This is a genomic window from Glycomyces niveus, from assembly GCF_017592475.1.
In the GTDB taxonomy this organism is placed as follows: domain Bacteria; phylum Actinomycetota; class Actinomycetes; order Mycobacteriales; family Micromonosporaceae; genus Glycomyces; species Glycomyces niveus.
This window is the reverse complement of sequence record NZ_JAGFNP010000011.1, coordinates 10,346-66,936: the sequence shown is the minus strand read 5'-3', so window position 1 is coordinate 66,936 and position 56,591 is coordinate 10,346. Positions and strand designations below refer to the sequence as shown.

The following is a 56,591-nucleotide window of genomic DNA, read 5'->3' as shown; positions in this document are numbered from 1 at the left end:
TGCCCGCGACGGCCTCGGCGCACCGCGGATGGAACGAGCAGCCGCTGGGCCGGTGCAGCGGGTTCGGCACCGCGCCCGGGATCGTCGGCAGGTCCCGGCCCCGGTCCCGCCCGAGGACGGGCACGGAGGCGAGCAGCGCCTTCGTGTACGGGTGCTTCGGATCGGCGAAGAGCTCGTCCACAGCGGCGCGTTCGACGACGCGGCCGAGGTACATCACCGCGACCTCGTCGGCGAGTTCGGCGACCACGCCGAGGTCGTGGGTGATGAACATGACCGCCATCCGGTGCTCGGCCTGGAGCGAGCGGATGAGGTCGAGGATGCGCGCCTGCGTCGTCACGTCGAGCGCCGTCGTCGGCTCGTCGGCGATGAGCAGCGAAGGGTTGGCGCACAACGCGATCGCGATCATCGCCCGCTGGCACATGCCGCCGGAGAGCTGGAACGGGTAGGCGTCGATCCGCTCGTGCGGCTTCGGGATGCCCACCTGGCCGAGCAGCTCGATCGCCCGCTCGCGGGCGGCCCGCCTGCCCATGCCGGTGTGGATGCGGATGGTCTCGACGAGCTGCGCGCCGATGGTGCGCAACGGCAGCAGCGAGGCCATGGGCTCCTGGAAGATCATCCCGATGTCGCCGCCGCGGAGCTTGGCGAGCCGCCGGTCCTTCGCGTCGAGCGAGAGGATGTCGAACGGCTCGTCCCCTCCGTGCCAGGTGATGGTCCCGGCGTCGACCGAGCCGGAGTCCTCGACCAGCCGCAGGATCGAGCGGGCGGTCACGGACTTCCCGCAGCCGGACTCGCCCACCACGCAGAGGGTCTTGCCGGCGTGGACGGTCAAGTCCACGCCGTCCACGGCGCGGACCCTCCCGTCGAAGGTGTTGAAACTGGTGTGCAGGCCCTTGATCTCGAGCAGTGCTGAATCCATCGCCGTGCCTAATGCTTGTAGGGATCGGCGGCGTCGCGCAGGCCGTCGCCGACGAAGTTGAACGCCAGGACCACCAGGACCACGCACAGGCCCGGAATGAGCAGCCACGGCGCGCCCGACAGGACGCTCCACTTGCTCGCGTCCTGCAGCTGCACGCCCCACGACACCGCGGGCGGGCGCAGACCCATGCCCAGCCACGACAGGGCCGTCTCGGCCAGGATCATGCCCGGGATCGACAGCGACAGCGCCGCGATGATGTGCGAGGAGAAGCTGGGCAGCATGTGCCGGAACATGATCCGGGTGTGGCTCGAGCCGTCGAGCATCGCGGAGGTCACGAACTCCTCGCTCCTGAGTGCGAGGAACCGGCCCCGCACCTCCCTCGCCAGGCCCGTCCACGCCACGAGCGCGAGGATCGTGGTGATGATGAAGTACCGGCCGACCGGCCCCATCTGGGCCGGCAGCGCCGCCGCGAGGCCGAGCCACAGTGGAATCGACGGCACCGACATGATGAGTTCGATGACGCGCTGCACCGCGTTGTCGATCCAGCCGCCGAAGTAGCCCGAGACCGCGCCGAGCACGATGCCGAGCAGGAACGCCAGCAGCACGCCGATGATGCCCACCGAAGCCGAGACGCGCGTGGCGTACACGACCTGGCTGAGCAGGTCCTGGCCGTCGGTCGTGGTACCCCACAGGTACATCGGGTCGCCCGGGTCCTGCGGCCCGAGGAGGTGCCGGTCCATCGGGATGAACCCGAACAGCTCGTACTCCTCGCCCTTGACGAAGAACCCGACGTCGATGCGGTCCTCCGGGTTCGCCTCGTACGTGATGCGCAGCGAGCGCGGGTCCTGTTCGGACGTGTAGCCGTCCACGTGGAGCCCGAAGCCGCTGTCGCTCCAGAGCTTCAGCACCTGCGGCGGCGCGGTCGTGTACGCCGAGTCGCGGTGCCGGTCGTCGAACGGGGCCACGAACTCGCACAGCGCGATCACGACGAGCATCCCCGCGAGAAGCCAGGCCGAGACGAGCGCGAGCCGGTGCTTCTTGAAGGCCCACCACACGAGCTTCCGCTGGGACGCGCGGGTGCGCGCCACTTCGGCGGGCCGCTCGGCGATGCCCTCCGCTTCTTTCAGGGTCATCGGTGCCTCATCTCTGGTGTCCGAGTCGGATGCGGGGGTCGAGCCAGCCGAGCAGCAGGTCCGAGACGAGCGTGCCGATGACGGTGACGACGCTGAGGACCATGATCACCGACCCGGCCAGGTACATGTCCTGGGCCTTCAACGCGCCCAGGAGGATCGGTCCGAGCGTCGGCAGGCTCAGGATCTGGCCGACGACGATGTCGCCGACCAGGAGCATCGGCAGCACCCACCCGATCGTCGAGACGAACGGGTTGAGCGCCACCCGCAGCGGGTACCGGCGCAGCAGCGGCCCCTCGGGGACGCCGCGGGCGCGCGCCGCCGTCACGTACGGGCGGCGCAGCTCGTCGAGGAGGTTGTTGCGGATGATCCGCACCAGCCCCGCCACGCCGCCCGTGCCGATGACGATCATCGGAATCCACAAGTGCCCCAAGAGGTCGAGGACCTTGCCGAGGTTCCAGGACGCGTCGCACCACTCCGGCGAGCACAGCCCCGAAGGGACGGACCCGGCCCAGGTCACGCTGAAGTAGATGAACACCAGCGCGATCAGGAAGTTCGGGGTGGCGAGCCCGAGGAAGCCCATGGTGGTGACCGCGTAGTCCCCGACCGAGTGCTGCTTCACGGCCGAGTACACGCCGATCGGGAACGCCAGCGCCCACGTCACCAGCAGCGTGATGAGCGAGACCGCGATGGTCCAGCCCAGGCGCGGGGCGATGACGTCCTCGACCGGTTTCGAGTGCTCGAAGGACATCCCGAGGTCGCCGTGGAGGACGATCTGGGTGATCCAGTGCCAGTACTGGGCGAACAGGCTGCCGTCCAGGCCGTAGCGCTGGCGCAGGTTCGCGACGTCGGACTCGGTCAGGCCCTGGCCCATGACGCTGTACTTGGCCTGGAGCGCGGTCACGTAGTCGCCCGGCGGCAGGCTGATGATGACGAACACCACCAGCGAGATCGCGAGCAGGGTGGCCGCCATGTAGAGCGCGCGGCGGCCCAGGTATCGCACCACTGTGGACTCCCTTTTCTCGGGCGGGCCGGGCTACGCCGGCTCCAGCCACCACTGCTCGGGGGCGGCGGGGCCGGGGGTGCCGTACGAGGGGTTCTCCGGCATGGGGCCGCCGAAGTTGTGCAGGCGCTTGGAGGCGACGGCCCACGAGCCCTGGCCGCGCACGGTGCCGACGGCGTAGAACTGCTCCTTGGCGACGGCGAGGATCTGCTTGAAGATCTCGGCGCGCGCCGCCGGGTCGGGCTCGGCGAGGAACTGGTCGTACAGGTCCTGCTGCTCGACCACGGGCGCGGGCGGGGGCTCCAGCATCTCGTCGTCCTGGGCGCCGTTGAGGGTGTAGTGCGCGGACCACTGGCGGGCGAAGAGCGCGCCGCCGGAGGGGCCGCCGCACATGTACCACTGGACGGCGACGGTCTCGTCGATCGCGCCGCCGTCGCCGGTCCACACGGTCAGGTCGTACTGGTTCTCGTCGACGCCGGCCTGCCAGTTCTCGCGGGGCTGGCCGTTGACGTGGAGCGTGACGCCGACGGCGGCCCACATGTCCTTGATCATGTCGAGCGCGTCGAGCCAGACGGTGCCGAGGAGGGCGTCGTCGGCGACGGTGACGGTGAACTCGAGCGGCGTGCCGTCGGCTGAGGCGCGCGCCCCGCCGGCGCCGGCGGCGTACCCCGCCGCGTCGAGGGTCTGGGCCGCGAGGTCGGGGTCGTACTCGAGGTACTGGGTGGCGAAGTCCTCGTCGTAGAAGTCCGACTCGGGCCGCGGGGCGGCCTGGGTCGGTTCGCCGACGCGGCTCCAGAGCACGTCGATGAGCTCCCGGCGGTTGATGGCGTGCGACATGGCGATGCGGAACTGCTTGTCCTGGAAGACCTTCCGCAGCCCGGCGTCGGCGTGGTTCAGGTTGAACGCGATGTTCATGTCGCTCGAGTAGGTGCCCTCGAGCTCGATGATGGTGTAGCCCCCGGCCTCCTCGCCGTCGACGGCGTCGGCGCGGTGCGCGTTGTCGTTGAAGTGGCGCGAGTGGAACTCGTAGTCGCCGTTGACCGCGTGGGCGAACATGGTCTCCACGTCGGCGATGACGTTGAACCGGACCTCGTCGAGGTACGGCAGCTGGCTGCCCTCCTCGTCCACCTTCCAGTAGTAGGGGTTGCGTTCGAAGAGCGCGTAGTCGGCGTCGGTGACCGGCTTCTTGCAGATCCACGGGAGCAGGGTCGGCAGGTCCGGGTTCTCCCACTGGAAGTTCCACAGGTTGCCCAGGGCGGTGAAGCGGGAGACCCAGCCGTCGTAGCCCTCGGCGACGGCCTCGTCGTCGGCCGCGGGGTTGTACGTGGGGTGGAACTGCTCGAGGTAGTGCCTGGGGTACATGGTGAAGCGCTGTCCGGCGACGCCGACGGCCATGTCGTCGCGGAAGAGCGGCTTGGGGCCGGTGAAACGGACGATGAACGTGAAGTCGTCGACGACCTCGAGCTCGGCGGGGGTGCCGTCGAGGCTGGAGAGCTCGGGCGGGACGGCGGTGGTGAGCTCGGCGTTGAGGGCGACGTCGGCGTAGGCGAACTCGACATCCGAAGTGGTCAGCGGTGTGCCGTCGGACCACTTGATCCCCTCGCGGAGGGTGATGGTGAACTCCGAGGCGTCGGCGTTGGGCTCGAACGCGGAGGCGACGTTCATGCGGATCTCGGTCCAGTCGCGGGAGCGCTCGAGGAGGTGGCCGTCGTTGATGGTGCGCCACAGCCAGGGCCCGTCCGAGGCGCCGGTGACCGCGCTGTTCCAGGTGCCGCCGTACCGGCCGATCGCTTCGGTGGCCTTGACGACGAGGGGTTCCTTCGGAAGGCGCTCTTCGACGGGCGGGAGTTCGCCGGCTTCGACGCGCTCGGCGAGCATCGGGGCTTCCTTGCCCTTGTCGCCGCCGGCTTCACCGGAGTCGTTCTCGGTGGAGAAGAAGCTGCATCCGGCGGCGGAGGCGGCGAGGGCGGCGCCCCCGGAGAGGACGAGGCCGCGGCGGCTGAGACGGGGGTCGGGCCACTGCGTCGCAGCCCCTTCCCGCGTTTTCGTGAACAGGCTGGAACGGGGCTGCTGAGTGCTCATCGGTGAGCGCTCCTTCCGTGGGACGCGCGGCTGGGGAGCCGAAGGGGTCCATGGCGCGGCCCTGCACGACCGCACCAGGCACCGAAAGTTCCTAAACTGTTTCCGGAAATCTCCGTAACTTTCGGTAATATCGGTGAGACTAACGCAACACCAAAACCGGGTCAAGCCTGGTAAGTCGCCACCAAGGTCACGATAAGGCCACGATTGGCAATCGCATACAACTTAACGGCCACTGAACGAGCTGAAAAGTTTCCGAGAGTTTCCTACCGTAAGGCAGTGACGTCGGTCGATACCGTCAGGGGCGATGACGGTAGGGCGGGAGGCCCCGCTTGTACGCGTCCCAGAGGCTGCGCATGACGAAGATCTTCTCGTCGAGCTCGTCGTCGGTCGAGAGCACGCGGCCCGAGTACGGCGCCTGCAGCCGCCACGGCTTCTGCTCGGGGTCGAGCAGGTACACCACGGGCACCGTGCGGCTGGCGCGGCGCTCGGCCCGGATGTCGGCGATGTCGGTCCAGGCCGCGAACCGCTCCGTGTGCTTCTGGGAGGCAACGGCTTTGAGCGGATGGATGCCGCGCTCGTCGAGCACCACCCCGCGGTTGCGCGCCCCGGCATACGCGGCCCCCAGCGCGACCGCGATCGCGAAGAGGAACAGCGCCAGCAGCGTGTAGTGGTACCAGCGGCCGATCGCGAGCATGTACGCGGCGGCGGGGACGAGCGCGGCGACGAACGAGAAGCCGGAGAGGAAGAGCGCCCGGCCGAGCACCTGGCGCGTCGTAGGACGGAATGTGATCTTGACGGCCACGTCCACCCCCACCAGGCTCGCACCGCTGCTCTTGAGCTGATCGTGCCACGTTCGACGGGCCCGTCAAGCGACAATCCGACAGAAACCGGACCGGCCACTTTGCATACCCTGCGCCCGGGTGTGTCAGGCTGGTGCCATGACGAGTACCGACGCCTCCACCGGTCCCCTCCCCGCCGCCCGGCGCACCGCCCGCAGGCTGCGGGTACGCCGCCCGGCGGCGGTCACCGGCGCGGCCTTCGTCGCCTGGCTGACCGTGATCCCGATCTCCGTGGCGCTCATGGTCGAACGCCCGGTCTGGGGCGTCGCCTCCGCCGTCCTCGGCCTCGCCCTCCTCCTCGCGCCCGTCGCGGTCTCCATGTGGGCCTGGCGCTCCGGCATCGACGTCACCAGCGAGGGCATCGCGATCCGCGGCATCTTCACCAGCCGCACCATCGCCTGGAAGCACATCGACGGCTTCGCCACCGGCAACGAGGGCGTCGCGGCCATATTGGACGACCAGTCCCAGGTCCGCCTCGACCCCCTCAAGCCCGAGAACCTCCCCCAAGTCCTCGCCATCGGCGGCCAAGAACTCCGCGAAGGCGAGTCAGAGGACTAGTAGCCGTCGATCACGACGTTCTCGAGGGGTTCGCCTGCCGCGAAGCGGTGGATCTGGGGGCCGACGGGGGCGTAGGCGCGGTCGAGGGTGCCGTCCACTGAGGCGCCCGCGTGCGGGGTGATGAGGGCGCCTGCGAGGTCCCAGAGCGGGTGGTCGGCGGGCAGGGGCTCGGGGTCGACGACGTCGACCGCGCAGCGGAGGCGGCCGGAGGCGACCTCGGCGACGAGGGCGTCGGTGTCGACGATCGGGCCGCGCGCGGCGTTGACCAGGAGCGCGCCGTCCTTCATGTGCGACAGGAACTTCGCGTCCACCAGGCCGCGCGTGGCGTCGGTGAGCGGGAGGATCAGGATCACCACGTCGAAGCCCGGCAGGAGCTCGTCGATCCGGTCGATCGCGTGGACGCCGGGGCGGGCGCGGCGGGCGACCTTCTCGACCTCCACGCCGAGCACGGTCAGGACCTCGGCGATCTTCTCGCCGATGTCGCCGGCGCCGACGATGAGGGCGCGCTTGCCCACGACCGTGGTGGTCCACTCGACCTTCCACTCATGGCGGGTCTGCTTGCGGGCGAAGACGTCGAAGCCGCGCATCGAGGCGATCACCGCGCCGACGGTCCATTCGGCGGTGACGCCGGTGTGCACGCCGCGCGCGTCGCACAGGGTCACGCCCGGCGGGACGGCCGGGACCCAGACCTCGGCGCCCGCGCTGAGCAGCTGGATCGCCTTGAGCGAGGTCATGTCCTTGAGCGGGGTCGTGACCTTCGACTGGGCGAGGAACGGCGGCACCCAGAAGTCGAGGGCCGCCGGATCGGAGGGGTAGTCGCCGCGCCCGTCGTAGACCTCCACGTCGACGCCGTCGGGCAGCGGGCCGAGCAGGGCGCGGCCCTCCTCGTGCGCGATCCAGACCTTCACGCTCACGTCCTTCCCATCGAATTCGATATATCCTATAGGATCTTGGATTTCGGGCCGCAGGGGTTAGTCCCGCCCGAATCGGGGAACCGGCAGGGCGTGGAAAACAGCGCCGCCGCAGCGTCGGGCCGAAGCTATAGTCTTGGGGCCATGCGCAGGTTGCTCTCGGCCGCGGCCGCCACCGCCGCCGCACTCACGCTCGCGTCGTGCTCCTTCGGTGAGCCCCCCGAGGCCGAGACCGGCGAGCCGCCGAACCTCCCCACCCCGAGCAGCGACCCCGAGGAGCAGACCTCGTTCATGGACGTCGTCGCCGAGGGCCTCGAAGTCCCCTGGGGCCTCGACTTCCTGCCCGACGGCACCGCGATCGTCGGCGAGCGCGCCACCGGCCGCATCCTCACCATCGCCGTCGCCGAGGACGGCACCGCCGGCGAACCCGAGGAACTGCGCACCGTCGACATCGCCGACACCGGCGAAGGCGGCCTCCTCGGCCTCGCCGTCTCCCCCGACTTCGACACCGACCACCAGATCTACGCGTACTACACCTCCGACACCGACAACCGCATCGCCAGGATCGACACCGCCTCCGACGCCGCGCCCGAACCGATCCTCACCGGCATCCCCGCCGCCCCCTACCACAACGGCGGCGCCCTCGACTTCGGTCCCGACGGCTTCCTCTACGCCGCCACCGGCGACGCCGGCGACGGCAACGCCGCCCAGAACCCCGATTCACTGAGCGGCAAGATCCTCCGCATCACCACCGACGGCGAGCCCGCCGAAGGCAACCCCACCGCCGGCTCCCCCGTCTACAGCCTCGGCCACCGCAACGTCGAAGGCCTCGCCTGGAACCCCGCCGGCCAGCTCTACGCCACCGAGTTCGGCCAGGACATCGCCGACGAGATCAACCTCATCGAACCCGGGAGCAACTACGGCTGGCCCTTCTTCGAGGGCACCGACACCGACGACGCCTACGCGGACCCGGCCCTGACCTGGGAACCCTTCGAGGCCTCCTGCGCCGGCGCCGTCTTCCTCGAGGACACCCTCGTCACCGCCTGCCTGCGCGGCCAGCGCCTCTGGATGGTGCAGTTCGACGAGACCGGCGCCCCCGCGGCCGAGCCGCAAGCGACGGCCGTCAACGAGTTCGGTCGGCTACGATCGGTCGCCATGGGCCCCGACGGGATGCTCTGGGTGACGACCTCGAACCGCGACGGCCGCTGCGATCAGGACCGCGGCTGCACCCCCGATGAGGCCGACGATCGGATCCTCCGGTTCTCCACCAGCTACGCGGCCCAGGGAAGGGTCTGAGCCGCGACGTACACACCGCCCAAGCCGCGCGAGGAAGGCACTAGATGAACGACCGGCTCGCCGCCGCACTGCACCGCATCCAGGACGCCGCACGGACCGCCGGGAGGCACGCGACATCCTTCTGGCGCAGATCGAGGGCGGGATGGTCGCGACTGCGGCGCTCGGAGCGGGCGCGGCGGTTCGCGCTGGTCGCGGCCGTCTTCCTCGTCGGCGTCGGCGCGGCCGCGGGCGGCCTCGCGCTCGTGGGCGGCACCAAGGCCGACATCGGGCCGTTCGACACCACCGTGTCCCTGCACCCCGACATCAGCGGCGAGACCAAGGTGACGATCCCGCCGCTCGGCGACGTCATCTTCGACAGCCACGACGGCCCGGTCGGCCTCAACCTCAGCCTCGATTCGGTCGATCCGGAAGAGGCGCAGGACATCATCAACACCCCCGGCGGGGTCACCAGCGCCTCGAAGAGCCTCGCCTCCGACGTCACGGACGCGGTGGTGCGGGTCGTGGTCGAGGCGCTCGCGATCGTGACCCTGTGCGGGCTCCTGGTGGGCGCCTTGGCGTTCCGCACCATGCGGCGGGCGCTGCTCACCGGGCTCACCTCGCTCGCGGTGACGGCGGCCCTGATGGGGTACGCGGCCGCGACGCTGCGCGCCGAGTCGATCTCGCAGCCGCGCTATGAGGGCCTGCTCGCGTACGCGCCCAGCGTGGTCGGCAACGCGGAGGACATCGCGCAGAACTACGAGGAGTACGTCGCTAACCTGCAGAAGTTCGTCACGAACATCTCCGAGTTCTACGCGCTGGCGATGGACATGCCGCAGCTGGGCATCCAGGACGACTCGATCCGGGTCCTGCACGTCTCCGACATCCACTTGAACCCCTCGGCCTGGCATCTCATGGAGTCGGTGGTCGAGCAGTTCGACATCGACGCGGTGGCCGACACCGGGGATTTGAACGACTGGGGCTCGGAGCAGGAGGCCGAGATCTTCTCGCAGGGCGTGGAGCAGATCGACGCGCCGTACGTGTTCGTCAAGGGCAACCACGACTCGGTGACGACGGTGGCCGCGCTCTCGGCGTACGACAACGTGATCGTGCTCGACGGCGAGGTGCAGGAGATCGCGGGCCTGGAGTTCGCCGGGGTCGCCGATCCGCGGTTCACGCCGGACAAGGGCGCGCAGCCGTCGAGCGAGTACGCGCAGCAGATGCTCACCGAGTCGGGCGAGCGGCTGCAGCAGGCGATCGTCGACGCGGGCGGGGCCGACGTGGCGATGGTGCACGAGCCGCCGATGGCGGAGCCGCTCGCGGGCACGGTGCCGCTGGTCCTGGCGGGGCACACGCACGAGCGGGCGGTGAAGGACCTCGGCGAGGGCACCACGCTCATGGTCGAGGGCTCGACGGGCGCGGCGGGGCTGCGGAACTTCCAGTCCGAGGACCCGATGCGCATGGAGATGGACGTGCTGTACTTCGACCCGGTCACGAAGGCGCTCACGGCGTACGACTCGATCTCGGTCGGCTCGGGCATGGAGACGGACGTGACGCTCGACCGCACGGTGATCCCGACCGAGGAGCAGGTCGACGGAGGCGATATCCAGAGCGGTACGCAATCGACTGCGCCGCAACAGGATTGAGGCCAAGAGGTCTGGGTCGGCCCGCCCGGCGGGTACCGCATGGCGGCGAAGGCCCTGACCCGTGCCCGTCAGGGCCTTCGCCGCGCGCTTCAGCCGGTGAGGGCCGGGCCGAGGATCAAGGCCGCCACGGAGAAGTAGATGAGCAGGCCGGTCGCGTCGCACAGCGTCGAGACCATCGGCGCCGAGACGAGCGCGGGGTCGATGCCGACTTTCTTCGCGAGCAGCGGCAGCAGCGAGCCGACGAACGTCGACCAGGTGCAGATGACCAGGAGCGTCAACGCGATGATGAGCCCGATGTCCCAGCCGTAGACGAATCCGACCACCGGTCCGCCGACGATCGCGAGCATCGCCCCGAGCAGGAATCCCACCCGTGACTCGCGCCAGGTGATCCTGAACGCGTCGGAGAACCGCACTTCGCCGACGGCCATGGCGCGGATGATCGTCACCGACGCCTGCGAGCCGGAGTTGCCGCCCGTACCGGTCAGCAGCGAGATGAAGACCGCCAGCACCGTGACGTTCGCCAGGTAGGTCTCGTAGTAGTTGAGCACCGTCACCGTGAGCGAGGCCGAGACGGCGAGCACGAGCAGCCACACCGCGCGCTTGCGCGCCAGCATGAACACGCCGGCCGAAAGGTACGGCCGCTCCAGCGGCTCGGCCGCACCGGCCAGGGTCGCGTCCTCGGTGTCCTCGGCCTCGAGGATCTCCATGGCATCGTCCCAGGTGATGAGGCCGACAAGGCGCTCTTCGTGGTCGACGACGGAGAGCGCGTTGAGGTTGGCCTCCTGGATGAGGCGGGCCGCCTCCTCCTGGTCGGTGTCGGTGGAGACCTGGTAGTGCTCGTCCGCGATCAGCTCGTGGACGGGCGTGTCGGGGTCGGCGCTCACGAGGTCGGCGAGGGTGACGGTGCCGAGGAGCTTGCGGTGCCCGTCGGTCACGGGGAGCACGTCGAGGTGCCGGGGGCGTTCGCGCAGGTGGCGAATGCGTTCGATCGCGGCGGCCGCGGTCATCGAGGCACGCAGCGACACGTAGTCGGGGGTCATGATGCGCCCGGCCGACTCGGGCTCGTACCCGAGGAGCTGGGCGGTGGTGCGCCGGTCGGCGGCGCTCAGCTGGGACTGGAAGCGGGTCGCGACCTTGGCGGGCATCTCGTCGAAGAGCTTGGCCCGGTCGTCGGCTGCCATCGAGTCGAGCAGCTCGCGCACGAACTCGGTCTTGAGGCCGTCGATCAGCTCCTGCTGGTGGACGGTGTCGAGCTCTTCGAAGACGGCGAGCGCGCGGTCCTTGGGGAGGAGCCGGAACCGCAGAGCCTGCTCGGCGAGGTCCATGCGGGGCAGTTCTTCGGCGAGTTCGACGGTCGAGGTGTCGGCGAGTTCCAGACGGAGTGCCGCGAGCTCGTCCACCGCCGCGGGCGAAATGGGCTGGATGATCTGAGCCATGTCAGCCACCTCCTAAAACACGAGGAAAGGGCCGTGCCCGTCTCGCAACCCGCGTAAGGAAGTGCAGGTCAGCCCGTCCGCTCCAATGTAAGAGGACGCGAGGCACGGTAAAAGGAAAATGGGAAGAACGCGTCGGTATCTCGACTAGATCCGGGGTCATCGCCCATGGTCTCCACCTCCTCCGGCCGCACTTGAAGCTGACGCGGTCAAGGGTAGCAATCCTCTGTGAACAACATCGCTCTCTGGGGTGCCCGAAGACTCGCGGCTCACACTGGGATTGAACGGACAGTGAACGCAAAAGGGCCGGGCGGTGCGCACCGCCCGGCCCCTCGAAGCGCTCGCTAGCTCAGCTTGTCCAGGATGATCTGGCGCACCGTGCCCGCGTCGGCCTGGCCCTTGGTGGCCTTCATGACCGCGCCGATGAGCACGCCGGCGGCGGCGTGGGTGCCCCCGCGGATCTTGTCGGCGACGGCCGGGTTCGCGGCGATGGCCTCGTCCACGGCCGCTTCGAGTGCGCCCGTGTCGGAGACGACCTCGAGCCCGCGCTCGGCGGCGACGTCCGCCGGGGAGCCCTCGCCGGCGAGCACGCCGTCGATGACCTGGCGGGCCAGCTTGTCGTTGAGGCGCCCGTCGTCGACCATGCCCTGGAGCTCGGCGACCTGCGCGGGCGTGATGGCCAGCGCGCCGAGTTCCTCGCCGGACTCGTTGGCGCGGCGGGAGAGCTCGCCGAGCCACCATTTGACGGCGCCGGACGGCGTGGCGCCGGCGGCGACGGTGGCCTCGATGAGGTCGACCGCGTCGGCGTTGACGACCGACTGCATCTCCTTGTCGCCCAAGGACCACGCGGCCTGGAGGCGCTCGCGGCGCTGGCGCGGGGGCTCGGGCAGGGAGGCGCGGAGCTCCTCGACCCATTCGCGGGACGGCTCCATGACGGCCAGGTCGGGCTCGGGGAAGTACCGGTAGTCGGTGGCCTCTTCCTTGGAGCGGCCGGGGCTGGTGGTGCCGTCGCCTTCGTGGAAGTGGCGGGTCTCCTGGATGATCTTCTCCCCCGCGTCGAGGAGCGCGGACTGGCGGCGCACCTCGAAGCGGACGGCGCGTTCGACCGAGCGCAGGGAGTTGACGTTCTTGGTCTCGGTGCGGGTGCCCCACTCGTCGCCGGGCTTGTTCAGCGAGAGGTTGACGTCGCAGCGCAGGGACCCCTGCTCCATGCGGACGTCGGAGACGCCGAGGGAGCGGACGATGTCGCGCAGTTCGGCGACGTAGGCGCGGGCGACCTCGGGGGCGAGGGCGCCGGTGCCGGGGACGGGCTTGGTGACGATCTCCACGAGCGGGATGCCGGCGCGGTTGTAGTCCACGAGGGACTCGGTGGCGCCGTGGATGCGGCCGGTGGCGCCGCCGACGTGGAGGGTCTTGCCGGTGTCCTCTTCGAGGTGGACGCGCTCGATCTCGATGCGGTGGTCCTTGCCGTCCACGACCACGTCGACGTAGCCGTTCTCGCAGAGCGGCTCCTCGTACTGGCTGGTCTGGAAGTTCTTCGGCATGTCCGGGTAGAAGTAGTTCTTCCGGGCGAAGCGGGTCCACTCGGCGATGTGGCAGTTGAGGGCCAGGCCGATCTTGATGGTGGCCTCGACGGCGGCCTTGTTGGCGACCGGGAGGGCGCCGGGCAGGGCCAGGCACACCGGGCAGGTCTGCGTGTTGGGCTCGGCGCCGAAGGCGGTCGAGCAGCCGCAGAACATCTTGGTCTTCGTGTCGAGTTCGATGTGGGTCTCGAGGCCGAGGACGGGCTCGTAGGTCTCGACGGCCTTGTCGTAGTCGTTCAACTTGGTCATCGCGGCTACTTCCCATCCTCGTTGAGCGCAGCGAAACGTAGATCTGTTGAGATCTCGGGCGCGGTGTCGGCGAGCAGCGTGTCCTGGGTGGACTCCAGGGCGGCCGCGACGCGGTAGGTGATGTCGTCGCCCATGACCGGGCCCATGACCTGCAGGCCCACGGGCATGCCCTCGGAGAGGCCGACCGGCACGGAGACGCCGGGGCCGCCGTAGAGGTTGGTCGGGATCGTGTAGAGGTCGGCGAGGTACATCTGGTACGGGTCGCCGGTGCGCTCGCCGAACTTGAAGGCGATGAACGGCGTGGTCGGGCTGATGATGGCGTCGACCTGCTCGAAGGCCTTCTCGAAGTCCTGCTTGATGAGGGTGCGCACGAGCTGGGCCTTGCCGTAGAACGCGTCCACGTACCCGGCGCTGAGCGCGTAGGTGCCGAGGATGATGCGGCGCTTGACCTCCGGGCCGAACCCGGCCTCGCGGGTGAGGCTCATGACCTCTTCGAGCGAGTGCTGCCCGTCGTCGCCGGCGCGCAGACCGTACCGGACGCCGTCGTAGCGGGCCAGGTTGGAGGAGGCCTCGGACGGGGCGATGAGGTAGTAGGTGGGCAGCGCGTAGGAGAAGGACGGGCAGGAGACCTCGACGATCTCTGCCCCGAGCTTCACGAGCTGCTCGACGCCGGCCTCGTAGGCGGCGATGACGCCGGGCTCGGCGGCGTCGGCGCCCTCGGCGAACTCCTTGACGACGCCGAGCTTGAGGCCCGAGAGGTCGCCGTTCGCGCCGGCCTTGGCGGCGGCGACGACCGGCGGGACGGGCGCGTCGATCGCGGTGGAGTCGCGGGGGTCGTACCCGGAGATGACCTCGTGGAGCAGCGCCGCGTCGAGAGCGTTGCGCGCCACGGGACCCGGGGTGTCGAGCGAGGACGAGAAGGCGATGAGCCCGAAGCGGGAGTTGGACCCGTAGGTGGGCTTGGCGCCGAAGGTGCCGGTGACGGCGCCGGGCTGGCGGATCGAGCCGCCGGTGTCGGTGCCGATCGCGAGCGGGGCCATCTTCGCGGCGACGGCCGCGGCCGAGCCGCCGCCGGAGCCGCCGGGGATGCGCCCCGTGTCCCACGGGTTCAGCGTCTTGCCGAACGCCGAGTACTCGGTGGAGGAGCCCATGGCGAACTCGTCCATGTTCGTCTTGCCGAGGATCGGCATCTTCGCGGCCTTGATGCGCTCGGTGATCGTCGCGTCGTAGGGCGGGATCCAGCCTTCGAGGATCTTCGAGGCGGCGGTGGTCGGCAGGCCCTTGGTGACCACGACGTCCTTGACGGCTACGGGCACGCCGGCGAGCGGGCCGAGCTCCTGGCCGGCGGCGACGGCGGCGTCGACCTCGGCCGCGGTGGCGAGCGCGCCGTCGCGGTCGACGTGGAGGAACGCCTTGATGGTGACGTCGACGGCGGCGATGCGGTCGAGGAACGCGGTGGTGACCTCGACGGAGGTGAGGCGGCCCTCGCGGATGTCCGCGGCCAGCTCGGCGGCGGTCTTGTCGATGATGCGGCTCACGGGCTAGGCCTCCTCGTCCAGGATGCGCGGGACGCGGAAGCGGTCCTCGGCGGTGTCGGGGCCGCCGGCGAGCACGGCGTCGCGGGGCAGGGACGGCTGGGGCTGGTCTTCCCGGAAGACGTTCACGAGCGGCACCGCGTGCGAGGTCGGCTGGACGCCGTCCGTGTTCACCTCGGCGAGCGTCTTCATCGATTCGAGGATGACGTCGAGCTGGCCGGCGAAGGCGTCGAGCTCGTCATCGGTGACTTCGAGGCGGGCCAGCCGCGCCAGGTGCGCGACTTCCTCGCGTGAAATCGTACTCACGACAGGTGTTTCCTAACGGTTACTAGCTGCGGGAAGACCAGTCGAGTCTAGGCCGTGCGCGGTCGGCGCCAGAGGCGGGCACCGCCCAGTGTGGGACTCGCGGACCGGGGCGCGGCGGGGTGTGACGCACGGATCGCGAAAATCGATCGACACGGATCGAGTGACCTGGATACGACCCCCTAGCCACTGGACATGTGACGTGATACTCTTTCGTCACTGGTTCGGAACGGGTTTCCTGGTTTCCTTTCTGTTTCCTTGCTAAGAACGAGTCGGTGGGTGTTCCGACTTGTGGTGGTGTTCTCGAGCCAGTACAGGCCCCGGGCTTAGGCCCGGGGCCTGGTTCTTTGCATGGGCTACAACGCATTCCCACTAGACGCGAATGCGCTCGCTTGATCATTCTCGGCTTCCTCGACATCGCCGTGCCAGGCACGCCAAAGGGCAGCGTAATGCCCGTCGAGCGCGATCAACTCGTCATGACTCCCCAATTCGGCGACCCGTCCGTCTTCGACCACCGCGATGCGGTCGGCGTCGTGCGCGGTGTGCAGCCGGTGCGCGATCGCGATCACGGTGCGGCCCTCGAGGACCGCCGCCAGGGCGCGCTCGGTGTCGCGGGCCGCGCGCGGGTCGAGCATCGCGGTGGCCTCGTCGAGGATCACCACATCGGGGTCGGCGAGGATGATCCGCGCCAGCGCGATCTGCTGCGCGCTCGCCGCGTCCAGCTCCCGGTTCTTGCCGCCCAGCGGCGTGTCGAGCCCCTCGGGCAGGTCGAACGCCCAGTCCGCGCCGACCGCGGCGAGGGCGTCGTCGAGCTCCTGGTCGGTGGCCTCGGCCTTGGCGAGGATCAGGTTGTCGCGCAAGGAGGCCGTGAAGACGTGGTGCTCCTGGGTGACGAGGGTGACGCGCTTGCGGCGCTCGTCGAGCGGGAGCGCGGCGACGTCGACGCCGCCGATCGCGGCGCGGCCCTCGCGGGGCACGTCGGAGCCGGAGATGAGGCGCGCGAGCGTGGACTTGCCCGCGCCGGAGGGGCCGACGACGGCGAGGCGCTGGCCGGCCGGGACGCTGAGGGTGACGCCGTGGAGCACGTCGCGCGGACTGGTCGGGTAGGCGTAGCGGACCCCGGTGAGGTCGACCGTGCCGTCCGCGGGCCGCTCGGCGGTGGCGTTCGCTTCGGCGTCCTCGGCCTCGGCGACGCCCTCGATGCGGGACATGGCGGCGAAGCCGCGCTGCACCTTCTCGACCCACATGAGGATGTGGTCGATCGGGAACATGATCTGGCGGGTGAGGACCGCGCAGGAGGCGACGGTGCCGAGGGTGACCTCGCCGTTGAAGTAGAACGCGCCGCCCACGAGCAGCACGGCCGCGGTCGGCATGGCGTACGCGCCGTCGAGGAACGGGAAGTAGACGCTGCGCAGGAACAGCGTGTAGCGGGCGGCCTTCCAGTGCTTGGCGACCGTCGCGTCGCCGGCGGCGTCGCGCTGCGCGCCGAGCCGGTAGGCCTCGGTGGTGCGGGCGCCGTCGGCGGACGCGCCGATGGTGTCGCCGATCGTGGACTCGGCCTCGCGCTCGGCGAGGTAGCCGTTGCGGCCGCGCTTGAGGTACCAGCGGGTGCCGATGAACAGCGGCGGGACCACGACGAGCATGCACAGGCCGAGCAGCGGGCTGGCGATGAGCATGGCGCCGAAGAAGACCAGGACCTTGAGGATCGAGACGGTGACCTGCGGGAGGCCGTCGCGGAACAGGACCCCGGCCTCGGGCACGTCCGCAGAGGAGCGGGTCATGAGGTCGCCGGAGCCGGCCTGCTCGACGACGGGCATCGGCAGGCGCAGGGCGCGCTCGACGAACTGGACGCGCATGCGGGCCGAGAGACGCTCGCCGAGGCGGTAGGACACGTACGTGCCGGCCCAGGTGAAGCCCACGACCGCCACGATCGAGGCGACGATGCCGAGCGCGAGCCGGTCGACCTCGGCGGCCCCGGAGCCCGCGGCGAGCTCGTCGAGCATGTCCCCCAAGAGGATCGGGGCGACGGCGGCGGCCACCGCGGCCACCAGGTGCAGCCCCACGGCGGCGGTCGCGCGGCGCTTCTCGGAGGCGAGGAGCCGGAAGAACGCGCGGCGGACCGTCCGGGTGTCGGCGATCGGCAGCTGGTTCGTCCTCTTGTCGGCCGTCATGACTCTCCTCGGGTGACGAGTGCGCGGTAGTCGGCGTGCGCGGCGATGAGCTCGCGGTGCGTGCCGTGGGCGATGACCTTGCCGCCCTGGAGGAACGCGACCTTGTCGGCGCGGCCGAGCCACAGCGGCGAGGTGGTGGCGACGGCGGTGGCGCGGCCGCCGCGGGTCTCGGCGAGGCGCTCAACGATGCGGGCCTCGGTGTGCGAGTCGACCGCGGAGGTCGGCTCGTGCAGGAGCAGGGCCTCGGGGTCGGCGGCGATGGCGCGGGCGAGGCGCAGCCGCTGGCGCTGGCCGCCGGAGAGGGTGCGGGCCTGGTTGTCGAGCTCGGTGTCGAGGCCGTCGGGGAGGGCCTCGATGACGTCGTGCGCGGAGGCGGCCTCGATGGCTGCCTCCACCCGGTCGCGGCCGTCCAGCGCGGCGACGGCGGCGGCGACGGTGCCGGCGAAGAGGTACGCGTCGTGGTCCGCGACGAGCACGCGGCGGCGCAGCTCGTCGCGGTCGAGCTGCGCGACGGGCACGGTGCCGAAGCGGGCTTCGGACTCGGTGAACCCGCCGATGCGGTCGAAGATCGCGGCGACCTGCTCGGAGTCGGAGGACGCGACTGCGAGGAGCTCGCCGCCCGCGACCGTGAGGCCGGACTCGGGGTCGTGCAGCTCGGCGCCTTCGCGCGGGCCGGGCGTGACCTCAGCGGGCGCTTCGCGCTCGGGGGTGTTGAGCAGTTCGCAGACCTTGCCGGCGGCGACGCGGCCCTCGATGATGCGGTAGGTGCAGCCGATGAGCCAGTGCACGGGCAGCAGCAACGCGCCGGTGTACCCGAACGCGGCGACCATCTGGCCCGGCGTCAGTTCCCCGGAGGCGACCTGGCGTCCGGCGATCCAGATGACGACGCCGAGGAGGATCGCGGGCGTGCCCTCGCCGAGCGAGTTGAGCCAGGCGGTGGGCCCGGCGACCTTGTACCCGGCCGAGCGCAGGGCGTCCGAGTCGCGCCGGTAGGAGGCGTTGAAGCGGGCCTCGCCGCCGATGCCGCGCAGGACGCGCAGGCCGGAGACGATGTCGGAGGCGCGCTCGGTGATGTCGCCGACGCGTTCGCGGTACTGCTCCTGGCGGTCCTGGAGGCGGGTGAGCAGCGGGCCGGTGATGAGGCCGACGATGAACACGCCGATGAAGATGGTGGCGCCCAAGGCGACCGAGGTGTTGAACAGGAGCACGCCGACGGCGATGAGGCCGATGAGGCAGCCCGCGGTGGGGGCGAGGGAGTCGACGGCCCACGAGATCCGGTTGATGTCGGTGGCGCCGACGCTCACGACCTCGCCGGTGGTGAGCTTCTTGCGCAGGTCGTCGCCGAGGCGGTTGACCTTGCGGGTGGCGAGCTGCAGGACCCGGTAGGAGGCGTCCGCGCGCCAGTACACGGTGAGGCGGTGCGACCAGACGATCATCCCGGCCGTGACGAACCCGGCGAGGACCATGCCGAACGCCCAGAACGAGAGCGCGCCCCAGTCGCGTTCGCGCAGGCCGTGGTCGACGGCGCCGGTGAGGAAGAACGGCAGCACCGGGAGGGAGCCGAGCGCGATGCCGGAGGTGACGAGCGCGGCGGCCATGAGGCCCTTGCGCCGCACGGCCAGCCATACGAGGAGCCGCCAGGGCGTGCCCGGCGGCGGCGCGGCGTTCGCGGCGGACGCCGGATCGCCCCGTGTCCCTTCGGGGAGCAACGGGTCGTCCAAGGGCAGCTCGGGGGCGCGGAGGAACCTCACTAGCCGAGCGTAAAGGGAGGGTCCGACAGGCGGCAATCGATTAACCCCTCGAACGGGTGCCTAACAGCGGATTTCGACCGCGCGCGAGTCCGGAAGAGACGAAGGTCGCACTCCTGAAAATGGAACGAATCGGACCCTCGTTGAAATTGCCTCACATCGACTCGTACACTCAGCGCGTCACACCGGTACCTGACCACACCGAGGAGGCCGCCATCCGGACGCAGCAGCGTCGCAACGGAAACCGCCCTCCCGTGGCGGGACTCCTGACGACGGGCTCCGCACTGGCCTTCGGCCTGCTCGGATGGATTGCGGCCCATGGCATCTCCGCGTGGCTACTGCAGCACAGCCACGGCGGCGCTGCCCCGTGGCACCTCGACCGCCACGCGGGCGAGGCGGCGCTCTTCGCCGGGTGCCTCGCACTGGGCTCGCTCCTCGCACTGCTGGCAGCCCCGGCCGCCGGCCGACCGGGCGGGCCGGACCGCAAGCGCACCACCCGCCTCTCGGCCCTCGTCTCGGTCGGCGCGTTCCTCGCGACCGACATGACCGAGCGCATGGTCGCCGGCGACCACCCGGTGCCGCCGTTCACGGTGCTCCTCATCGGCCTCGCCGTGTACGCGGCGATCGGCACCGGCACCTCGCTGCTGTGGCGCTACTGTCTGACCAGGGTCCAAGGCGTGTCGCGCCTCGTCGACCGGTCCGACCCTCAAGCGCCGCAATGCCACTCGACGTTCGCCGAACGGACCGAGTCGTTCCGTCCGGCCGACTTCGCCGGCATCTGCGCCGGTCGCTCCCCGCCCGCACTGGCGTAATCCCCCCGCCGCGCACCGCGACCGCGGTGCCGCCTTGCCCTGCCCGGCCGACGTCCAGCGACCATCCGACAGGAGCCACGCAATGCCTGCCCTGCGATTCGAAGACCTCCTCCAAGACCCCGACCGCGAACGCGACGGCGACCGCTGGGGCGCCGACGGCCGCCCCGTCCTGCTGCTCAGCGAGACCGGCGCCGACCGCTCGGCCTGGTGGCCGGTGGCCGCCCGCCTCGCGAGCGAACACGCCGTCGCCGTCCTCGACCTCCCCGAACACCGGCCGATCGGCGACCAGGCCGAAACCCTCGCCGAATACGTCGCGGCCATGGGCACACGCGCTCCGATCGTGGTCGGCCACGGCACCGCGGCCCTCGTGGCGACGCTCTTCGCGGCCCGCTACGTGGCCCACGCCGTGGTCAACATCGAAGCGCGCCTTGACGAGCCACTGCCCGACCCCGACCGCGAACAAGCGCGGCAGGAGATCGTCGACGGCCCCCGCCGCCCGAAATGCCGCTACCTGGCGGTCTTCGCCTCCCTGCCCAGCGCCGGGTACGAGACCTGGCTGAAGGAGCGCATCCCCGAGGCGGCCTGCACGACGTACGAGACGGACGGCGCCTTCCCCCACCTCAACGCCCCCAACCGCTTCGACGCCGACATCCGCGACCTCGCCGCCTGATCAGGCGGGCCGGCGCCGCCGACAGCTCCGGTGGCGAGCGCGAGCAGCACCGCCAGCCGGGAGCGTGGGCGACCTGGTGCGAGCCCTCGACGCCGCCGCGGACGACGCCCGCTCGAGCGGTGCGTAGGATGCTCGACCATGGCCGATGCGTTGGAACACCTCAGTGCCACAGCGGAAGCCTATGACCGGGTGGCGGTCGAGTACGCCGAGATCGTGCGCGACGAGTTCGAGGGGCTCCCGCTCGATCGGGCGGTGCTGGCCGCGTTCGCCGAGTACGTACGGACGGGCGGACCGGGGCTCGTGGCCGAGTTGGGGTGCGGCCCAGGCCGGGTGACAGCGCACCTGCGGGATCTGGGGTTGGAGGCCTTCGGCGTCGACCTGTCCCCCGTGATGATCGACATCGCGCGGCAGGAGCACCCCGATCTGCGGTTCGAGGTGGGCTCCATGGACGCGCTCGACCTGCCGGACGGCGCGCTCCGCGGTGTCGTCTCCTGGTACTCGGTGATCCACGCCCCGCCGCAGGAGGTGGCGGCATACTTCGCGGAGTTCCGCCGCGTGATCGCCCCGGACGGGTGCCTGCTGGTCGCGTTCTTCGAGTCCGAAGGCGACCCGGTCACCATGTACGACACCCGAGTGGTTCCGGCCTACCGCTGGCCGACGAACTCGCCAGGCTCCTAGGCGAGGCCGGTTTCACCGAGATCGGCCGGATGCTGCGCGAGCCGCGCGCCGGGGAACGCTACCGCCGCGGTCACCTGCTGATGCGCCGCCTCACCGCTTCGAAGTGAGCATCCGTGACTCCCGCGCCCGCGAGGTACTCGGCCACTCCCCCGTGCGCATCGTCGAAGTGGTCGAGCAGGTCCAGCATGGTCTCCGGGTCGGTCCCTTCGGTGAGCGCGTAGTCGGCGACGATGTCGTCCGGTGACGCTCCGGCGATCGCCAAAGCCAGCGCCACGAGGATGCCGGTCCGGTCGCGGCCGCCGTGGCAGTGGACCAGGACCGGGCCCGGCGGTGCCTCGGCGAGCGCGATGAACGCGGCGGCGACGCGTTCGGGCGCGTGATCGACCTCGGGCCGGTAGTCGTCGGGAGCGGTCGGCTCGAAGCCCGGGTAGACGCCCAGCAGCGGCAGGTTCACATAGACCTCGTCATCGGCGAACGGACTCGGGAACTCCCGCGCCTCCCACCCGTGCCGCAGATCGATGATCCGCCGCACGCCGAGCGCGCGGACCGCCGCGATGCCGACCTCGGTCAGCAGGTCGTGGTTGTCCGAGCGCAGCAGCGCATTCGCACGAACCGAGCCTCCGTTCGCCAGCGGAGTCCCGCCGAGATCGCGGGCGTTCACGCAGTCGGGCAGATCGAGGAAGGGCATCGGCGCTCCAATCGGTTCGACGGCGGAAAGGCGAATCACAGGGGAGTCGAGCCGGAGGTGTCGATGCTACCGGGAATTCGTGCCGTGCCAGGTGTTCCAGAGGCGGGCATAGGGGCCGTCGGACGGTGCGGCCCTTAAGGACGGCGGCGATGGCGTGTTCGGTCAGTTTCCGGTGAGCCGGTCGATCCAGCTGGAACCGCCGCCGGAGGGCTGCTGGTCGCGGCGGCGGTCGCCCACGAACTCGACCACGATGTCGATGAGCTTCTCGGGGCTGTTCGTCGTGGTGACCGCGCGGGGGTGCAGGGCCGAGGCCGCGTGCGCGCTCGGGTTGCTCGAGAGGATCACGGCGGGGGTGGGGATGCCGGCGGTGACCATGCGGTCGAGGAGCTTCGTCCCGGCGGTGTCGCCGCCGGGTTCGCCTTCGCGGCGCATGTCGGTGATGACCAGGTCGTACGTGCGGTGCTGGAGCGCGCGCACGGCCTCGTCGGTGGAGAGCGCCGCGTCCACGGTGATCCCGGCGGTGCGGAAGAGCCGCACCAGGGTCTCGTTCCATTCAGGATGGTCGTCGACCCACAGGATCGCGCCGCCCTGGAGGTCGCCGGCGGCCAGCGCGAGTTTCGTCGCGGCGCGGCGGCTCCGGTTGTCGGACGGTGCGGGCTGGTATGCGGGCGGCTGGTAGGCCGGTGCGGGCCGGCCCCAGTACGGGGCGTTCTGCCCCGGCGCGGGGTAGTACGGGTTGCCGGGCGGCGGGGCCAGGACCGGGTACGTGGGCGGGATGTTCGGGGCCTGCTGGTTCGGGGCGGTGAGGGTGGGCGGCGGTTTGTCGCCGACCGGCCGCGGGGCTTCGGTGGGGGTGTCGGCGGGCGGCGTGGCGAGCACGGCCGGGTCCGGTTCGGGGGGCGCGGTCTGGACCTCTTCGATGTCCTCGTCGGCCGGTTCGGCGGGCGGGGACGGGACGACCGGCGGCGACGGCGGTGCGGGGTTGGGGCCGTAGACCGTGCCGTTGCCGGACGGGACCGGCTGGGCCGGCAGCGGGTAGAGCGACGCCCAGTCCGGTTCGACCGGCGGCGGGATCGGCACGGGGCCGCGCCCTGCGGCCTGCTCGGCTGCCTGCTCGATGGCCTGCTGGGCGAGTTCCACGGTGACCCAAGGGGTCTCGACCTTGGTCATGCGCGGGGCCTGGGCGGTGAAGATGCGCTTGGCGACGGCCAGCGCGATGAAGCCGAAGCCGATCCAGAGGAAGGCGGGCAGCACCTTGATCAGTTCGATCCAGATGGCTTCGCTCATCGTTGGCTCCAAAAGGGGATACCGGGGCCGGGCGTCTCTACCTTAATCGCCCATGGCCCCGGTACCTCCGCTGGCTCAACGGGTCAGGGCCTCGAAGAGGGCGATCCAGCGGTCCGGCGGGACGTGGCCGACGACCTGCCCGCGGTCGATGCCGGCCTCGGCGCAGGCGCGGTGGGCGTCGCGCCGGGGCACGACGCGGCACAGTGAGGCCCCCAGGGAGCCGCCGACGCCGGAGAAGCCGAGGTCCACGAGGTCGCGCCAGTCGACCATGGCGGGCTCGGGCAGCAAGGGCTTCGGGCGGCGGCGCAGGTGGATCGCGGCGGCGTCGACCTGCGGCACGGGCCGGAACTCGTGGCGGTCGATGCGCATGCCGAGCGCGAACTCGAACTCGGGCCAGTGCTCGACCGTGAGGCGGCTCCAGCGGCCGTAGTCGCCGGTGTGCTTGCGGGCGAACTCGAGCTGGGTCACGAGCGCGGCCGAGGCGAGCGTGCGCGCGTTGAGGCACCAGCGGACGATGTCGGTGGTGATCCCGAACGGCGCGTTGGAGACCACATGGAACGGCTCGTCGGGCGGGTGCACGTCGCGGAAGTCGGCGCGGTGGCAGCGGAAGTGCTCGTGGTGGCCGAGGCGGGAGCGGAGGCGTTCGGCGAAGTGGCGGTCCTTCTCGTAGGCGGTGACGCGGCCGGCGCGGTCGAGCAGCGGCCGGGTCACCATGCCGTCGCCGGGGCCGACCTCGACGACGTGGTCGCCGGGGCCGATGCCGGCCGAGTCGACGAAGTCGCGGGCGAGGTGCGGGTTGCGCAGGAAGTTCTGGGAGAGCGCCTTGCGGTTCGAGAGGTGCCTGGTTTCGCGGGCGCGCGGGAATTGGCTGCGGGACATGGGAGAACTCCATGAGGACGAGTCGAATCAGGACGATCGATTCGCCTAGGCCCGCGCAGGGGCGCAGCCGCCGGTCGGACGGCGGTCGAGTGAGAAGCGCTTGCGGGGCCTAGGCCGCCGCGCGCAGCCGAATGAAGCACGGGCAGAACGCGGCGCACGCGTTCAACCCCGGAGATCCTGCCATGCCCGCGAGGTTATCCGGTTTCGCCCGAAGCGTCCACCCGTTCAAGGGAGCCCTGGGGTGCGCGCTGGCCGCGCCTCGCGCGCGGGATCGCGCCGGTGTCGCCCGAGGAGTAGCGGCCGGGCACGTGAAGGCGCAGCACCGCCTCGCCGGCCCAGTCCGGCACGTCGCCCGGCCGGGAGGCGGCGGCCATGACGAGGAACGCGAGCGGCACCGTCCACAGTGCCGGTTGGGCCAGGAGCACCGAGACGACGCCGGGTTCGAGGTCGAGGACCACCGACGCGAGCGCGGCCCCGGTGGAGGTGCACGCGCCCACGAGCAGACCCGCGGTCGCACCGGCCGCGGTGAGGCCGCGCCACCAGATGCCCAGGGTCAGCAAGGGGCAGAAGGTGGAGGCCGCCACCGCGAACGCCCAGCCGACGAGCACGTTGATGTCCACATCGGCTGCCGGGAGCGACAGCGCGACCGCGAGCGCGGTGCCGACCACGACCCCGAGCCGCAGCCGCGAGAGCGACCCGCCGAACAGGTCGTGCGAGAGGCCCCCGGCCAGCGCGAGCAGCAGCCCCGACGAGGTCGAGAGGAACGCCGCGAACGCGCCTGCGGCGACCAGCGCGGTCAGGACCGCGCCCGCCGTGCCCGGCAGGATCGCGCCGGGCACCAGGAGCGGCACCACGTCCGTCTCCTCCGGCTCGGGCGTGGTGACCCGGCCGAGGAGCCCGTACACGATGGGCCACAGGTAGAACATGCTCAGGAGCACGATCACCGAGACGGCGACCCGGCGGGCCGCGCGGGCCCCCGCGACGGTGTGGAATCGCATCACCACATGCGGGAGACCCATGGCGCCCAACGTGGTCGCGACCAGGACCGAGATCGTGGCCAGGAGCGGATGCCCGGAGCCGTCGAGATCGAGGAGCGGGCGCGACCAGTCCGGGTCGGCGCTCAGGTCGAGTGCCGCCTCGCGCCGGTCCCGCCCGGCCAGCGCGATGAGGAACACCGCCGGCCCGGCGATGAACGCGAGCTTCACCAGGTAGTGGAAGGCCTGCACGTACGTCGCCGAGCGCATCCCGCCGACCGCGATGGTGGAGGAGACCACGAGTCCCGCGCCGACCACGCCGATCCAGTACGGGATGCCGGAGACGAGCTCGAGCACGACCCCGGCCGCCTTGAACTGCGGCAGCAGGTACAGCAGCATGATGACGAGCACGACCAGCCCGCACATGCGGCGGATGCGCGGCGAGCCGAGCCGGTACTCCGCGAAGTCGGGCACCGTGTACGCGCCGCTGCGGCGCATCGGCCCGGCCGCGAGCGCCGCGACGAGCACGTACCCGGCGGTGAACCCCACCGCGTACCACATCGCGCCCACGCCGTTCTTGACGAGCAGGCCCGCGAGCCCCAGAACCGAAGCGGCCGAGACGTACTCGCCCGCGATGGCGAGGGCGTTCCAGCCGGGGACGATGCTGCGCGAGGCCACCAGGAAGTCCGGTGTGGAGCGTGCGGCGCGCACGCCCCAGACGCCGATGGCGACGCTGGAGGCGAGGATCAGGCTGATGGCGGCCAGGCCGAGCATCAGTCGCCCTCGCCGTACTCGGACTCGATGCGCTCGGCGCGCCGCACATGGAACGCGGCGAGCGCGAGCAGGACCGGGTAGGGCGCGAAGAACAGCACGGCCCAGCCGAGGCGGCCGGGCGTGAGCACCGCCGCGGTGAGCAGGGCCGCGAGCGCGCACAGGAGCGCGGCGGCGGTGCGGACGGCCAGGCGGCGCTGACGGTGGAGGGCGCGTTCGGCGTCGGCGAGGTCGATGGCGCTGCGGTCGACCTGGGGCTGGCCCGCGAGGCGGTTGAGGCGGCGCGTGGCGTCGGACCGGCGGCGCAGGGCGAGCCGGGTCTGCGGGCTGGTGACGCGCACGCGCTGGTTCATCGGTGCGCGCCGCCTTCCCGGGCGGCCTGGAGGAGCCGTTCGCGCAGGAGCCGGGAGTGGCGGCGGCTGACGGGGACCTCGCCGGGCTCGGTGACGGCGACGAGGCCGGCCGAGGAGGTCACGCGCAGTTCGGTGACGTGGCCGAGGTTGATGAGGAAGGAGCGGTGCGCGCGCACGAACCCCGCTGCGTCCCAGACCTGTTCCAGGTAGGTGAGGGACTGGCGCAGGAGGTGGGAGCCCTGGCCGGAGTGGAGGCGCACGTAGTCGCCGTGGGCTTCGGCGTAGGCGATGTCGTCGCGGCGCACGAACACGGTGCGGCCGGCGAGTTCGACCTGGACGACGGCAAGGTCGTCGGCCTTGTCCCCCACCACGGGCGCGGTGCGGCGGCCGCCGATGCGGGCGACGGCCTCGGCGAGGCGTTCGGGCCGGAAGGGCTTGAGCAGGTAGTCGGCGGCGCCGAGGCCGAAGGCCTCGACGGCGTGGTTGTCGTAGGCGGTGACGAACACGATCTCGGGCGGGTTCGACAGGCGCCGCAGGATGCGGGCGACGTCCATGCCGGTGAGGCCGGGCATGGCGATGTCGAGGAACGCGGCGTCGAACGAGCCGGAGCCGAGGAGGCGCACCGCCTCGTCGCCGCCGGCCGCGGCCACGACCTCGCCGACGGCGGGCAGCTCGGCGAGCTGCCCGGCGAGTTCGGTGCGGGTGGACGGCTCGTCTTCGACGACGAGCACGCGCAGGAGGCTCATCAGCGTTCACTCCGGTTCAGGGCGGGGTCCGCGGCGCGGGCCAAGGCGGCCGACGGCGCGGTCGGGGCAGGGCGGTCGGCGGCCGGGCGCACCGGGTCGCGACAGACGGCGGGCGGCGGCATCGGGCGGCGACGCCCGGCACTCCCGCGCACCCGACCGGGGCCGACGGCGGGCGGTTCGATCGCGAGGCGCCGATCGGCAGGCACGGGGCTCATGCGTGCACTCCTCGGGCGTAGCGGGGGATTCTCACGGTCGCCTTGGTGCCCGCGCCGGGGGCGGTGTCGAGCCACAGGCCGTACTCGGGGCCGTAGACGGCGCGCAGCCGCCGGTCGACGTTGTAGAGGCCGATGCGGCCGGCGCCCTGGCGGCTGCCGGTCAGGATCGCCTTCGCGGTCTCCGGTTCCATGCCCGCGCCGTCGTCCTCGACTTCGATCACGCACAGCGCGCCCTCGGAGAACCCGCGCACGGCGATGTGGCCGGTGCCGGGCTTCGACTCGAAGCCGTGGCGCACGGCGTTCTCCACGATCGGCTGCACGACCAGGAACGGGATGGGCACGGGCAGGACCTCCGGGGCGATGCGGACGGTGATCTCGAGGCGGTCGTCGAAGCGGGCCCGCTGCAGCTCGAGGTAGGTCTGGACCGCCTGCAGCTCGTCGGCCACGGTCGCGTAGTCGCCGGTGTTCGCGAACGAGTACCGCAGGTAGTCCGAGAAGTCCGTGAGCAGTTCACGGGCCCGCTCGGGGTCGGTGCGGGTGTGGGCGCTGATCGCGGCCAGGGCGTTGTGCATGAAGTGCGGTGAGATCTGGGCCCGCAGTGTGCGCAGGTCGGCCGCCGCGATCCGCTCCCGGGACCGGTCGAGGTCGGCGTGGTCGAGCGCCGTCGCCACCAAGTGGGCGGCCTCGGCGACCTCCGCGTCGCTCACGTCCCCCGCCACGACCAGGCACCCCACCAGATCGCCCGAGACGACCAGCGGCGCGGACCGCAGCGGCGGGGCCGTCACCGGCTCGAGCACGTCCAGCGTCTCCGTCAGGATGCCCTGCGAGGCGACCGGGTCGAGGGCGCCGGAGACGGCGAGGAACCGGTCGCAATCGGCCAGCGCCACCGCGTCGGCCGCGAGGAGCTTCGCGAGGCGGCGCGCCGCCACCGGCGCGCCCTTCCCGGTGAGGCCGTCCGCGAGGGACTCGCCGATCTGGCGGGAGAGCCGCAGCGCGGCGAGGGTGCCGGAGCCCAGCGCGCGGCGCCGCGTCGAGGCGAGCCTCGAGGCGCGGAGCGAGGCGGAGAGGCGACCGGGGATCACGTCATCACTGTAACGTGGCGCACATAACGGCGGGGAGGGCCGCCCCGGCCCTCCCCGCCTCAGAGGCGGCCTAGTGCGTACTGGCCCGTTCGGCCCCGGCCCCCGTCAGCGCCCGGACTTGCATGGACGCGAAACGGGACGGGTTCGATTCCTTGCTCATCAGCGTGCCGACCACGGCGCAGATGAGACCGAACGGGATGGACACCAGACCCGGGTTCGACAACGGGAACCATGCGATGTCGACCCCTTCGCCGAGCAGCGAAGTAGGAGTGCTCGAGAAGGTCGGCGAGAAGATCACCAGACCGATGGCGGAGATGAGGCCGCCGTAGATGCCCGCGACGGCGCCGGCCGTGTTGAACCGCTTCCAGAAGAGGCTGAACAGCAGCGTCGGCAGGTTCGCCGAGGCCGCGACCGCGAACGCCAGCGCGACGAGGAACGCCACGTTGAGGTCCTGCGCGAACACCGCGATGACCACGGCGATGGCGCCGACGCCGACCGCCGCGAACTTCGCGAAGACGACCTCTTGGTGGCCGGAGGCCTTGCCCTGCTTGAAGACCCCGTTGTAGAGGTCGTGGGCCAGCGAGGACGAGCAGGCGATGATGAGGCCCGCGACCACCGAGAGGATCGCCGCGAACGCCGCAGACGCGATGAGCGCCAGCATGATCGCGCCACCCGTGGACCCGGCGATGTTCTCGCCGATGACCTGGGAGAGCTGCGGCGCCGCGGAGTTGCCGGCCGGGTTCTCGGCGATGATCGCCTCCTTGCCGACCATCGCGGCGGCGCCGAAGCCGAGCACGAGGGTGAGCAGGTAGAACATGCCGATCAGGCCGATGGCCCAGTTCACCGACTTGCGGGCGGTCTTGCCGTCCGGCGTGGTGTAGAAGCGGATGAGCACGTGCGGCAGGCCCGCGGTGCCCAGGACCAGGGCGAGCCCGAGGCTGATGAGGTCGAGCTTGTTCCACAGCGTCTGCAGTGAATCGCCCGCCACCTCCGTGCCGTAGCGCAGCCCCGGTTCGAGGAAGGCCGCGCCTTGGCCCGACGCCTGCGCGGCGTCGCCGAGCAGGGCCGAGAGGTTGAAGTTGTACTCGGCCAGCACCAGGATCGCCAGGACGAACGCGAGGCCGATCTTCACGCAGGCCTGGAAGATCTGCACCCAGGTGGTGCCCTTCATGCCGCCGAAGGCGACATAGGCGACCATGAGCAGGCCCGTGACGACGATGCCGACCACCTTCGCGGCGCCGGCGTCCATGCCGAGGAAGGTCTCGCCCTCCTTGATGCCCAGGAGCAGCGTGACGAGCGCGCCGGTGCCGACCATCTGCGCGAGCAGGTAGAAGATCGAGATGCTGAGCGTCGCGATCGAGGCGGCGGTGCGGACCGGCCGCTGCTTCATGCGGTACGACAGCGCGTCGGCCACGGTGAACCGGCCGGAGTTGCGCAACGACTCGGCCACGAGCAGCAGCGCCACGATCCAGGCCACGAGGAACCCGATCGAGTACAGGAACCCGTCATAGCCGTACAGCGCGATCGTGCCGGCGATGCCGAGGAACGACGCGGCCGAGACGTAGTCGCCCGCGACGGCGAAGCCGTTCTGCGCCGCCGAGAAGCCGCGCCCGCCCGAGTGGAAGTCGGTCGCGGTGCGGGTCGTGCGACCGCCCTGGATCGTGATGCCGATGGTCACCAGGACCATCACCATGAACAGGGCGATCGTCAAGATGCGGTTGGAGTCGCTCATCTCCTGCGCGAGGATGCTCATCACTTGCCCCCGTTCATGATGTCGTCACGCAGGTCAGCGGATTGCTTGTCGAAGTGGCGCGCGGTGAACCGGTTGTAGCCCCAGGTGATCCAGAAGGTCACCAGGAACTGGCTCAGGCCCAGGACGAGGCCGAGGTTGATGTTGCCGAACAGGACGATGCCCATGAAGTCGCGCGCGTAGGCGGACATGAGCACGTACACGAAGTACCAGGCGAGGGCGGCGAGCAGGACGGGCACCGTGAAGCGGAAGAGCGTGCGCTTGAGTTCGATGAACCGGGGGTCGTCGTGCATCGCGGCGATGTCAGCCTCGCTGACCTCGGGGGGTGCGCCGTCGGCGTCAGGGGTCGTGGTCATCGGGCCTTCCTCCTTGAAGGGCATGCGGCGTGTCGACGGTGTGTCAGGCGCGTGTCGACACGGAGCCGGGTTTACAAGGAACCTATGAGGCGCGTGCGGCCGAGAGAAGCATTGCTGTGACGCGTGTCGCCGGGGGGTTCACTTCCTGCGGCGAAGGCCCCGCCGAGCGGTCGGCGAACGGTCGACGAGCGGTCCTCTCGGGTTTCTTTCGCGCGAACGATGAATCCCGCGAAGCGATCTCGTCTGTACTGGTGAAGGCATTGGAACACCGAAAGGACCGCACGATGGCGAACAAGATGATCTTCCTGAACCTGCCCGTGGCCGACCTCGACGCCGCGAAGGCGTTCTACGAGGCGCTCGGATGGAGCATCAACCCGGACTTCACCGACGAGAACGCCGCGTGCGTCGTCGTCGACGACAACATCTGCCTGATGCTGCTGACCAAGGAGTTCTACACGACCTTCGCCGAGCGCCCGATCGCCGACACCGCGAAGTTCTCGGCCGCCGCCTACGCGCTGGCCTTGCCGGACCGCGAGGCCGTGGACGAGCTCACCGACGCCGCCCTCAAGGCCGGCGGCACCGAGGAGACCGTCAAGCAGGACCGCCGCGCCCAAGAGGCCGAGGTCGGCATGTACGGCCGCACCTTCCTCGACCTCGACGGCCACCAGTGGGAGCCGTTCTACATGCCGTATCCGCGGGCTTGATCCGGGAAACCCTGAGGACCGCAACGCTTTGCGTTGCGGCCCTTCGGCATTCACTCGGCAATCTCGGAGGCCGCGGCTTCCGGAGTGTCGATTGCGGTCAGCCGGGCGGTGGTGGTGGCGTGCTCGGCGGGGATGGGGGCGGTTGGGTTCCGGGCGGGTACGGCGGTTGCTGGGGGCCGCCGGGCGGCGGTTGGCCTTGCCATTGCTGCGGGCCGGACGGCGGGTACGTCGGAGGCGGGTACGGGTACTGCTGCTGGTTCTTCTTGGCCGAGTTGGCGACGAGCACGACCGTCAGGACGATCCCGCCGATCACTGCGACCAGGCAGAGCAGGATGAGCAGGTGCCAGGGTTTCAGGGCGCCCAAGTCGAGGCCTCCGCTCGTGGGTCCCGGCAGGCTGGGGCTTTCATCGGGGACTTCGTCCACATCGGGCCTCCGTTCGGGCATGCGGGCGTGGACCCTCATCATCCCAGGCACGGAGGCCCGCGTGAAGGACCGTCAGGAGTGGACGCAGAATTCGTTGCCTTCGGGGTCGCCCATGACGATCCATTCGGCGCCGTTCTCATTGAAGCGGTCGCTCAGGCGGGTGCCGCCGAGGGCTTCGAGGCGCTTCACCTCGGAGTCGATCTGGTCGGCGCCGACGTGGAGGTCGAGGTGGAGGCGGTTCTTCACGGTCTTCGGCTCGGGGACCTGCTGGAAGAGCAGGCGCATGCCCTGGCCCGCGTCCGTGGTCGAGTCGAAGGGGTCGTCGGGGTTGCGGACCGCGGCGAGGGTCTTCCAGGCGTGGTGGCCGTCGACCTCGGTGAGGAGGTCGGCGGTGATGATGCCCTTGGCGAGGAGGCCCGCGATGAAGGGCGAGTGGTCCTCGACCCGGTAGTCCATGGCCTCGGCCCAGAAGGCCGCGAGGCGGTGGGGATCGGCGCAGTCGATGACGATCTTGAAGTGCACAGGCATACCGCGAGCGTAAGGCGGGGGTGTGACAGTGTCCCGGAAACGAAGACCGCCCCGCACGATGAGTGCGGGGCGGCGGTCGTCAGGTCTACTCGCGGTATTCGGGCGGGAGGCCGAAGAGCGGGAAGAGCTTCTCCGTGTCCAGGAAGTAGTTGAGGCCGGAGATCTTGCCGCCCTCGAGTTCGAGGACGGTGATCGACCAGGGCTCCCACACGCCCGGCGTGTCGCTCGGCTTGTAGTGCCCGAAGGCGGGGAGGCCGTTGGCGCTGACCGGGACGAGCTTGGAGTTCTCGCAGCCCTTGCCGGTGGTGACCATGAACTCGGCGACGCTCGCGTGGCCCTGGACCCACAGCGGGAACGGCGGCATCGAGAGCGCCACGTCCTGCGTGCACAGGGCCGTCAGGGCGTCCATGTCGTACGCCTCGAAGGCGCTCACATAGCCGTCGACGAGCTTGCGCAGGTCGGCGTCGTCGATCTCGTAGGACTCGTCGGGCTTGGCGTGGACCTGCTCCATCGTCGCCTTGGCACGCTGGAGCGCGGAGTTCACGCTCGCCGGGCTCAAGTGCAGGGCTTCGGCGGTCTCGGCCGCGGAGAAGCGCAAGACCTCGCGCATGAGCATCACCGCGCGCTGCTTGGCGGGCAGGTGCTGGACGGCGGCCACGAACGCGAGCCTGAGCGTGTCCTTCGCCTCGGCGGCGGCGGCCGGGTCGGCGCCGAAGGCCATCGAGTCGGGGATCGGCTCGACCCACAGGTAGTCCGGCTCGGGCGCGGGCAGGGGCGTGCCCGCGTCGGAGGCGGGGGCCAGGTCCATCGGGCGGGCCCGGCGCTGCGGTCCCTTGAGCATGTCGAGGCAGACGTTCGTGGTGATCTTGTAGAGCCACGAGCGCAGCGACGAGCGGCCTTCGAACGAGTCGTGGGACTTCCACGCCCGCGTGAAGGCCTCCTGCACGGCGTCCTCGGCCTCGAACGAGGAGCCGAGCATCCGGTAGGCGTACGCGCACAGCTCGCGCCGGTGCGGCTCGAACCGGGCGAGCACGTCGTTCGGCGGCACAGCGCCTTTGATCGCAGCGTTCATGCCCACAGCCTGACACAGGCCACCGACATTTACGATCACGGCTCGGATATCTGACCGCGCAGGCCGCAAGGTGTCCGAAAACTCCCTTGTGGCGTTGTCACTGGGTGCGGCGGTGGTCGGCCATCCACCGCTCGAACGCGTCGGGCGCCATCGGCTTGGCGAAGTGCCAGCCCTGCCCGGCGTGGCAGCCCCAGCCCTCGAGCTGCTTGCGGACCTTCTCGTCCTCCACGCCCTCGGCCACTACCTCGACGTCCAGCGCCCGGCCCAGGTCGATCGTGGTCGAGACGATCGCGGCGTTGTCCGGGTCGTCGATCAGCGTGGTCACGAACGACTTGTCGATCTTGATCTCGGTGACCGGCAGGCGGCGCAGGTGCTGCATCGAGGAGAACCCGGTGCCGAAGTCGTCGAGGCTGATGCCCACGCCGAGGTCGGAGAGGCGCTGCACGTTGACGACCACGCGGCGCGGGTCGGCCATCAGCGCCGACTCGGTGATCTCCAACTGCAGCTTCTGCGCGTTCACCCCGTACGCGTCGATGCGCTCGGTCAGGAAGTCCGTGAACTCCGGGGACTGCAGGTCGCGCACCGAGACGTTCACGGCCATCCGCAGGTCGTAGCCCGACTCGTTCCAGGACCGGAGCTGGCGCAGGGCGATGTCGACGACCCGCTCGGTAAGCATCCGCATCACCGAGGAGTGCTCGGCGGTCTCGATGATCTCGGCCGGGTTGACGATCCCCCGCTCGGGGTGGTGGTAGCGCAGCAGCGCCTCGGCGCCGATGACCTCGCCGTCGACCAGGCGCACCTGCGGCTGGTAGTAGAGGTTCACGCCGGGCGTGTCGGGGTGGTCGAGGGTGCGGCGCACGTCGCCGAGGAGCAGCAGCCGCTCGGGCGAGTTGTGGTCGAACTCGGGGGCGTACCGCGCGAACGAGGAGGCGCGCTGCTTCGACTCGTACATCGCGATGTCCGCGTGGCGGAACAGGGTCTGAAAGTCCGCGCCGTCGTCGGGGAAGACCGCGACGCCGACCGAGCCGTCCACTTCGACGCTCGCGTCGCCCAGGACGATCGGGGCGTCCAGGCGGGCGCGGATCTCGCGGGCGCACTCCATCGGGTCGGTCATGCCGTCCAGTTCGGACCACATGAACGCGAACTCGTCGCCGCCCAGGCGCGCGATGACCTTGCCCTTGGGCTTGTCCGCCTCGAAGCGCTGCGCGAGCTCGATGAGCAGCTGGTCGCCGACCTGGTGGCCGAGCGCGGAGTTGACGTCGGCGAAACGGTCGAGGTCGAGGATGAGCACGGCCACGGCGGTGCCGGTCTCGGTCGCGTCGGTGAGTTTGCCGTCGACGGCCTGCTGGAAGCCCTTGCGGTTGAGCAGGCCCGTGAGCGGGTCGTGGTCGGCCTCGCGCTCGCGGTCGGCGGCGGTCTGCAGGATGCGGTACACGGCGAAGATCGGGATCGCGGAGGCCGCCACCAGCCACCACGAGGAGATCGCGGCGCTCGCGACGATGGGCGCGATCGCGATCTGGGTGGCGCGCAGCGCCCATTCGCTGCGGAACCACTGCCAGAACAGGTCGAGGTAGCCGTCGTCGGTGCGCAGGCTGTGGCGGCCGGCGACGAGCGCGAAGCTCGTCAGGGTCCAGACCGACCCGGCCGCGAAGACGGCGAGGAGCTGGGCTGCTTCGCCGTTCCAGACCGCGCCGTGGGCGACCGCGTCCCACACGTACCAGGCGAGGACGAGTGCGAGGCCCTGCTGCGAGATGTTGAAGACCGCCCGCCAGGTGGAGGCCTTGAGCTGCACCATCAGCATCCCGATGGCCGCGGACTGGACGATCAGCGCGGGCAGGAAGCCCCAGGTGATCATGGTGGCCAGGACGTACACGAGGTAGATCGACGCCATCGGCGACATCCACAGGCCGCCCCAGCGGGTCGGGCGCAGCTCGGCGACCATCGCGAGCCCGGCGGTGAGCCAGAACGCGAAGGGCACGCCGAACCAGCCGCCCTCCGGCGCGCTGCTCGCGACGGACACGGCGACGGCACCGGCGACCGCCGCGATGGCGACCGCGGCCATGAAGCCGTAGTACCGGCCCGGATGCTCTCTAGGCGCAGTGTTGCGCATGAGCGTCGTGGCCATTTCGCTCCTCCCACTGCCGCGCCCGCTCCGGGTGACGCGCCAGAATCCCCCGGGGCCGGTCGCGGCCGACTCCTCTGTCATATCGCGAATTCCGCTCCCAGACAACGCCGGGAGCACATGCGGCACAGTTGTGACCAGGCGCGACATGCCAATTACAGAAACCGTTATCCGGTGTTCGCGGCAGCGTCTCCCGCGGTCGGTTCCAGCCTCGGCGGCCCTTTCGGGCGATGGGGGCCGAGCCGTTGGTACGACAAGGGCGAGCATCCACGAGACGACTCTGCCCTGATCTAACGAGCCTCCCCCCGTATAGGAATACGGATCGTTACGAAGTTGTGATCATTCTGGTTCGGTCTCGGCATCGGGAGTTTGCGGTGCGGACAACCCGTCTTCGAGGAGGGCCGCGAAATCCGCGCCAGCGACGACCGGTACGCCGAGCTGCACGGCCTTGTCGTATTTGGAGCCCGGCTTCTCCCCCGCCACGACCGCACTGGTCTTCTTGGACACCGAACCGGAGACCTTGCCGCCGCGGGCCTTCACGGCCGCGGCCGCGCCCTCGCGCGTATAATCGGGGATGCCGCCGGTGATGACGATCGTGAGCCCTTCAAGCGTCTGCGGGAGCGCCTCGGAGGGGTCGGGCGCGTCGTCCTGCATCCGCACCCCCGCCTCGCGCCAGCGCTCGACGATCGCGCGGTGCCAGTCGACGGCGAACCAGTCCTTGATGGCGGCGGCGATGGTGGGGCCGACGCCGTCCACAGCGGCCATCTCGGCCTCGTCGGCGTTCGCGATGCGGTCGAGGTCGCCGAAGTGCTCGGCGAGCGCCTGGGCGGCCACGGGGCCGACGTGGCGGATCGAGAGCGCGTTGACGACCCTCCACAGGGGCTGGCGCTTGGCGGCCTCGAGGTTCTCGAGCATCTGGACGGCGGTCTTCTTCGGTTCGCCGTTCTTGTTGGCGAAGTAGGCGACGACCTTGTCCTCGCCGGTCTTCGGGTCCTGCTTCGGCAGGCCGGTGTCGGGGTCGCGCACGACGACCTGGATGGGCAGGAGGTCGTCCATCTTGAGGTCGAAGACGCCGCCTTCGTCGACCAGGACCGGGTCGGCGCCGAGGGGTTCGACGAGCGCGGCGCACGCGATGTAGCCCATGCGGTCGACGTCGAAGCAGGAGCGGCCGGAGAGGTAGGCGAGGCGCTCGCGCAGCTGCCCGGGGCAGGAGCGGGCGTTGGGGCAGCGCAGGTCGACGTCGCCTTCGGCGGCGGGGGCCAGGACGCTGCCGCATTCGGGGCAGCGCTCGGGCATCACGAACTCGGTCTCGTCGCCGGTGCGGGCGGCCTCGACGGGGGCGACGACTTCGGGGATGACGTCGCCGGCCTTGCGGACGACGACGGTGTCGCCGATGCGGACGCCCTTGGCCTTCACCTGGTCGGCGTTGTGGAGGGTCGCGAACTCGACCTCGGAGCCGGCGACGCGCACGGGCTCGAGCACGGCGTAGGGGGTGGCTCGGCCGGTGCGTCCGATGGAGACCTTGATGTCGAGGAGCCTGGTGTTGACCTCCTCGGGCGGGAACTTGTAGGCGACGGCCCAGCGGGGCGTGCGGGAGGTCGCGCCGAGGCGGCGCTGGACGTCGAGCCGATCGATCTTGATGACGACGCCGTCGATCTCGTGCACGAGTCGGTGGCGCTGCTCGCCGAACTCGGCGATGTAGTCGTACGCCTCTTCGACGGTGCCCACGACGCGCCAGTAGGGGCTGGTGGGCAGGCCCCAGGCGGCGAGTGCGGCGTACGCGTGGGACTGCGAGTCGGGTTCGAAGCCGCGCAGGGCCCCGAGGCCGTGGGCGATGAAGCTGAGGGGCCGCTCGGCGGTCTTCGCGGCGTCCTTCTGGCGCAGGGACCCAGCGGCGGCGTTGCGCGGGTTGGCGAACGGGGCCTTGCCGGCGGCGACCTGGGACTCGTTGAGCCGCAGGAAGTCGGCGCTGGGGAAGTAGACCTCGCCGCGGACTTCGAGGAGTTCGGGCACGTCGTGGCCGTCGGCGGCGGCGAGGCGCTGCGGGACGGCGGCGATGGTGGCGACGTTCGCGGTGACGTCTTCGCCGGTGACGCCGTCGCCGCGGGTGGCGGCCTTGGTGAGGCGGCCCTGCTCGTACACCAGGTCGACGGCGAGGCCGTCGATCTTGACCTCGCACAGGTACGGCTCGCCGGGGACCTCGGCGGTGATGCGGTCGGCCCAGGCCTGGACCTCGTCGAGGCTGAACACGTCTTGGAGGCTGAGCATCTTCTCGAGGTGCTGCACGGGCGTGAACGCGGTGGAGAAGGTGCCGACCTGCTGGGTGGGCGAGTCCTCGTTCTTCAGCTCGGGGTAGGCCGTCTCGATGTCGACGAGCTCGTGCATGAGCTCGTCGAACTGGCTGTCCGAGATGGTGGGCGCGTCTTCGGCGTAGTACCGGCGGCGGTGCTCGGTGATCTCCACCGACAGGTCCTCGTGGCGCGCGCGGGCGCGCTGGAAGTCGGGGTCGTCGGTCCGGTCGGTGCCGTCCACTTCTGCGTCAGTCGTGCTCACGGCCCCATTGTGTCAGCTGAGTGCGACGTTTCGGGGAGGCCGAAGCCTTATGCAACCGGTCACCTCGCGTTCACGTCGTGATTGCCTGGCCAACCCCGGGGGCCGGAAGGATCGGCCGCGTACGGCCCGTACACACCCCCGATTGCCCCGTCAATAAGGAGACCGGAATGGCGATCCTCTCGACCGGCGGCGCGAACCGCCGCAGCTTCCTGCGCCGAGGCGCGGCCGCCGCGGGCGCGAGCCTCTTCGCGGTCGCCGCGATGGAGGGCCTGTCGATCCGCGCGGCCCACGCCAAGGACGGCGAGAAGGACCGCGACTGCCCCGACAACGGCGGCTACGGCGAGCTGCGGGAGCTCACCCGCACCGACCCCGAGACGGGCTTCTCCCAGACCCTGTGGCTCCCTGAGGGCTTCGACTTCAAGGTGTTCGCGGTCGCGGCGTCGCCGATGAGCGACGGCAACCGCACGCCGCTCGCGCACGACGGCATGGCCTGCTTCCCGACCGGGCGGCGCGGCCAGTGGCGGCTGGTGCGCAACCACGAGGAGCGCAACGAGCCCGGCGTGGGCGTCCCGGCCGGCAGCCCCGAGCACCGCTACGACGCGCTCGGCGGCGGCGGGACCACGACGATGAGCGTGCGCTGGGACGACGGCGAGCCGCACTTCGTGGAGGCCTGGCAGTCCCTGTCGGGCACGATCGTGAACTGCGCGGGCGGCCCGACCCCGTGGGGCTCGTGGCTCTCGTGCGAGGAGACCACGGCCGGGAAGGGCGCGGGCTGGGCGGCCGAGCACGGGTACGTGTTCGAGGTGCCGTCGGCGGAGAACGGCGAGACGGTGCCGGTGCCGCTCAAGGAGATGGGCCGGTTCGTGCACGAGGCGGTGGCCGTGGACCCGCGCTCGGGCGTGGTCTACGAGACCGAGGACCAGAACACGGCCGGGTTCTACCGGTTCCTGCCGAACGTGCCGGGCGACCTCGCCGAGGGCGGGCAGCTGCAGATGCTGAAGATCGCCGACGCGTGGAACTACGACACCCGCACCGGCCAGCGCGCCGGGAGGAGCCTGTACGTGGAGTGGGTCGACATCGACGACCCGGACCCGGCGGACGCCGAGGCGAACGAGCTGGCGGTGTTCGACCAGGGCTGGGCGCGGGGCGCGGCGGTGTTCGGGCGGCTCGAGGGCTGCTTCTACGGCGACGGCGCGGTCTACATCGCGTCCACTTCGGGCGGTGACGAGGGCGAGGGCCAGCTGTGGGAGTACCGGCCGCGCGGTCACAAGGGCGGCACGATCAAGCTGGTGTTCGAATCGCCCGACGCGGAGCTCTTGTCCTATCCGGACAACATCACGGTCTCGCCGGGCGGGAACCTGATCCTGTGCGAGGACACCAGCCGCGACCTGCCGGCGATGCGGGGCCTGACGCGGGACGGGGAGATCTTCCCGCTGGTGTACCACGAGGGCAAGACCGAGTGGTGCGGCGCGACGTTCTCGCCTGACGGCAAGGTGCTGTTCGCGAACATGCAGGGCGCGACGCGCGGCCTGCTGGGCGACCCGGCGTTGGAGCCGGGGCGCACGATCGCGATCTGGGGGCCTTGGAGCAAGGGCGTCCTCTAGAACTGAAACTCCCGAGTGGCGGTCCGGCCGCGCGCACGTCCCACCCTTGGCGACGATTGCGAGCCATACCTTGGCTCAGCGCGGCCGGATCGCTTTTTTGCTGTTCAGGCCGGTGTTTTCGTGGGACACTGGAGGTAATTCACTAGTCGATGAATTCACGTGGTACGGTGAATTCATCAATCATTGAATTACTGGAGGCTCCCGATGCCACCCACCCCGAACGCCGCCATCGCGGTCGACGACCTCGTCGTCCACCGCGGCGGCCGACCCGTGCTCGACGGCGTCTCGACGCAGATCGCGGCCGGGACCGTCACCGGTCTGCTCGGACCCTCGGGCTCGGGCAAGACCACGTTCATCCGCGCCGTCGTCGGCACGCAGAAGGTCAAGTCCGGCGCCGTGACCGTGCTCGGCCACCCGGCCGGGACGAAGCCGCTGCGCAGCCGCGTCGCGTACGTGACGCAGGACGCCTCGATCTACCCGGACCTCTCGGTGAGGGCCAACGTCGCCTACTTCGCGGCCCTCTACGGCCGCAGCCGTTCCGAGGCGATGGGCGCGATCGAGCGCGTCGGCATGGGCGACCACGCGGACAAGCTCGCCGCGAACCTCTCCGGCGGGCAGAAGACCCGCACCTCGCTCGCGTGCGCGCTCGTGATCGAACCGGAGGTGCTGGTCCTCGACGAGCCGACCGTGGGGCTCGACCCGGTGATCCGCGAGGAGCTGTGGGACCAGTTCCGCGGCCTCGCGAAGCAGGGCGCGACCCTGCTCGTCTCGAGCCATGTGATGGACGAGGCCGACCGCTGCGACCGGCTCCTGCTGCTGCGCGAGGGCCGCTTCATCGCCGACGACACCCCGGCGGACCTCCGCGCCGCGACCGGCGCCGCGAACCTCGAAGCGGCGTTCCTGCACCTCATCCGCGAACTCGAGAAGGCGAACTGACATGTCGCTGCGCATCACCTTCATCACCGCCGGGCGCATCCTCCGGCAGCTGCTCAACGACCACCGCACCGTGGTGCTGATCCTCGCCGTGCCGAGCCTCATGATCGCGCTCATCAGCGCCATCATGGACGCCGCACCGCAGGTGTTCGACACGGTCGGGCTGATCCTGCTGGCGTTCTTCCCGTTCATGATGATGTTCATGATCACCTCGATCACCCTGCTGCGCGAGCGCACCGGCGGCACCCTGGAACGGCTCATGACGACGCCGACGGGGAAGCTCGACCTGGTGTGCGGGTACGCGATCGCGTTCGGCGCGGCGGCCGCGGCGCAGACCGTGATCGCCGCCTCCGTCGCGTACCTGTTCCTGGGCCTGGAGACGGCCGGGCCGGCGTGGGCGGTGTTCCTCATCGCGATCGTCGCCTCGCTGTTCGGCATGGCGTTGGGGCTGTTCGTGTCCGCGTTCGCGACCACGGAGTTCCAGGCGATCCAGTTCATGCCCGTGTTCGTGGTGCCGCAGCTGCTCCTGTGCGGCCTGATCTGGCCGCGCGACCAGATGGCCGGATGGCTGCAGGGCGTCTCGGACGCGCTGCCGGTGACCTACGCGGTCAAGGCCCTCACGGAAGTGCAGGTGAACACCGAGGTGACAGCGGCGATGTGGGGGAACCTCGCGGTCGTGGCCGCTGCGGTCCTCGTCGCAACGGCGCTCGGAGCCGCGACGCTGCGGCGGCGCACGAACTAGGGTCTCCCTGTGGCCAGAACGAAGCGCACCGGACGGCGGACGGGCAATCCCGACACGAAGGCGGAGATCCTGTCCGCCGCGAGGCGGCTGTTCGCGGAGGAGGGCTTCGAGTCGGTCTCCATGCGGCGCATCGCTTCCGAGGCCCAGGTGGACCCGTCGCTGATCCACCACTACTTCGGCTCGAAGGACGACCTGTTCCTCGCCGCCATCGAACTGCCGATGGACCCGGCCCCCGAGGTCGCGGCCGTGCTGAAGCAGGGCGGGGTCGAGGGCGCGGGCGGGCGGCTCATGCAGGCGTTCGTGGCGATCTGGGACGGCCCGCACCAGGACAAGCTGCTCGCGGTGGTGCGCACGAGCCTGTCGAAGCCGGCGATGTCGTTCGTGCTGCGGCAGCTGTTCGAGCACCGGATCGTCAAGACCGTCGAGAACACGATCGGCGACCAGGTCGACCACGTGCCCGTGCGCGCGAGCTTCATCGCCAGCCAGGTGTTCGGCCTGGTCGTCGCCCGGTACATCCTCAAGCTGGAGCCGGTCGCGTCACTGAGCGCCGCCGAGCTCGCCGAGACGATCGGGCCGAACATCGACCGGTACCTGACCATGCCGGTCGACCAGTTCACGGAGGCCGAGCGGTCCAAGGCGTGAGCGGTGCTCATCTATGCCGGTCGCGGCGTGCTCCTAGACTGGCCTGATGCCGATCGTCGACAGCGCCATCTACCGCAAGGGCGTGCGCGAGTCGCACCACGTGACCCTCGACCAGACCTTCGAGGACCTGCACGAGCACGGCGGCTTCGCCTGGATCGGCCTCTACCGGCCCACCGAGGCCGAACTCGCGGCCGTCGCCGACGAGTTCGAACTGCACCACCTGGCCATCGCGAACGCCAAGACCGGGCACCAGCGGCCGAAGCTGCAGCGCTTCGGCGACACGCTCTTCGTGGTCCTGCGGCCCGCCCGCTACCTCGAGGAGACCGAGCAGGTCGAGTTCGGCGAGGTGCACCTGTTCATCGGCCCGAACTTCGCGATCACCATCCGCCACGCCGAATCGCCCGACCTGGCGCAGGTCCGCCGCCGCCTCGAAGCGGACCCGGAGCTGCTGGCGCTGGGCCCGCAGGCGGTCCTGTACGCGGTCCTCGACGAGGTCGTGGACGGGTACGGGCCGGTCGTGGACGGCATGGAGGACGACATCGACGAGATCGAGGACGAGCTGTTCTCGGGAGATCCCGACGTCGCCAGGCGCATCTACGAACTCGCCCGCGAGGCCATGGGCTTCCAGCGGGCCACGCACCCGCTCGTGCGGATCTTCAAGTCGCTCGAATCCGGGTACGACAAATACCAGGTCGACATCGAGCTGCGGCGGGACATGCGGGACGTGCTCGACCACGTGCTGCGCATCGTCGAACGCGCCGACCTGTTCCGGGCGCTGCTGGAGAACGCGCTCACCGTCCACTCGACGCTGGTGACGCAGGCGCAGAACGAGGAGATGCGGCAGCTCTCCCACGCCAGCATCGAGCAGGGCGACCAGGTCAAGAAGATCTCGTCGTGGGCGGCGATCCTGTTCACGCCGGGCCTGGTGGCCGGGATCTACGGCATGAACTTCACGCACATGCCCGAGCTCTCATGGGTCCTCGGGTACCCGATGGCCATGGGGCTCATGCTGCTCTCGGCCGGGCTCCTGTACGTGGTCTTCAAGCGCCACAACTGGCTCTAGCCCTAGGCGATCGCGACGTCGAAGGCCGATCCGATCAGGTAGGTCGCGACCATAGTGGCCGCGCCGACCGCCATGACCCGCAGCATCGCCCGGCCCCGCGGCGCACCGCCGAGCCGCGCGGACGTGAAGCCGGTGAGCGCCAGCGCCGCCATCACCGCGATCGCGCAGCCGATCACGCGGATGCCTTCGGGCAGCAGGGTGATGGCGAGCAGCGGCAGCAGTGCGCCGCAGGTGAACGCGAGGAACGAGGAGAGCGCGGCGTGCCACGGGTTCGTCAGGTCGTCGGGGTCGAGACCGTATTCGACCACCGCGTGCGCCCGGAGCGGGTTGCGGCGGGAGAGTTCGCGGGCCGCGTTCCGGGCGGTCTCCTCGGACAGGCCACGGTCCTCGAGGCTGGTGGCGAGTTCGGCTTCGGCCGCCTCGGGGCTCTCGTCGAGTTCGCGCCGTTCGGCTTCGACGAGGCTCGCTTCGGTGTCGCGCTGGGTCGAGACGGAGGTGTACTCGCCGCCGGCCATCGAGAACGCGCCCGCGACCAGCCCGGCGACACCGGAGACGAGGATCGTGGACCGGTCCGAGGTGGCCCCGGCGACGCCGATGACGATGCCCGCCACCGAGACGATGCCGTCGTTCGCACCGAGCACGCCCGCCCGGAGCCAGTTGAGCCGGCTGCCGACCGAGCCGGGGCCGCCGCCGTTGTGCGCGCCGCTCTCGTGGTCGTGCCCTTCATGTCCGCTTCGCGCCATCACGATTCCAGTGAACCACAAGGTTGCAGCCGGTGGGAGTTCTCACAAGACCCTGGAATTTGCGGGGCCTTGAGGGAAATGTCCGGCAGGCCGCCGCGACGCTCTGTAATGGACGCTTCCCCTGGTTGACGACGACCGCTATTGTCGGCACTCCCTCCGATGAGAAGGGGCTCTTCAATGAGCGAACCCGCTGACTCCCCAGCTCCGAGGCCCGAGGACGCCGAAGCGTCCCGCGGCGAGACCCCGAGCGAACCTCCCGCCCCGCACCGGCCCGAGACGCCGATGGGCGACTCCCGGCCCGACGCCGAGCCCGAAGCCGTTCCCGCGCAGGCCGAAGCGCCGCCCGCCGAACCCGCTCCCCCAGCGCCGGCCGAGGCGCCCGCCACGCAGCCGGCCCCCGCCCCGGCACCGACTCCCGCGCCGGCACTCGTCGCGGCCGCCGCACACCCCGCGTCCCCGGTCCCGGCACCGCACCAGCCGCCCGCCCCGCACCACCCCGCCGGGCCGCTCACCGCCGCCCAGTACCAGCGGCAGGCCGCCTACTACCAGCAGGCGCACGCGCCGCGCATGCTGCCGCCGAACCCGCGCTGGCACCGTCCCGACGCGGCCCCCAAGCCCGCCATCGTGGTCCTGATCGCCGTGGTCGCCCTGTTCGGCGCGTGGGCCGCGTTCCACTCCACGGGCGTCGGCATCGGCCTGTCGCTCACCGGCATCGCCATGCTCGCCGTGCCGCTCGCCGCGGGCGACCCCAAGGACCTCCTGCCGCGCCTGCCGGGAGCGGTCCTCGTCGCCGCCCTATGGTCGGTAGCGGCGATCCGCGACGCGGGCTGGGTCGTGTTCCTCTGCACCGCAGCCGCATTCCTCCTCACCCCCCTCGTGCTCGCCCCGCAGCGGCGCTTCAGCGGCACGGCCGTGACCCTCGCCGCGGGCTGGCTCGAAGGGCTCGCCGAGTCCTTCACGTGGGCCAAGCGCGGCAAACGCGCCAACGAGGGCAACGCGAGCATGCGCAACGTGTGGGTCGTGGTGATCACCGCCGTGCTCCTCCTGGTCTTCGGCGGGCTCTTCGCCGCCGCGGACGGCACCTTCGCCGACCTCGTGGTGCGGCTGCTGCCCTCGGTGAACCCGGCCGAGTTCATGCTGCGGATCATCCTCGCCGCGGTCCTGTTCCCCCTGGCGCTGCTGTGGGCGTACACCTCGGTCGCGAAGCCCCGCTTCGACTCCCAGCGCCCCGAGGGCGAGCACCGCACCGTCTCCCGCTTCGAGCTCTCGGTCCCCTTGGGCGCGTTGAACCTCCTGTTCGTCGCGTTCATCGCGGTGCAGCTGCGGGTGTTCATCGGCGGCGAGGCGTACGTCATGGCGACCAACGGGCTCACCTTCGCCGACTACGCCCGCCGGGGCTTCTGGCAGCTGAGCATCGTCGCCGCCCTCGCGCTCGGCGTCATCGCCGTAGCGGCCTGGCTCGCGCCCAAGCGCACCAAGGCCGACCGGTGGACGGCCCGCATCCTCCTCGGCACTCTCTGCGTGCTGTCCATGGTGGTCATCGCCTCGGCGCTGTACCGCATGTTCACGTACGCCGACACGTACGGGCTCACCCGGATGCGCGTGTGGATCTTCACCGTGGAGATCTGGCTCGCGGTCCTGTTCGCGCTCGTCATCGTCTGCTGCTGGAAGCTCAAGGCCGCGTGGCTGCCGCGCGCCGTGCTCGCCTCGGGCGCGCTGGCGCTGCTGGGCCTGGCCGCCGCGAACCCCGACGCGCTCATCGCCCGCTACAACCTCGAGCACGACCACAAGCTCGACCTCGGCTACCTCGAAGACCTCTCGGACGACGCCGTGCCCGAGTTCGCCGGCCTCTCCGACGCCGACCTCGACTGCATGCTCTACGACCAGGCCGGCGAAGAGCGCGACCTCATGGCCTGGAACCTCGGCCATCAGCGCGCCTCCGGCCTCATCAAGGAGCACGACGAGGTCTCGGGCTCCTGCGACTGGGGCGACGGCCGCCTCTACAGCCAGGAGGAGCTCGAGTCCCCGGCGGTGGACGAGGAGGAGGTGACCGGCCCGTTCGAGACCGTCGAGCCGGACGTCATCGCCGATCCGCCGCCCGCCGGGTTCTTCCAGACCGAGAACTGCGATTCGATCGACGCGGCCCAGACCAGCGCGTGGCTCGTCGACGAAGTCGACTCGTGGGGCCTCGAACCGGGCACCTCCGACGCGTACTTCAGCGAGACCTCGCCGAACGCGTGGCTCACCTGCGCGTTCTACAGCGGCGAGGTCGACGTTCAAGGGCAGGTGGAGTACACGGGCTCCGCGAACAGCGCCGTGAATGCCGTGCAGAACGCCGTACACGGATACGAGGGCGGCAGCTGGCTCATCGTCGAGCGCGAGGACGCCGTCGTCCTCTCCACCGGCTCGGATGCCGAGAGCCAGCTCCAGTACTACCAGGTCAAGGACAACCTGGTGATCTATGTGTACGTCATGGGCGTCTCGCGCGACACCGTCGCAGAAGCGGCCGCCGCGGACCTCGCCGCCCAGATGGCCGACCTGTACGCGACGTTTGCCTGACCCCATGTCCGACATCACCCGGGCGGCGCGGCGGCCGCTGAGCTGCCGCGCCGCCTGCGGCGCGTCCGTCCCGTCTAGACGCGAGCGACATTCGCTGTTGACCGTTTCGCTTGGGGCCGAATAGGTTCGGATGATGCTGCGAGTAATCGGCGCGGGACTCCCGCGCACCGGAACCATGACCCTCAAGAACGCCCTCGAGACCCTCCTCGGGGCGCCCTGCCACCACATGGCCGAGGTCTTCCAGAACCGGCCCGAGACCGACCCGCCCGCCTTCCTGGCGGCCGCCCGAGGCGACTATCCCGACTGGGACGAACTGTTCGCGGGATACGCAGCGGCAGTCGACTGGCCGAGCTCGGCGTTCTACGTCGAACTCGCCGAGGCCTACCCCGACGCGTTGGTGGTGCTCTCCCGCCGGGACAGCTTCGACACCTGGTGGAAGAGCGCCAACAACACCATCCTCAAGGACATCCACGCCGCCGCCGACCTCGTCGGTCCGCTCTGGATGGACATGATCGACGCGATCTGGGACAAGACCTTCGAGGGCGCGCCGCGCGACGACCGGGACGCGGTCGAGGCGGCCTACCACCGCTACCACGACCGCGTGCGCGAGACGATCCCCGCCGAGCGGCTGGTCGAGTTCCAGACCGGGGCGGGCTGGCAGCCGCTGTGCGACGCGCTCGACCTCCCGGTCCCCGAGGAGCCGTTCCCCTACCTCAACACCACCAAGGACTGGAATGACCGGGCGAACGACGTCCCGCCCGGCGGAGTCGGCGCCGACCAGTAAGCGGATCAGCCGCGGAGCCGCTCGGCGGCTTCGCGGCTCGCCTCCATCGCGAACCGCGCGTAATCCGGGCTCGCCCCCGCCATCCCGCACGTCGTCGACACGCTCACCTGCCGCGGCAGCTGCTCGAGACCGAACCCGAGCCGGTTCCACAGGGCGAGCACGCGATCGGCCGCTTCCTTCCCGACGCCGGGACGGCGCTGCCCCAGCGGCGGCACCACACCGGCGATGAGCCGCCCGCCGCCGTCCAGGTACTCCCCCAGGGCGTCGACCTTCGGCACGTCGTCGAGGTCCAGCAGCGTCAAGTCGACCGAAAGCGCCTGCGCCCCGGCCTCCTCCAGCAGTCGCACCGGCACATCCGGCGCGCAGCAGTGCACCACGACCGGGACGCCCACCTGCTGGGTGAGCTCCCGCAGCCGCTCCCGCGCGACCTCGACCGGCACGCGCCGGTAGAAGTCCAGCCCCGACTCGGTGTTCACCCGGCCCGCCAGCGCCGCGGGCAGGCTCGGCTCGTCGATCTGGACCGACAAGGCGGCCTTTGGCATCCGCGTCTGCGCCGCCGCCACATGGTTCCGCAGCCCCTCGGCGAGGGACGCGGTCAGATCGGCGACCGCGCCGGGGTCGGCGAGCATCGCGCCGCCGCCGCGCCGCCACAGGTTCGCGGCCAGCGTGAACGGCCCGACCGACGTCAAACGGACCGGCCCGGTCGCGTCCACCTCATGGAGCGCGTCGAGGTCGCGTTCGAGGAAGTCGAGTGCGCGGCGGGCGTCGCGGCCGGGCAGATCGGCGATCTCCCACCGGAACGCCCACCACTGGACCGGCAGGCCCACGAGGAGGGCCGCGCCGCGGCCGATCATGTCCGCCCCGAGCCCGCGGTCGGGCAGCTCGGGCAGGTGCGGCCATTCGGGGAGCTCCCCGAAGACGACGTTGACGGCCTCTTGGACATCCGTCCCGGGCAGGGAGCCGACGCCGGTGGCGACGCCCGTCGGCAGTGCCTCGGCGCCCGAGGGCGGTGCGTCAGACACCGGCGGCCTCTACCGAGGAGGTCGAGTCGATCGTGCCGGACGCGAGCACCGCGTCCCCCGCCTCGGACGGCTCGTAGACGACGAGGGCCTGCCCGGCGGCGACGCCGTACGCGGGCTTGTGCAGCTTCGCGGTGAGCCCGCCGTCCTCGGGGGTCACTGTCGCGGGATACACCTCGCCGTGGGCGCGCAGCTGGATCTCGGCCTCGAACGGCCCGGTCCGCTCGGCGGCGAGCCACACGGGCGCGCCGGTGCGGATGCGGTCGACGCGCAGGGCCTCGCGCGGGCCGACCTCGACGCGGTTGTCCACGGGCGTGATCGACAGGACGTAGCGGGGCTTTCCGTCGGCGGCGGGCCGCTTGAGGCCGAGGCCGTGGCGCTGGCCGACGGTGAACTGGTGGGAGCCGTCATGGCTGCCGAGGACTTCGCCGGAGGCGGCGTCGACGATCTCGCCCTCCTTGCGGCCCAGCTTGTTCTTGAGGAACCCGGAGGTGTCGCCGTCGGCGATGAAGCAGATGTCGTGGCTGTCGGGCTTGCGGGCTACGGCGAGGCCGCGGTCTTCGGCTTCGACGCGGACCTGGTCCTTCGGGGTGTCGCCGAGGGGGAACAGGGAGCCGGCGAGCTGCGCAGGGGTGAGCACGGCGAGCACGTACGACTGGTCCTTGCCGGGGTCGACGGCGCGGCGCAGGAGGCCGTCGTCGCCCTTGCGGGCGTAGTGGCCGGTGACGACGGCGTCGAAGCCGAGGGCCATGGCGCGGTCGAGGACGGCGGCGAACTTGATCTTCTCGTTGCAGCGCAGGCACGGGTTCGGGGTGCGCCCGGCCGCGTACTCGGCGTAGAAGTCCTCCACGACGTCTTCGTGGAAGCGCTCGGCCATGTCCCACACGTAGAAGGGGATGCCGATGACGTCGGCGGCGCGGCGGGCGTCGCGGGAGTCCTCGATGGTGCAGCAGCCGCGTGCCCCGGTCCGGTAGGTCTGGGGGTTCTTGGACAGCGCCAGGTGGACGCCGGTGACGTCGTGTCCGGCCTCGACGGCGCGGGCCGCGGCGACGGCCGAGTCGACTCCGCCGCTCATGGCGGCCAGTACTCGCAGTTTCACGTGATCAACCTTAGGCCCGTTTTCGAAGACGGTCAGGAGAGCCCGGCGGTCTTGGCCCGCCGCACGGCCTCGGGCAGGGCCGCGACGAGCGCGTCGATGTCGGCTTTCGTGGTGGGCCAGCCGAGCGTGAAGCGCAGGGAGGAGCGGGCGTCGTCCGCTTCGGCGCCCATGGCGAGGAGCACGTGGGAGGGCTGGGCGATCCCGGCCGAGCAGGCGGAGCCTGTGGCGCATTCGACACCGGCGGCGTCGAGGAGCATGAGGAGCGCGTCGCCTTCGCAGCCGGGGAAGGAGAAGTGCGCGTTGCCGGGCAGGCGCGACTCGGGGTCGCCGTTGTAGACCGCGTCGGGGACTGCCTCGCGGATGCGGGCGACGAGGTCGTCGCGGAGCAGCGCCAGCCGCTGCGACTCGACCTGCTGGGTGCGGACGGCGTGCGCGACCGCTTCGGCGAGGGAGGCGATCCCGGGCACGTCGAGGGTGCCGGAGCGGATCTCGCGCTCCTGTCCGCCGCCGTGCAGGAGCGGCACGGCCTTCACATCGCGGCGCAGGATGAGCGCGCCGGTACCGGTGGGGCCGCCGAGCTTGTGGCCCGAGAGCGCGAGCGCGGCGGCGCCGGAGGCGGCGAAGTCGACCGGGACGTGGCCGACGGCCTGGATCGCGTCGGTGTGCACGGGGATGCCGTGCGGCTCGGCCATGGCGGCGATCTCGGCGATCGGCTGGAGGGTGCCGACCTCGTTGTTGGCCCACATGCACGTGAGGACGGTGATCTCGGTGCCTCGCTCGTCGAGGAGGGCGGCGAGGACGGCGGTGTCGACGCGGCCGAGCTTGTCGACCGGCAGCTCGGTCACGTCCGCCTTTTCGTGGTCGCCGAGCCACGCGACCGCGTCGGCGACGGCGTGGTGCTCGATCGCGGTGGTCACCACCCGGTTGCGGGCGGCGGTGCGGCGGTGCCAGTGGACGCCTTTGACGGCGAGGTTGTCCGCCTCGGTGCCCGAGCCGGTGAAGATGACCTCCCCGGGTTTGGCGCCCAGGGCTTCGGCGATGCGCTCGCGGGCCTCCTCGACCGTGCGGCGAGCGGTGCGCCCGGAACCGTGCAGGGACGAGGCGTTGCCGAGGGCGCGGGCGGTGCGCACGTAGGCGTCGAGCGCCTGGGGGAGCATCGGCGTGGTCGCGGCGTGATCGAGATAGGCCATGGCCCCTCCAGTCTACGTTCGGTCCCCGGCCGGCCACCTCCGCCGTGGCGGGTGCCTCCCTGCCCGCTCGGGCCGGCTGCGGCGGGCGATCCCACGGAGGGTCCGATACCGTTCCGAGGGGTGGGACCGGAGTGCCGCGATATTCCGCATTAGTCGGCGTAATGCGTCGTGGTGCGCGCGAGATAGAATCTGACGAATCCTCCTACCTTTCCGATCGCGAGGGGTCGCCGCCCCGAGACCGGGGGTCCGAAGAAGGTCGAGTCTTCGACGCCCGTGTCGAGAGAAAGTGTGTTGCCGATGACGCCTGAGCTCGCCGAAGCGCTACGTGCCGGGCCGTTCCACACTGCCCTGCGCGTGGCCATCCAGACCAGCGGGCTCGGTCTCGACCGCATCCGCCACCGGCTCGCCATGCGCGGCATCACCGTGTCGACCACCAGCCTCAGCTACTGGCAGTCCGGCCGGTCCCGGCCCGAGCGGGCCGAGTCGCTCGCCGCCGTCACCGCGCTCGAGGACCTCCTCGAACTCCCCGCCGGGTCCCTGCGGGTCCTCCTGGGCCCCAAGCGGGCACGCGGGCCGCGCTCGATCCGGGGCCAGCTCCCCCGGCCCGACGCCGTCCTCGGCGGCGACGCCGTGCGCGAACTGTGCGACCAGGTGCCCGCCTCCCGCGAGCACACCCTGGACATCCTCAGCCAGCAGGTCATCGTCCACGTCGACTCCGAATGGCAGGAGTCCGTGTTCGAGCTGTCGATGCTCGTGCGGGCGCGTCGCGACGACGTGGACCGCTACATCCTGCTCTACCGCGGCGACACCGGCTGCGACATCGACGACATCGAGTTCAAGCCCGTCCGCGACTGCACCGTCCCGAACATCCTGCGCCACCCGGACGCGCCGGTCGCCCTGGCCGAGATCGTGTTCGACACGCCGCTGCCGAAGGGCGCGACCCACCTGTTCGAGATCGTCGTGCAGGGCAACGGCGGGACCTCCAGCGGCCACGGCAACGCGTTCCGCTACCCGGTGGACCAGTACTCGCTGCAGGTGCGGTTCGCGCCGGACGCGATCCCCAAGCGCGTGTACCGCTTCGCGCAGTCGAGCCTGCAGCGCGAGAAGCGCGAGACCGGCGACCTGCAGCTGGGCCCGAACCGGACCGTGGCGCTCGCCGAGCCGGTGCCGCGCCCGGGCGCGCTCGGCATCGGCTGGGAGATCGAATAGACGCAAGGCGAAAGGCCCCACCGGTCCGGTGGGGCCTTTCGGTATGCCTCAGGAGTGCTTAGCCCTCGCTGTTGCGGAACTTGCTGACGAGCGCCCAGGCGCCCGGCAGCAGCAGCGCCGCGACGACGAGCTTGACGGCGTCGCCGAGGAGGTAGGGGGTGACGCCCCAGGCCATCGTCTGAGCGAAGTCCGCACCGGTGACGTAGGCGAGGTAGGGGGCGCCGAAGGCGTACATGATGACGTTGCCGACCACCATGAGGCCCGCGGTCTTGAGGACCGTGCGGTCGCCGCCGCGGCGGGCGAGCCAGCCGACGGCGATGCCGGCGACGAGGAAGCCGATGATGTAGCCGAAGCTCGGGAAGCCGTACCCGGAGGTGCCCTCGGTGAACCACGGGACGCCCGCGACACCGGCGGCGAGGTAGAGCCCGAGGCTCAGGCCCGCGCGGAGCGGCCCGTAGGCGGCGCCGACGAGCAGCACGGTGAACGTGGTGAGCACGAACGGCACCGGGCTGATCTGCGGGATCGTGATCGCGATCTGCGCCGAAGCGCCGACGGCGGCGGCGCCGCCGAGCACGAGCACGGCGTCGCGGGCGTACGCGGCGGCCTTCGTGCGAGCGGGCAGGAGATCAGCGAGAACGCTTGGCGCGGCAATCGCGGCAGCTGGGGCGACCATTGCGGATTCCTCCAACATCGTCTGTAGGTTCTATATAACGAGAGGCTGTTCCAGAGCGTAACGCACCGTTGTTTCATCGAAATGTCGGTCCCCCGGAGCACCATCGAACCGGGGCGACGACGAACGTGAGTCCTGCATGCGAACTCCCCGGACGGTGTCAGACCCCGGTGCCACCATCGGTTCGGGGGAGGCCGCGAATGCCCGATTTGCGGCAACCGCCGCGAACCGCCCAACCCCCCAAGCGATCCGCACGGCTGTCACACCCCCGAGCGACTATCGAAACGGGGGCGACGGCGAACACGAGCCGCACTCGCCACCGCGAACCCGCCCCCTCGATCCGCCCACCTAGCGACCACGGCCCGGCCCTCCCCCTTCCGAGGGCGGGCCGGGCCGGTCGTCGTGTGCGCTACTTGCGCTTCTCGATCTCCTCGAGCGCCTGCGGCAGCACCTGGAACAGGTCGCCCACTACGCCGAAGTCGGCCATGCCGAAGATCGGCGCGTCCGCGTCCTTGTTCACCGCCACGATCACGCGCGAGGTCTGCATGCCCGCGCGGTGCTGGATCGCGCCCGAGATGCCCGCCGCCACGTACAGCTGCGGGCTCACCGTCGTACCGGTCTGGCCCACCTGGAACTTGTGCGGGTAATACCCGGCGTCCGTCGCCGCGCGCGACGCGCCCACCGCGCCGCCCAGGGCGTCCGCCACGCGCTCGATGAGCGCGAAGTCCTCCGCCGAACCCACGCCGCGGCCGCCGGAGACCACGATCCCGGCCTCGGCCAGGCCCGGCCGGTCGCCCGCGGGCTCGTCCACCCGCTCCACGACCTTGACGCGCTGGTCGTTCTCGGCAACGGTCGCCGCCACGGCCTCCACAGTGGGCGCGCCCGGTGCCGGGGCCGGCTCGGTCGAGCCCGCCTTCACCGTCGCGAGCGTGAAACCCTTGGTGGTCTTCGACTTCACGATGGTCGCGCCCGCGAACGCGTCCTGTGTCACGGTCCCGTCGGCCTCCAGGCCCGAGACGTCGGTCAGCAGGCCGTTCTCCAGCGCCACCGCCACGCGCGCCGCCAGGGCCTTGCCCTCGTCGGTGCTCGGCAGCAGGAAGAAGCCCGGCGCGACCGAGCGCGCGAGATCGATGAGGACGGTCGCCTTCGGATCCACGAAGTAGTCGTCGGCGCCCGCCGCGTCCACCCGGTAGACCTTCGCCGCGCCGTACTCGCCCGCCAGCGCGGCCGAGGCGTCGTCGAAGGCGATCGCCGAGACGTCGCCGAGGGTGCGGCCGAGGGTCAGGACCTCGGCGGCGTGCTTGCCCGAGTTCGGTACGTACACAAGGATGTCAGTCATCATCGGCTCCTAGATGAACTTCTCGGCGGCGAGGAATCCGGCGAGCGCGACGCCGCCCTGGCCCTCATCGGTGACGATCTCGCCGGCGGTGCGCGCGGGGCGGTCGGCGGCGCTCAGCACCTCGTTGCTCGCGGCGGCCGGGCCGGCCTCGCCGACGCCGAGGTCCGCGAGGGTCAGCGTCTCGACGGGCTTGCGCTTGGCGGCCATGATGCCCTTGAGGGACGGGTAGCGCGGCGTGTTGATGGTGTCCCAGACGGACACGATCGCGGGAAGGTCCGCGCTGAGGACGTCGTATCCGTTGGCGCGCTGGTGCTCGACCGTGATCGCGCTGCCGTCGGTGTCGATCTTGCGGGCGCCGGTGAGCGCGGGCTTGCCGGTGCGGGCGGCGAGCAGCTGGGGCATGACGCCCATGCCGGAGTCGGTGGACTCGGCGCCGGCGATCACGAGGTCCCATTCGAGGCGGCCGAGGGCCGCGGCGAGAATCGCGGAGGTGGTGAGGGCGTCGGAGCCGCCGACGGCGTCGTCCTCGATGTGGACGGCCTTGTCGGCGCCCATCGCGAGGACCTTGCGCACGGTCTCCGTGGCCTGGCTGGGCCCGAGGGTGAGGACGGTGACCTCGCCGCCGTGGGCCTCTTTGAGCTGGAGGGCGGCTTCGACGGCGTACTCGTCGAGCTCCCCCATGACGTTGTTGGCGCCGTTGCGGTCGACCCGCAGCTGGGCGTCCAGCCGTCTCGCGAGTCCCGAGTCCGGGACCTGCTTGACCAGAACCACGATGTTCATCGACAACCTCCGAGGTCGTACTAGAGGACGCTTGTTGGCCTTAGTTTTCGTTCAGGCGTCTCGGCCTGAACTATATCCTACGAAGTTACTTACGGGTAACCACCCGAGGCGTTGTTGTCCCGGGCGCGGCGGACAGGCATGATTGGATCATGATCCGCGCGTTCGTCTTCCTGGTCCTCGCACATCTGGCGCTGGTCATCGCAGCGGTCGCGGACTGCCTCGGCGGTGAGCACGCGCCCAGGAAGCTCACGCGCGCTTGGTGGGTCCTCATCATCGTGCTCGTTCCGATCGTGGGCGGCGTCCTGTGGTTCACGGTCGGCCGGGCGCGCCCGCCGCGCCCGCAGCCCGGTCCGCGCCGCGGGAACGCCGGTCCGCACAGCCCGCGCGGACCCGTGGCGCCCGACGACGACCCCGACTTCCTGCGCGACATCGACCGCCGCCTCCGCGACGACAAGAAGGACGACTGACCGCGCCCCGACCGCTGCAGCACTCGGGGCGGTGTCTCGCGCTCTGACGTTCAGGCCGACTTCTCGCGGCGTAGGCGCACGGCCCGCCGCGGCGAGGCCTTGGTCCGGGGCACGAGCGTGGGGTTCACATTGCGGCGCACCACGTCGGCGGTGATCTCGACCTTCGCGACCTCGTCGGCGCGCGAGGGGATCTCGAACATGACCGGCTGCAGGACCTCTTCCATGATGGCCCGCAGCCCGCGCGCGCCCGTGCCGCGCAGCATCGCCGATTCGACGATGGGCTCGAGGGCGTCCTCGGCGAACTCGAGCTCGACGCCGTCGAGTTCGAGGAGCCGCTGATACTGCTTGACGAGGGCGTTGCGCGGCTCGGTGAGGATGCGCAGCAGCGCCGCCTTGTCGAGGTGGTCCACAGTGGTCAGGATGGGGAGGCGCCCGACCATCTCGGGGATGAGCCCGTATTTCAGCAGGTCGTCGGGCATGACCTGGGAGACGATCGCGTCTTCGGCGGAGTCCTCGGCGTCGTGCAGGTGGGCGGTGAAGCCGACGGTGCGCTTGCCGACGCGGGCCTTGATGATCTCCTCGATCCCGGCGAACGCGCCGCCGCAGATGAAGAGGATGTTCGTGGTGTCGATCTGGATGTGCTCCTGGTGCGGGTGCTTGCGCCCGCCCTGCGGCGGCACGGCCGCGTGGGTGCCTTCGAGGATCTTCAGGAGCGCCTGCTGCACGCCCTCGCCGGAGACGTCGCGGGTGATCGAGGGGTTGTCGGCCTTGCGTCCGGCCTTGTCGATCTCGTCGATGTAGATGATGCCGGTCTCGGCGCGCTTGACGTCGAAGTCGGCGGCCTGGATGAGTTTGAGGAGGATGTTCTCCACGTCGTCGCCGACGTAGCCGGCCTCGGTGAGGGCCGTGGCGTCGGCGATCGCGAACGGGACGTCGAGCATCCGGGCGAGGGTCTGGGCGAGGTGGGTCTTGCCGGAGCCGGTGGGGCCGACCATGAGGATGTTCGACTTCTGGAGCTCGACGTGGTCGCCGCCGCGGATCGAGCCGAGCTCGTCGAGCTGCACGCGCTTGTAGTGGTTGTAGACCGCGACCGCGAGCGAGCGCTTCGCGGCGTCCTGGCCGATGACCCACTGGTCGAGGAATTCGACGATCTCCTTGGGCTTGGGCAGATCCTCCCAGGCGACCTCGGCCTCTTCGGCGAACTCCTCTTCGATGATCTCGTTGCACAGGTCGATGCACTCGTCGCAGATGTAGACGTTGGCCGGCCCGGCGATGAGCTTGCGGACCTGCCGCTGCGACTTCGAGCAGAACGAGCACTTCAAGATCTCGCTGTCACCCAGGCGAGGTGCCATCGCGGTAACTCCCTTCCTCGGCGGGCCCGCGGGCTCCGGCCGAGCGTGCTTTCTCGCTCCATTGCTGAAAGGTCAACCCGTACCACCGATCCGGCTCCGTTGATTCAGGACGAACCGGTGTCTCGATCCAGTATTTCGCATTTGCCGCCACCGCGCCACCCTTGCCGACCGCGGTCGCCGTCCGCGCGGGGCCTGGGCAACGGTATCGCGGCCGGGCGACATCGGGGGCGGATCGATCGGAGGTGAGGGTCCATCGGATGGCGGCGGGGGGCGGGGGGGGGGGGGGGCCCCCCCCCCCCCCCCGGGGGGGCCCCCCCCCCCCCCCCGGGGGCGGGGGGTGGTGTGTGGGGGGG

At 70.8% G+C, this 56,591-nt stretch carries 49 protein-coding genes and 1 pseudogene (1 of these 50 cut by a window edge); 16 read left to right on the top strand and 34 right to left on the bottom strand.

The features are described from left to right. From J5V16_RS18310 to J5V16_RS18290, 5 genes are all read right to left on the bottom strand, one after another. A protein-coding gene (locus J5V16_RS18310) for an ABC transporter ATP-binding protein (RefSeq protein WP_208498151.1) crosses the window boundary here: on the bottom strand, positions 1 to 916 show its 5' portion. Its footprint begins 92 nt before the window's first position; 916 of the gene's 1,008 nt are visible here — the first part of the coding sequence; it begins with the start codon at positions 914 to 916; its stop codon lies off the left edge, out of view. A gap of 8 nt (positions 917 to 924) precedes the next feature. Continuing rightward, positions 925 to 2,049 carry an ABC transporter permease gene (locus J5V16_RS18305; protein WP_208498149.1) on the bottom strand — a complete coding sequence of 375 codons (1,125 nt, stop codon included), beginning with the start codon at positions 2,047 to 2,049 and terminating at the stop codon, positions 925 to 927. 7 nt (positions 2,050 to 2,056) lie between these two features. Next, positions 2,057 to 3,052: an ABC transporter permease gene (locus tag J5V16_RS18300; protein ID WP_208498147.1), complete on the bottom strand. Its 996-nt coding sequence runs from the start codon at positions 3,050 to 3,052 to the stop codon at positions 2,057 to 2,059. A 30-nt stretch (positions 3,053 to 3,082) separates the two neighbouring features. Then, entirely contained in the window at positions 3,083 to 5,131 is a 2,049-nt protein-coding gene (locus J5V16_RS18295) for an ABC transporter substrate-binding protein (protein WP_208498145.1), read from the bottom strand. Between the two features lie 295 nt (positions 5,132 to 5,426). Continuing rightward, complete coding sequence (locus J5V16_RS18290) at positions 5,427 to 5,933, bottom strand: hypothetical protein (RefSeq protein WP_208498143.1); 507 nt, start codon at positions 5,931 to 5,933, stop codon at positions 5,427 to 5,429. A gap of 136 nt (positions 5,934 to 6,069) precedes the next feature. Here J5V16_RS18290 and J5V16_RS18285 point away from each other — a divergent pair, with 136 nt between their 5' ends. Further along, positions 6,070 to 6,528, top strand: coding sequence for a PH domain-containing protein (locus tag J5V16_RS18285; protein WP_208498140.1), 459 nt, complete (start codon positions 6,070 to 6,072; stop codon positions 6,526 to 6,528). Here J5V16_RS18285 and J5V16_RS18280 read toward each other — a convergent pair. Next, complete coding sequence (locus tag J5V16_RS18280; protein WP_208498138.1) at positions 6,525 to 7,436, bottom strand: 2-hydroxyacid dehydrogenase; 912 nt, start codon at positions 7,434 to 7,436, stop codon at positions 6,525 to 6,527. The genes J5V16_RS18285 and J5V16_RS18280 overlap by 4 nt on opposite strands. Before the next feature lie 147 nt (positions 7,437 to 7,583). On the opposite strand from J5V16_RS18280, the gene J5V16_RS18275 reads away from it, so the two are divergent. Continuing rightward, positions 7,584 to 8,735, top strand: coding sequence for a PQQ-dependent sugar dehydrogenase (locus tag J5V16_RS18275; RefSeq protein ID WP_208498136.1), 1,152 nt, complete (start codon positions 7,584 to 7,586; stop codon positions 8,733 to 8,735). 44 nt (positions 8,736 to 8,779) lie between these two features. Beyond that, positions 8,780 to 10,357 (top strand): metallophosphoesterase family protein, encoded by a 1,578-nt coding sequence (locus J5V16_RS18270; RefSeq protein WP_208498134.1) that lies wholly within the window; start codon positions 8,780 to 8,782, stop codon positions 10,355 to 10,357. Positions 10,358 to 10,446: 89 nt separating this feature from the next. Here J5V16_RS18270 and mgtE read toward each other — a convergent pair whose 3' ends face one another. The 6 genes from mgtE to J5V16_RS18240 form a co-directional block, all read right to left on the bottom strand. Further along, positions 10,447 to 11,793, bottom strand: coding sequence for a magnesium transporter (mgtE, locus tag J5V16_RS18265; protein ID WP_208498124.1), 1,347 nt, complete (start codon positions 11,791 to 11,793; stop codon positions 10,447 to 10,449). A 341-nt stretch (positions 11,794 to 12,134) separates the two neighbouring features. After that, on the bottom strand, positions 12,135 to 13,622 hold the full coding sequence (gatB, locus tag J5V16_RS18260; protein WP_208498116.1) for an Asp-tRNA(Asn)/Glu-tRNA(Gln) amidotransferase subunit GatB: 1,488 nt from the start codon (positions 13,620 to 13,622) through the stop codon (positions 12,135 to 12,137). A gap of 5 nt (positions 13,623 to 13,627) precedes the next feature. Beyond that, positions 13,628 to 15,160 carry an Asp-tRNA(Asn)/Glu-tRNA(Gln) amidotransferase subunit GatA gene (gene gatA, locus J5V16_RS18255; protein WP_208498115.1) on the bottom strand — a complete coding sequence of 511 codons (1,533 nt, stop codon included), beginning with the start codon at positions 15,158 to 15,160 and terminating at the stop codon, positions 13,628 to 13,630. Between the two features lie 3 nt (positions 15,161 to 15,163). Further along, positions 15,164 to 15,463, bottom strand: a complete 300-nt coding sequence (gene gatC / locus J5V16_RS18250; protein WP_208498107.1) for an Asp-tRNA(Asn)/Glu-tRNA(Gln) amidotransferase subunit GatC — start codon at positions 15,461 to 15,463, stop codon at positions 15,164 to 15,166. Positions 15,464 to 15,816: 353 nt separating this feature from the next. Beyond that, complete coding sequence (locus tag J5V16_RS18245) at positions 15,817 to 17,631, bottom strand: ABC transporter ATP-binding protein (RefSeq protein ID WP_208498105.1); 1,815 nt, start codon at positions 17,629 to 17,631, stop codon at positions 15,817 to 15,819. After that, positions 17,628 to 19,382, bottom strand: coding sequence for an ABC transporter ATP-binding protein (locus J5V16_RS18240; protein WP_208498104.1), 1,755 nt, complete (start codon positions 19,380 to 19,382; stop codon positions 17,628 to 17,630). Before J5V16_RS18240 ends, J5V16_RS18245 begins: the two co-directional genes overlap by 4 nt. A 251-nt stretch (positions 19,383 to 19,633) precedes the next feature. On the opposite strand from J5V16_RS18240, the gene J5V16_RS18235 reads away from it, so the two are divergent. The 3 genes and pseudogenes from J5V16_RS18235 (at position 19,634) to J5V16_RS18225 (ending at position 21,646) form a co-directional block, all read left to right on the top strand. Beyond that, complete coding sequence (locus tag J5V16_RS18235; protein WP_208498101.1) at positions 19,634 to 20,191, top strand: hypothetical protein; 558 nt, start codon at positions 19,634 to 19,636, stop codon at positions 20,189 to 20,191. 82 nt (positions 20,192 to 20,273) lie between these two features. Beyond that, positions 20,274 to 20,861 carry an alpha/beta fold hydrolase gene (locus tag J5V16_RS18230; protein ID WP_208498099.1) on the top strand — a complete coding sequence of 196 codons (588 nt, stop codon included), beginning with the start codon at positions 20,274 to 20,276 and terminating at the stop codon, positions 20,859 to 20,861. A gap of 138 nt (positions 20,862 to 20,999) precedes the next feature. Beyond that, positions 21,000 to 21,646: pseudogene (locus J5V16_RS18225) on the top strand (class I SAM-dependent methyltransferase). Here J5V16_RS18225 and J5V16_RS18220 read toward each other — a convergent pair. The 9 genes from J5V16_RS18220 to J5V16_RS18180 form a co-directional block, all read right to left on the bottom strand. Continuing rightward, entirely contained in the window at positions 21,610 to 22,227 is a 618-nt protein-coding gene (locus J5V16_RS18220; protein WP_208498095.1) for a tyrosine-protein phosphatase, read from the bottom strand. The pseudogene J5V16_RS18225 and the gene J5V16_RS18220 sit on opposite strands and share 37 nt — an antisense overlap. A gap of 162 nt (positions 22,228 to 22,389) precedes the next feature. Then, positions 22,390 to 23,514, bottom strand: coding sequence for a response regulator (locus J5V16_RS18215; protein ID WP_208498093.1), 1,125 nt, complete (start codon positions 23,512 to 23,514; stop codon positions 22,390 to 22,392). 75 nt (positions 23,515 to 23,589) lie between these two features. Continuing rightward, a complete protein-coding gene (erm, locus tag J5V16_RS18210; RefSeq protein ID WP_208498091.1) occupies positions 23,590 to 24,393 on the bottom strand; it encodes a 23S ribosomal RNA methyltransferase Erm in 804 nt (267 codons plus the stop codon). 194 nt (positions 24,394 to 24,587) lie between these two features. Next, positions 24,588 to 26,141: a sodium/solute symporter gene (locus J5V16_RS18205; RefSeq protein ID WP_208498089.1), complete on the bottom strand. Its 1,554-nt coding sequence runs from the start codon at positions 26,139 to 26,141 to the stop codon at positions 24,588 to 24,590. Continuing rightward, complete coding sequence (locus J5V16_RS18200) at positions 26,141 to 26,491, bottom strand: hypothetical protein (protein ID WP_208498087.1); 351 nt, start codon at positions 26,489 to 26,491, stop codon at positions 26,141 to 26,143. Before J5V16_RS18200 ends, J5V16_RS18205 begins: the two co-directional genes overlap by 1 nt. Further along, positions 26,488 to 27,237: a LytR/AlgR family response regulator transcription factor gene (locus tag J5V16_RS18195; protein WP_208498085.1), complete on the bottom strand. Its 750-nt coding sequence runs from the start codon at positions 27,235 to 27,237 to the stop codon at positions 26,488 to 26,490. Before J5V16_RS18195 ends, J5V16_RS18200 begins: the two co-directional genes overlap by 4 nt. A 211-nt stretch (positions 27,238 to 27,448) precedes the next feature. Next, positions 27,449 to 28,444: a sensor histidine kinase gene (locus tag J5V16_RS25585; protein WP_408612494.1), complete on the bottom strand. Its 996-nt coding sequence runs from the start codon at positions 28,442 to 28,444 to the stop codon at positions 27,449 to 27,451. Positions 28,445 to 28,604: 160 nt separating this feature from the next. After that, complete coding sequence (locus J5V16_RS18185; RefSeq protein ID WP_208498075.1) at positions 28,605 to 30,287, bottom strand: solute symporter family protein; 1,683 nt, start codon at positions 30,285 to 30,287, stop codon at positions 28,605 to 28,607. Next, entirely contained in the window at positions 30,287 to 30,640 is a 354-nt protein-coding gene (locus J5V16_RS18180) for a DUF485 domain-containing protein (RefSeq protein WP_208498074.1), read from the bottom strand. The genes J5V16_RS18185 and J5V16_RS18180 overlap by 1 nt, the downstream gene beginning before the upstream one ends. 284 nt (positions 30,641 to 30,924) lie before the next feature. Between J5V16_RS18180 and J5V16_RS18175 the strand changes: the two genes are divergently transcribed. Further along, complete coding sequence (locus J5V16_RS18175) at positions 30,925 to 31,344, top strand: VOC family protein (protein WP_208498072.1); 420 nt, start codon at positions 30,925 to 30,927, stop codon at positions 31,342 to 31,344. Positions 31,345 to 31,441: 97 nt separating this feature from the next. Here the strand turns inward: J5V16_RS18175 and J5V16_RS18170 are convergent, their stop codons facing one another. From J5V16_RS18170 to ligA, 5 genes are all read right to left on the bottom strand, one after another. After that, the gene (locus J5V16_RS18170) at positions 31,442 to 31,789 is read right to left on the bottom strand and encodes a hypothetical protein (protein WP_208498070.1); all 348 of its coding nucleotides are present in this window, start codon (positions 31,787 to 31,789) and stop codon (positions 31,442 to 31,444) included. Between the two features lie 51 nt (positions 31,790 to 31,840). Then, positions 31,841 to 32,296, bottom strand: coding sequence for a VOC family protein (locus J5V16_RS18165; RefSeq protein WP_208498068.1), 456 nt, complete (start codon positions 32,294 to 32,296; stop codon positions 31,841 to 31,843). Positions 32,297 to 32,381: 85 nt separating this feature from the next. After that, positions 32,382 to 33,368 carry a sigma-70 family RNA polymerase sigma factor gene (locus J5V16_RS18160; protein WP_208498066.1) on the bottom strand — a complete coding sequence of 329 codons (987 nt, stop codon included), beginning with the start codon at positions 33,366 to 33,368 and terminating at the stop codon, positions 32,382 to 32,384. 97 nt (positions 33,369 to 33,465) lie between these two features. Continuing rightward, positions 33,466 to 35,493 carry a putative bifunctional diguanylate cyclase/phosphodiesterase gene (locus J5V16_RS18155; RefSeq protein WP_208498065.1) on the bottom strand — a complete coding sequence of 676 codons (2,028 nt, stop codon included), beginning with the start codon at positions 35,491 to 35,493 and terminating at the stop codon, positions 33,466 to 33,468. Positions 35,494 to 35,829: 336 nt separating this feature from the next. Beyond that, on the bottom strand, positions 35,830 to 38,022 hold the full coding sequence (gene ligA, locus J5V16_RS18150) for an NAD-dependent DNA ligase LigA (protein ID WP_208498444.1): 2,193 nt from the start codon (positions 38,020 to 38,022) through the stop codon (positions 35,830 to 35,832). 188 nt (positions 38,023 to 38,210) lie between these two features. Here ligA and J5V16_RS18145 point away from each other — a divergent pair, with 188 nt between their 5' ends. From J5V16_RS18145 to J5V16_RS18125, 5 genes are all read left to right on the top strand, one after another. Beyond that, entirely contained in the window at positions 38,211 to 39,647 is a 1,437-nt protein-coding gene (locus J5V16_RS18145; RefSeq protein ID WP_208498063.1) for an alkaline phosphatase PhoX, read from the top strand. Between the two features lie 204 nt (positions 39,648 to 39,851). Next, positions 39,852 to 40,583, top strand: a complete 732-nt coding sequence (locus J5V16_RS18140; RefSeq protein ID WP_208498061.1) for an ABC transporter ATP-binding protein — start codon at positions 39,852 to 39,854, stop codon at positions 40,581 to 40,583. Between the two features lies 1 nt (position 40,584). Further along, on the top strand, positions 40,585 to 41,322 hold the full coding sequence (locus tag J5V16_RS18135) for an ABC transporter permease (protein ID WP_208498059.1): 738 nt from the start codon (positions 40,585 to 40,587) through the stop codon (positions 41,320 to 41,322). Between the two features lie 9 nt (positions 41,323 to 41,331). After that, positions 41,332 to 41,964 carry a TetR/AcrR family transcriptional regulator gene (locus J5V16_RS18130; protein ID WP_208498057.1) on the top strand — a complete coding sequence of 211 codons (633 nt, stop codon included), beginning with the start codon at positions 41,332 to 41,334 and terminating at the stop codon, positions 41,962 to 41,964. Positions 41,965 to 42,010: 46 nt separating this feature from the next. Continuing rightward, entirely contained in the window at positions 42,011 to 43,027 is a 1,017-nt protein-coding gene (locus J5V16_RS18125) for a magnesium and cobalt transport protein CorA (RefSeq protein WP_208498055.1), read from the top strand. Positions 43,028 to 43,029: 2 nt separating this feature from the next. Here the strand turns inward: J5V16_RS18125 and J5V16_RS18120 are convergent, their stop codons facing one another. Next, the gene (locus J5V16_RS18120; RefSeq protein ID WP_208498053.1) at positions 43,030 to 43,770 is read right to left on the bottom strand and encodes a VIT1/CCC1 transporter family protein; all 741 of its coding nucleotides are present in this window, start codon (positions 43,768 to 43,770) and stop codon (positions 43,030 to 43,032) included. 177 nt (positions 43,771 to 43,947) lie between these two features. On the opposite strand from J5V16_RS18120, the gene J5V16_RS18115 reads away from it, so the two are divergent. After that, a complete protein-coding gene (locus J5V16_RS18115) occupies positions 43,948 to 46,329 on the top strand; it encodes a DUF4153 domain-containing protein (protein ID WP_208498051.1) in 2,382 nt (793 codons plus the stop codon). Positions 46,330 to 46,462: 133 nt separating this feature from the next. Beyond that, positions 46,463 to 47,113, top strand: a complete 651-nt coding sequence (locus tag J5V16_RS18110) for a sulfotransferase family protein (RefSeq protein WP_208498049.1) — start codon at positions 46,463 to 46,465, stop codon at positions 47,111 to 47,113. 5 nt (positions 47,114 to 47,118) lie between these two features. Here J5V16_RS18110 and J5V16_RS25580 read toward each other — a convergent pair whose 3' ends face one another. Genes J5V16_RS25580 through J5V16_RS18095 form a run of 3 tightly spaced genes read right to left on the bottom strand, consistent with a single transcriptional unit; the run spans position 47,119 to position 50,421 of the window. Next, positions 47,119 to 48,135: a uroporphyrinogen decarboxylase/cobalamine-independent methonine synthase family protein gene (locus J5V16_RS25580; protein WP_208498048.1), complete on the bottom strand. Its 1,017-nt coding sequence runs from the start codon at positions 48,133 to 48,135 to the stop codon at positions 47,119 to 47,121. Next, positions 48,128 to 49,225, bottom strand: coding sequence for a tRNA 2-thiouridine(34) synthase MnmA (gene mnmA / locus J5V16_RS18100; protein ID WP_243901424.1), 1,098 nt, complete (start codon positions 49,223 to 49,225; stop codon positions 48,128 to 48,130). Before mnmA ends, J5V16_RS25580 begins: the two co-directional genes overlap by 8 nt. A gap of 38 nt (positions 49,226 to 49,263) precedes the next feature. Further along, positions 49,264 to 50,421 (bottom strand): cysteine desulfurase family protein, encoded by a 1,158-nt coding sequence (locus J5V16_RS18095; protein ID WP_208498045.1) that lies wholly within the window; start codon positions 50,419 to 50,421, stop codon positions 49,264 to 49,266. Between the two features lie 297 nt (positions 50,422 to 50,718). Between J5V16_RS18095 and J5V16_RS18090 the strand changes: the two genes are divergently transcribed. Then, complete coding sequence (locus tag J5V16_RS18090; protein ID WP_208498043.1) at positions 50,719 to 51,630, top strand: hypothetical protein; 912 nt, start codon at positions 50,719 to 50,721, stop codon at positions 51,628 to 51,630. 58 nt (positions 51,631 to 51,688) lie between these two features. Here the strand turns inward: J5V16_RS18090 and J5V16_RS18085 are convergent, their stop codons facing one another. The 3 genes from J5V16_RS18085 to J5V16_RS18075 form a co-directional block, all read right to left on the bottom strand. Next, a complete protein-coding gene (locus J5V16_RS18085; protein WP_208498041.1) occupies positions 51,689 to 52,303 on the bottom strand; it encodes a biotin transporter BioY in 615 nt (204 codons plus the stop codon). Positions 52,304 to 52,709: 406 nt separating this feature from the next. After that, positions 52,710 to 53,639, bottom strand: a complete 930-nt coding sequence (locus J5V16_RS18080; RefSeq protein WP_208498039.1) for an electron transfer flavoprotein subunit alpha/FixB family protein — start codon at positions 53,637 to 53,639, stop codon at positions 52,710 to 52,712. A 9-nt stretch (positions 53,640 to 53,648) separates the two neighbouring features. Beyond that, positions 53,649 to 54,419: an electron transfer flavoprotein subunit beta/FixA family protein gene (locus tag J5V16_RS18075; protein ID WP_208498037.1), complete on the bottom strand. Its 771-nt coding sequence runs from the start codon at positions 54,417 to 54,419 to the stop codon at positions 53,649 to 53,651. 149 nt (positions 54,420 to 54,568) lie between these two features. Here J5V16_RS18075 and J5V16_RS18070 point away from each other — a divergent pair, with 149 nt between their 5' ends. After that, a complete protein-coding gene (locus J5V16_RS18070) occupies positions 54,569 to 54,886 on the top strand; it encodes a PLD nuclease N-terminal domain-containing protein (RefSeq protein WP_208498036.1) in 318 nt (105 codons plus the stop codon). A gap of 50 nt (positions 54,887 to 54,936) precedes the next feature. Here the strand turns inward: J5V16_RS18070 and clpX are convergent, their stop codons facing one another. Further along, a complete protein-coding gene (clpX, locus tag J5V16_RS18065) occupies positions 54,937 to 56,238 on the bottom strand; it encodes an ATP-dependent Clp protease ATP-binding subunit ClpX (RefSeq protein ID WP_208498034.1) in 1,302 nt (433 codons plus the stop codon). Positions 56,239 to 56,591: the final 353 nt, after the last annotated feature.

Bases quoted from the DNA above. Each gene is read 5' to 3' on its own strand.
- J5V16_RS18305 (WP_208498149.1), bottom strand. From the start codon at position 2,049: ATGACCCTGAAAGAAGCGGAGGGCATCGCCGAGCGGCCCGCCGAAGTG.
- J5V16_RS18295 (WP_208498145.1), bottom strand. From the start codon at position 5,131: ATGAGCACTCAGCAGCCCCGTTCCAGCCTGTTCACGAAAACGCGGGAA.
- J5V16_RS18285 (WP_208498140.1), top strand. From the start codon at position 6,070: ATGACGAGTACCGACGCCTCCACCGGTCCCCTCCCCGCCGCCCGGCGC.
- J5V16_RS18275 (WP_208498136.1), top strand. From the start codon at position 7,584: ATGCGCAGGTTGCTCTCGGCCGCGGCCGCCACCGCCGCCGCACTCACG.
- J5V16_RS18270 (WP_208498134.1), top strand. From the start codon at position 8,780: ATGAACGACCGGCTCGCCGCCGCACTGCACCGCATCCAGGACGCCGCA.
- mgtE (WP_208498124.1), bottom strand. From the start codon at position 11,793: ATGGCTCAGATCATCCAGCCCATTTCGCCCGCGGCGGTGGACGAGCTC.
- gatB (WP_208498116.1), bottom strand. From the start codon at position 13,622: ATGACCAAGTTGAACGACTACGACAAGGCCGTCGAGACCTACGAGCCC.
- J5V16_RS18245 (WP_208498105.1), bottom strand. From the start codon at position 17,631: ATGACGGCCGACAAGAGGACGAACCAGCTGCCGATCGCCGACACCCGG.
- J5V16_RS18230 (WP_208498099.1), top strand. From the start codon at position 20,274: ATGCCTGCCCTGCGATTCGAAGACCTCCTCCAAGACCCCGACCGCGAA.
- J5V16_RS18220 (WP_208498095.1), bottom strand. From the start codon at position 22,227: ATGCCCTTCCTCGATCTGCCCGACTGCGTGAACGCCCGCGATCTCGGC.
- J5V16_RS18215 (WP_208498093.1), bottom strand. From the start codon at position 23,514: ATGAGCGAAGCCATCTGGATCGAACTGATCAAGGTGCTGCCCGCCTTC.
- erm (WP_208498091.1), bottom strand. From the start codon at position 24,393: ATGTCCCGCAGCCAATTCCCGCGCGCCCGCGAAACCAGGCACCTCTCG.
- J5V16_RS18205 (WP_208498089.1), bottom strand. From the start codon at position 26,141: ATGCTCGGCCTGGCCGCCATCAGCCTGATCCTCGCCTCCAGCGTCGCC.
- J5V16_RS18200 (WP_208498087.1), bottom strand. From the start codon at position 26,491: ATGAACCAGCGCGTGCGCGTCACCAGCCCGCAGACCCGGCTCGCCCTG.
- J5V16_RS18195 (WP_208498085.1), bottom strand. From the start codon at position 27,237: ATGAGCCTCCTGCGCGTGCTCGTCGTCGAAGACGAGCCGTCCACCCGC.
- J5V16_RS18185 (WP_208498075.1), bottom strand. From the start codon at position 30,287: ATGAGCATCCTCGCGCAGGAGATGAGCGACTCCAACCGCATCTTGACG.
- J5V16_RS18180 (WP_208498074.1), bottom strand. From the start codon at position 30,640: ATGACCACGACCCCTGACGCCGACGGCGCACCCCCCGAGGTCAGCGAG.
- J5V16_RS18175 (WP_208498072.1), top strand. From the start codon at position 30,925: ATGGCGAACAAGATGATCTTCCTGAACCTGCCCGTGGCCGACCTCGAC.
- J5V16_RS18170 (WP_208498070.1), bottom strand. From the start codon at position 31,789: ATGCCCGAACGGAGGCCCGATGTGGACGAAGTCCCCGATGAAAGCCCC.
- J5V16_RS18165 (WP_208498068.1), bottom strand. From the start codon at position 32,296: ATGCCTGTGCACTTCAAGATCGTCATCGACTGCGCCGATCCCCACCGC.
- J5V16_RS18160 (WP_208498066.1), bottom strand. From the start codon at position 33,368: ATGAACGCTGCGATCAAAGGCGCTGTGCCGCCGAACGACGTGCTCGCC.
- J5V16_RS18155 (WP_208498065.1), bottom strand. From the start codon at position 35,493: ATGGCCACGACGCTCATGCGCAACACTGCGCCTAGAGAGCATCCGGGC.
- J5V16_RS18145 (WP_208498063.1), top strand. From the start codon at position 38,211: ATGGCGATCCTCTCGACCGGCGGCGCGAACCGCCGCAGCTTCCTGCGC.
- J5V16_RS18140 (WP_208498061.1), top strand. From the start codon at position 39,852: ATGCCACCCACCCCGAACGCCGCCATCGCGGTCGACGACCTCGTCGTC.
- J5V16_RS18135 (WP_208498059.1), top strand. From the start codon at position 40,585: ATGTCGCTGCGCATCACCTTCATCACCGCCGGGCGCATCCTCCGGCAG.
- J5V16_RS18125 (WP_208498055.1), top strand. From the start codon at position 42,011: ATGCCGATCGTCGACAGCGCCATCTACCGCAAGGGCGTGCGCGAGTCG.
- J5V16_RS18120 (WP_208498053.1), bottom strand. From the start codon at position 43,770: ATGGCGCGAAGCGGACATGAAGGGCACGACCACGAGAGCGGCGCGCAC.
- J5V16_RS18115 (WP_208498051.1), top strand. From the start codon at position 43,948: ATGAGCGAACCCGCTGACTCCCCAGCTCCGAGGCCCGAGGACGCCGAA.
- J5V16_RS18110 (WP_208498049.1), top strand. From the start codon at position 46,463: ATGCTGCGAGTAATCGGCGCGGGACTCCCGCGCACCGGAACCATGACC.
- J5V16_RS18095 (WP_208498045.1), bottom strand. From the start codon at position 50,421: ATGGCCTATCTCGATCACGCCGCGACCACGCCGATGCTCCCCCAGGCG.
- J5V16_RS18090 (WP_208498043.1), top strand. From the start codon at position 50,719: ATGACGCCTGAGCTCGCCGAAGCGCTACGTGCCGGGCCGTTCCACACT.
- J5V16_RS18085 (WP_208498041.1), bottom strand. From the start codon at position 52,303: ATGGTCGCCCCAGCTGCCGCGATTGCCGCGCCAAGCGTTCTCGCTGAT.
- J5V16_RS18080 (WP_208498039.1), bottom strand. From the start codon at position 53,639: ATGACTGACATCCTTGTGTACGTACCGAACTCGGGCAAGCACGCCGCC.
- J5V16_RS18075 (WP_208498037.1), bottom strand. From the start codon at position 54,419: ATGAACATCGTGGTTCTGGTCAAGCAGGTCCCGGACTCGGGACTCGCG.
- J5V16_RS18070 (WP_208498036.1), top strand. From the start codon at position 54,569: ATGATCCGCGCGTTCGTCTTCCTGGTCCTCGCACATCTGGCGCTGGTC.
- clpX (WP_208498034.1), bottom strand. From the start codon at position 56,238: ATGGCACCTCGCCTGGGTGACAGCGAGATCTTGAAGTGCTCGTTCTGC.